Source organism: Pelotomaculum schinkii (assembly GCF_004369205.1).
Lineage (GTDB): Bacteria > Bacillota > Desulfotomaculia > Desulfotomaculales > Pelotomaculaceae > Pelotomaculum_C > Pelotomaculum_C schinkii.
Genome location: NZ_QFGA01000004.1, coordinates 288358 through 346028 on the forward strand (window position 1 = coordinate 288358; position 57671 = coordinate 346028).

General features: G+C 46.1%; 51 protein-coding genes and 2 pseudogenes (1 of these 53 running past the window's edge). 45 read left to right on the forward strand and 8 right to left on the reverse strand.

Annotation, left to right across the window (positions count from 1 at the left end; all coding sequences use genetic code 11):
* A protein-coding gene (locus tag Psch_RS20465; protein WP_190259532.1) for an adenosylcobalamin-dependent ribonucleoside-diphosphate reductase crosses the window boundary here: on the reverse strand, positions 1–1268 show its 5' portion. It extends 931 nt beyond the left edge of the window; the window shows 1268 of its 2199 coding nt (coding positions 1–1268); it begins with the start codon at positions 1266–1268; the stop codon falls past the left edge of the window.
* Between the two features lie 204 nt (positions 1269–1472).
* On the opposite strand from Psch_RS20465, the gene Psch_RS20470 reads away from it, so the two are divergent.
* Positions 1473–2288: a Dam family site-specific DNA-(adenine-N6)-methyltransferase gene (locus Psch_RS20470; RefSeq protein WP_190259533.1), complete on the forward strand. Its 816-nt coding sequence runs from the start codon at positions 1473–1475 to the stop codon at positions 2286–2288.
* Positions 2289–2421: 133 nt separating this feature from the next.
* On the opposite strand, the gene Psch_RS20475 is transcribed toward Psch_RS20470, so the two are convergent.
* The 3 genes from Psch_RS20475 to Psch_RS20485 form a co-directional block, all read right to left on the reverse strand.
* The gene (locus tag Psch_RS20475; protein ID WP_190259534.1) at positions 2422–3429 is read right to left on the reverse strand and encodes an electron transfer flavoprotein subunit alpha/FixB family protein; all 1008 of its coding nucleotides are present in this window, start codon (positions 3427–3429) and stop codon (positions 2422–2424) included.
* A gap of 229 nt (positions 3430–3658) precedes the next feature.
* Positions 3659–4453: an electron transfer flavoprotein subunit beta/FixA family protein gene (locus Psch_RS20480; protein WP_190259535.1), complete on the reverse strand. Its 795-nt coding sequence runs from the start codon at positions 4451–4453 to the stop codon at positions 3659–3661.
* 9 nt (positions 4454–4462) lie between these two features.
* Positions 4463–5602, reverse strand: a complete 1140-nt coding sequence (locus Psch_RS20485; protein ID WP_190259536.1) for an acyl-CoA dehydrogenase family protein — start codon at positions 5600–5602, stop codon at positions 4463–4465.
* Positions 5603–5867: 265 nt separating this feature from the next.
* On the opposite strand from Psch_RS20485, the gene Psch_RS20490 reads away from it, so the two are divergent.
* The 3 genes from Psch_RS20490 (at position 5868) to Psch_RS20500 (ending at position 8111) form a co-directional block, all read left to right on the forward strand.
* Complete coding sequence (locus Psch_RS20490; protein ID WP_190259537.1) at positions 5868–6860, forward strand: CoA transferase subunit A; 993 nt, start codon at positions 5868–5870, stop codon at positions 6858–6860.
* Positions 6857–7642 carry a CoA-transferase subunit beta gene (locus tag Psch_RS20495; protein ID WP_190259538.1) on the forward strand — a complete coding sequence of 262 codons (786 nt, stop codon included), beginning with the start codon at positions 6857–6859 and terminating at the stop codon, positions 7640–7642. The genes Psch_RS20490 and Psch_RS20495 overlap by 4 nt, the downstream gene beginning before the upstream one ends.
* Positions 7643–7760: 118 nt before the next feature.
* Positions 7761–8111 (forward strand): helix-turn-helix transcriptional regulator, encoded by a 351-nt coding sequence (locus Psch_RS20500; protein WP_134218658.1) that lies wholly within the window; start codon positions 7761–7763, stop codon positions 8109–8111.
* 141 nt (positions 8112–8252) lie between these two features.
* Here the strand turns inward: Psch_RS20500 and Psch_RS20505 are convergent, their stop codons facing one another.
* The gene (locus Psch_RS20505) at positions 8253–9452 is read right to left on the reverse strand and encodes a vWA domain-containing protein (RefSeq protein WP_190259539.1); all 1200 of its coding nucleotides are present in this window, start codon (positions 9450–9452) and stop codon (positions 8253–8255) included.
* A 23-nt stretch (positions 9453–9475) separates the two neighbouring features.
* Positions 9476–10342, reverse strand: coding sequence for an AAA family ATPase (locus tag Psch_RS20510; protein WP_190259540.1), 867 nt, complete (start codon positions 10340–10342; stop codon positions 9476–9478).
* A gap of 208 nt (positions 10343–10550) precedes the next feature.
* Between Psch_RS20510 and Psch_RS20515 the strand changes: the two genes are divergently transcribed.
* Together Psch_RS20515 and Psch_RS20520 are read left to right on the forward strand one after the other, a co-directional pair.
* Entirely contained in the window at positions 10551–11336 is a 786-nt protein-coding gene (locus tag Psch_RS20515) for a MerR family transcriptional regulator (RefSeq protein WP_190259541.1), read from the forward strand.
* Between the two features lie 36 nt (positions 11337–11372).
* Positions 11373–11636: a hypothetical protein gene (locus Psch_RS20520; RefSeq protein ID WP_190259542.1), complete on the forward strand. Its 264-nt coding sequence runs from the start codon at positions 11373–11375 to the stop codon at positions 11634–11636.
* 10 nt (positions 11637–11646) lie between these two features.
* Here Psch_RS20520 and Psch_RS20525 read toward each other — a convergent pair whose 3' ends face one another.
* Positions 11647–12369 carry a lipase family protein gene (locus tag Psch_RS20525; RefSeq protein WP_190259543.1) on the reverse strand — a complete coding sequence of 241 codons (723 nt, stop codon included), beginning with the start codon at positions 12367–12369 and terminating at the stop codon, positions 11647–11649.
* Between the two features lie 651 nt (positions 12370–13020).
* On the opposite strand from Psch_RS20525, the gene Psch_RS20530 reads away from it, so the two are divergent.
* From Psch_RS20530 to Psch_RS20575, 12 genes and pseudogenes are all read left to right on the forward strand, one after another.
* On the forward strand, positions 13021–13161 hold the full coding sequence (locus Psch_RS20530; protein WP_190259544.1) for a hypothetical protein: 141 nt from the start codon (positions 13021–13023) through the stop codon (positions 13159–13161).
* A gap of 389 nt (positions 13162–13550) precedes the next feature.
* Entirely contained in the window at positions 13551–13946 is a 396-nt protein-coding gene (locus Psch_RS20535) for a NifB/NifX family molybdenum-iron cluster-binding protein (protein WP_190259545.1), read from the forward strand.
* 278 nt (positions 13947–14224) lie between these two features.
* Positions 14225–14740: a DUF5714 domain-containing protein gene (locus Psch_RS20540; RefSeq protein ID WP_190259546.1), complete on the forward strand. Its 516-nt coding sequence runs from the start codon at positions 14225–14227 to the stop codon at positions 14738–14740.
* Positions 14691–14903: pseudogene (locus Psch_RS21780) on the forward strand (DUF5714 domain-containing protein); the annotation flags it as partial. The gene Psch_RS20540 and the pseudogene Psch_RS21780, both read left to right, overlap by 50 nt.
* 47 nt (positions 14904–14950) lie before the next feature.
* Positions 14951–16294, forward strand: a complete 1344-nt coding sequence (gene trsS, locus Psch_RS20545) for a radical SAM (seleno)protein TrsS (RefSeq protein ID WP_190259547.1) — start codon at positions 14951–14953, stop codon at positions 16292–16294.
* A gap of 1 nt (position 16295) precedes the next feature.
* Positions 16296–17471, forward strand: coding sequence for a xanthine dehydrogenase family protein molybdopterin-binding subunit (locus tag Psch_RS20550; protein ID WP_206663805.1), 1176 nt, complete (start codon positions 16296–16298; stop codon positions 17469–17471).
* Entirely contained in the window at positions 17423–17944 is a 522-nt protein-coding gene (locus tag Psch_RS21005) for a molybdopterin cofactor-binding domain-containing protein (protein ID WP_243124270.1), read from the forward strand. The genes Psch_RS20550 and Psch_RS21005 overlap by 49 nt, the downstream gene beginning before the upstream one ends.
* Before the next feature lie 91 nt (positions 17945–18035).
* A complete protein-coding gene (locus Psch_RS20555; RefSeq protein WP_190259548.1) occupies positions 18036–18332 on the forward strand; it encodes a hypothetical protein in 297 nt (98 codons plus the stop codon).
* Positions 18329–19732: an FAD-dependent oxidoreductase gene (locus tag Psch_RS20560; protein ID WP_190259549.1), complete on the forward strand. Its 1404-nt coding sequence runs from the start codon at positions 18329–18331 to the stop codon at positions 19730–19732. The genes Psch_RS20555 and Psch_RS20560 overlap by 4 nt, the downstream gene beginning before the upstream one ends.
* On the forward strand, positions 19705–20367 hold the full coding sequence (locus tag Psch_RS20565; RefSeq protein ID WP_345789112.1) for a hypothetical protein: 663 nt from the start codon (positions 19705–19707) through the stop codon (positions 20365–20367). Before Psch_RS20560 ends, Psch_RS20565 begins: the two co-directional genes overlap by 28 nt.
* Positions 20354–20554: a DVU_1557 family redox protein gene (locus Psch_RS20570; protein ID WP_190259551.1), complete on the forward strand. Its 201-nt coding sequence runs from the start codon at positions 20354–20356 to the stop codon at positions 20552–20554. Before Psch_RS20565 ends, Psch_RS20570 begins: the two co-directional genes overlap by 14 nt.
* A gap of 465 nt (positions 20555–21019) precedes the next feature.
* Positions 21020–22270 carry a Glu/Leu/Phe/Val family dehydrogenase gene (locus Psch_RS20575; RefSeq protein ID WP_190259552.1) on the forward strand — a complete coding sequence of 417 codons (1251 nt, stop codon included), beginning with the start codon at positions 21020–21022 and terminating at the stop codon, positions 22268–22270.
* Positions 22271–22886: 616 nt separating this feature from the next.
* Here Psch_RS20575 and Psch_RS20580 read toward each other — a convergent pair.
* Positions 22887–24071 carry a CaiB/BaiF CoA transferase family protein gene (locus Psch_RS20580; RefSeq protein ID WP_190259553.1) on the reverse strand — a complete coding sequence of 395 codons (1185 nt, stop codon included), beginning with the start codon at positions 24069–24071 and terminating at the stop codon, positions 22887–22889.
* Positions 24072–24519: 448 nt separating this feature from the next.
* On the opposite strand from Psch_RS20580, the pseudogene Psch_RS20585 reads away from it, so the two are divergent.
* The 27 genes and pseudogenes from Psch_RS20585 to Psch_RS20710 form a co-directional block, all read left to right on the forward strand.
* A pseudogene (locus Psch_RS20585) lies at positions 24520–24702 on the forward strand (hypothetical protein); the annotation flags it as partial.
* 149 nt (positions 24703–24851) lie between these two features.
* Positions 24852–24983, forward strand: a complete 132-nt coding sequence (locus Psch_RS21515; RefSeq protein ID WP_282432493.1) for a hypothetical protein — start codon at positions 24852–24854, stop codon at positions 24981–24983.
* 320 nt (positions 24984–25303) lie between these two features.
* Positions 25304–26554 carry a Glu/Leu/Phe/Val family dehydrogenase gene (locus Psch_RS20590; protein ID WP_190259554.1) on the forward strand — a complete coding sequence of 417 codons (1251 nt, stop codon included), beginning with the start codon at positions 25304–25306 and terminating at the stop codon, positions 26552–26554.
* A gap of 628 nt (positions 26555–27182) precedes the next feature.
* Positions 27183–27962, forward strand: coding sequence for a carbon-nitrogen family hydrolase (locus Psch_RS20595; RefSeq protein WP_190259555.1), 780 nt, complete (start codon positions 27183–27185; stop codon positions 27960–27962).
* Positions 27963–28001: 39 nt separating this feature from the next.
* Positions 28002–28703 (forward strand): DUF2848 family protein, encoded by a 702-nt coding sequence (locus tag Psch_RS20600; RefSeq protein WP_190259556.1) that lies wholly within the window; start codon positions 28002–28004, stop codon positions 28701–28703.
* Positions 28704–28729: 26 nt separating this feature from the next.
* Positions 28730–29074, forward strand: coding sequence for a cupin domain-containing protein (locus Psch_RS20605; protein WP_190259557.1), 345 nt, complete (start codon positions 28730–28732; stop codon positions 29072–29074).
* A gap of 12 nt (positions 29075–29086) precedes the next feature.
* A complete protein-coding gene (locus Psch_RS20610; RefSeq protein ID WP_190259558.1) occupies positions 29087–30934 on the forward strand; it encodes an aldehyde ferredoxin oxidoreductase family protein in 1848 nt (615 codons plus the stop codon).
* Between the two features lie 44 nt (positions 30935–30978).
* Positions 30979–31269: a MoaD/ThiS family protein gene (locus tag Psch_RS20615; RefSeq protein WP_190259559.1), complete on the forward strand. Its 291-nt coding sequence runs from the start codon at positions 30979–30981 to the stop codon at positions 31267–31269.
* Positions 31270–31454: 185 nt separating this feature from the next.
* Complete coding sequence (locus tag Psch_RS20620; protein WP_190259560.1) at positions 31455–32579, forward strand: zinc-binding dehydrogenase; 1125 nt, start codon at positions 31455–31457, stop codon at positions 32577–32579.
* 384 nt (positions 32580–32963) lie between these two features.
* Complete coding sequence (locus Psch_RS20625) at positions 32964–34454, forward strand: cytosine permease (protein WP_190259561.1); 1491 nt, start codon at positions 32964–32966, stop codon at positions 34452–34454.
* Between the two features lie 113 nt (positions 34455–34567).
* Positions 34568–37330: a molybdopterin-dependent oxidoreductase gene (locus Psch_RS20630; RefSeq protein ID WP_190259562.1), complete on the forward strand. Its 2763-nt coding sequence runs from the start codon at positions 34568–34570 to the stop codon at positions 37328–37330.
* Positions 37331–37704: 374 nt separating this feature from the next.
* Positions 37705–38664, forward strand: coding sequence for a CoA transferase subunit A (locus tag Psch_RS20635; RefSeq protein WP_345789109.1), 960 nt, complete (start codon positions 37705–37707; stop codon positions 38662–38664).
* 5 nt (positions 38665–38669) lie between these two features.
* Positions 38670–39428 (forward strand): CoA-transferase subunit beta, encoded by a 759-nt coding sequence (locus Psch_RS20640; RefSeq protein ID WP_190259563.1) that lies wholly within the window; start codon positions 38670–38672, stop codon positions 39426–39428.
* Between the two features lie 394 nt (positions 39429–39822).
* On the forward strand, positions 39823–42585 hold the full coding sequence (locus Psch_RS20645) for a molybdopterin-dependent oxidoreductase (RefSeq protein WP_190259562.1): 2763 nt from the start codon (positions 39823–39825) through the stop codon (positions 42583–42585).
* A 95-nt stretch (positions 42586–42680) separates the two neighbouring features.
* The gene (locus tag Psch_RS20650) at positions 42681–43535 is read left to right on the forward strand and encodes an FAD binding domain-containing protein (RefSeq protein WP_190259564.1); all 855 of its coding nucleotides are present in this window, start codon (positions 42681–42683) and stop codon (positions 43533–43535) included.
* Positions 43532–44011 (forward strand): (2Fe-2S)-binding protein, encoded by a 480-nt coding sequence (locus Psch_RS20655; protein ID WP_243124271.1) that lies wholly within the window; start codon positions 43532–43534, stop codon positions 44009–44011. Before Psch_RS20650 ends, Psch_RS20655 begins: the two co-directional genes overlap by 4 nt.
* A 27-nt stretch (positions 44012–44038) precedes the next feature.
* Positions 44039–46354 (forward strand): xanthine dehydrogenase family protein molybdopterin-binding subunit, encoded by a 2316-nt coding sequence (locus tag Psch_RS20660; RefSeq protein WP_190259566.1) that lies wholly within the window; start codon positions 44039–44041, stop codon positions 46352–46354.
* A 557-nt stretch (positions 46355–46911) separates the two neighbouring features.
* Complete coding sequence (locus Psch_RS20665) at positions 46912–48741, forward strand: sigma 54-interacting transcriptional regulator (RefSeq protein WP_190259567.1); 1830 nt, start codon at positions 46912–46914, stop codon at positions 48739–48741.
* A gap of 370 nt (positions 48742–49111) precedes the next feature.
* Positions 49112–50230 carry an ADP-forming succinate--CoA ligase subunit beta gene (sucC, locus tag Psch_RS20670; RefSeq protein WP_134218291.1) on the forward strand — a complete coding sequence of 373 codons (1119 nt, stop codon included), beginning with the start codon at positions 49112–49114 and terminating at the stop codon, positions 50228–50230.
* Positions 50231–50311: 81 nt separating this feature from the next.
* Positions 50312–51184, forward strand: a complete 873-nt coding sequence (sucD, locus tag Psch_RS20675; RefSeq protein ID WP_190259568.1) for a succinate--CoA ligase subunit alpha — start codon at positions 50312–50314, stop codon at positions 51182–51184.
* 310 nt (positions 51185–51494) lie between these two features.
* The gene (locus Psch_RS20680; protein ID WP_190259569.1) at positions 51495–52712 is read left to right on the forward strand and encodes a dihydroorotate dehydrogenase; all 1218 of its coding nucleotides are present in this window, start codon (positions 51495–51497) and stop codon (positions 52710–52712) included.
* A 54-nt stretch (positions 52713–52766) separates the two neighbouring features.
* Positions 52767–52952, forward strand: a complete 186-nt coding sequence (locus tag Psch_RS20685) for a 4Fe-4S dicluster domain-containing protein (protein WP_190259570.1) — start codon at positions 52767–52769, stop codon at positions 52950–52952.
* Between the two features lie 6 nt (positions 52953–52958).
* Positions 52959–54104, forward strand: coding sequence for a 2-oxoacid:acceptor oxidoreductase subunit alpha (locus tag Psch_RS20690; RefSeq protein WP_190259571.1), 1146 nt, complete (start codon positions 52959–52961; stop codon positions 54102–54104).
* Entirely contained in the window at positions 54104–54928 is an 825-nt protein-coding gene (locus Psch_RS20695) for a thiamine pyrophosphate-dependent enzyme (protein ID WP_243124272.1), read from the forward strand. The genes Psch_RS20690 and Psch_RS20695 overlap by 1 nt, the downstream gene beginning before the upstream one ends.
* A gap of 76 nt (positions 54929–55004) precedes the next feature.
* Complete coding sequence (locus Psch_RS20700; RefSeq protein ID WP_190259572.1) at positions 55005–55559, forward strand: 2-oxoacid:acceptor oxidoreductase family protein; 555 nt, start codon at positions 55005–55007, stop codon at positions 55557–55559.
* A gap of 104 nt (positions 55560–55663) precedes the next feature.
* Positions 55664–57076: a sodium:solute symporter family protein gene (locus Psch_RS20705; RefSeq protein ID WP_190259573.1), complete on the forward strand. Its 1413-nt coding sequence runs from the start codon at positions 55664–55666 to the stop codon at positions 57074–57076.
* Positions 57077–57407: 331 nt separating this feature from the next.
* Positions 57408–57611 (forward strand): hypothetical protein, encoded by a 204-nt coding sequence (locus tag Psch_RS20710; RefSeq protein ID WP_190259574.1) that lies wholly within the window; start codon positions 57408–57410, stop codon positions 57609–57611.
* Positions 57612–57671: the final 60 nt, after the last annotated feature.

The following is a 57671-nucleotide window of genomic DNA, read 5'->3' on the forward strand; positions in this document are numbered from 1 at the left end:
CCGTATCCCTCGCAGCCGGCCATCGTCGTCACCGAACCGGTGGGCGCAATGGTCACACAGGTACCGTTTCTAATTTTCTCTGCGGGGTGAAATTTACTGTTTTCCCATTCCGGAAAACATCCCTTTTCCTCTGCCAGTGCCCGGGAGGTATCGTTGGCTGATTGCTGCATCAGTTCGATGATTTCACCCGCGTACTTCCTGCCCTCCGCCGAATCATAGGGAAGTCCCGCTTTGATCAGTGCGTCGGCAAGACCGGTAAAGCCCAGGCCGATTTTCCGGGTAGCCCTGGTCGCTTCGGCAATCAAAGGGAACGGGTACTCGGCCACATCGATCAGGTTGTCCAAAAAACGCACGGCGATAGAGACAGTGTCTTTAAACAAAGCGCGGTTGATGCGGCCGTCTTCCGCGATCAGGCGGGCCAGGTTGACGCTCCCCAGCAAACAGGATTCGCCCGGAAACAAAGGTTGTTCACCGCAGGGATTGGTGCAGTTTAACTGTTTGTGCGGCAAGGGATTGGCTTTTTGGATGGTATCCAAAAAAATAATCCCCGGATCGCCGCAGGCGTGCGCGGACTGGACGATTGATTGCCACAGTACGGCGGCCGGCAGCACATCATGCACTTCACCGTTAAAGATGAGCGGCCAATCTTCTCCCTGCTCGAGAGCTTGCATAAAGGCGTCCGTTACGCCAACCGATAAGTTGAAGTTGGTCAGGCCGCCATCGAGTTTGGCGTGTATAAAGTTCATAATTTCCGGGTGGTCGATGTTTAAGATGCCCATCGACGCGCCCCGGCGCACGCCGCCCTGCATGACCATATTGGAAGAGGCGTTGTAGAGCTTGATCAGTTCAACCACGCCGGAAGCTTTTCCTTTGGTCGACTGCACCAGAGAGCCCCGTGGCCTGATCGTGCTGAAGTTGTATCCCACGCCGCCGCCGGATTTGAAAACAAGGGCGGTCGACAGCAAGGTTTCATACATGGAATACAGGGTATCTTCCACTGCCAGGACAAAGCAGGCGGATGGCTGCCAGGGCCGGTCGGGTTTACCCATGTTGGCCCAAATAGGAGTGGAAGGGACAAATAAAAGGTCCCCGATGATAGAGGCAAATTTTTCTTCCCAATGGGGTTGGGCTTCTTTTTCGGCGCTTGCCGCCACCCGGGCCAGGCGAGAAACTGCCTGCTCGAATGTTTCACAGATATGTCCTTGCTCATCTCTCAATGCGTAACGCGCGTTAAATACTTTTTGACCTGCATCCGTTAGTTGAGTCATAGCCAGCCACCTTTAATCTGAATTTCCGGTAAGAATGAAGTTGGGTTTTCGATAATCCTTGCAATAAGCAGTAAAAAATTACATAATGAGTGATAATGGTTATATTATATTAATCTAAATTATAGTATGAATTGGCGCGGGGATAAAACCTTTTTTGTTTTGATTTCGGTTAATGGTCGAAAACCTGTAAAAGAGGGATAGCGGATGTTGAAGATAAGGCCTTTTTTGAAATGGGCCGGCAATAAGTACCATATACTGGAACAAATCAAGGCTGTTTTGCCCAAGGGGAACCGTCTTATTGAGCCTTTTGTAGGTTCAGGGGCTGTTTTTTTAAACCTGGTTTATCAGGAATACCTGCTGTCTGATAATAACGGGGATCTGATCAATCTTTACCTGACTTTGCAGGCTGAAGGCGAGCCATTTATTAATTATTGCAAGTCTTTTTTTACTGAAGAAAATAACCGGAAAAACCGTTATTATGGACTGCGGGAGCTCTTTAACACAACTAATGAAAACACTTTAAAAGCGGCTTTGTTTATCTATCTAAACCGGCATGGCTACAACGGGCTATGCCGCTACAATTCCAAAGGGGGATTTAATACTCCTTTTGGGCAGTATATCAAACCGAAATTTCCTGAAAAAGCCATGCAGCATTTTCTTGCTAAAGCAAAAAATGCTGTATTTAAGGTGGCTGATTTCAGGGATATCATGAAAACAGCAAAAAAAGGCGATGTTGTTTACTGTGACCCTCCTTATGCGCCTTTGTCCGCTACTGCGAATTTTACAGCTTACAGCTCCGGTGGTTTCGGGAGCAAGGAGCAGGTTGAACTGGCGGAGTCTGCCCGGGATTTGGCCGGCAGGGGTATTCCGGTGCTGGTATCGAACCATGCTACGGAATTCATCTTAAACGCTTATAAAACTGCCAGAATAGAACGGCTTTATGTGCAGAGATTTATTAGCTGTGACGGGGCTAACCGGGGCAAAGCCGAAGAAGTGCTGGCTTTGTTTGAAGGAGCATGAACAACATATTGACAAATGCAATATAAACACCCACATTACGTTCCCTGGGGCTGAACCTTAATTTTCAATCGCACAAAAAATTCGAATGAATTCTCACCAGCATAGGGATGTCTTAAATTGTTGTGTGGCGTGCTTACTTCTCTTTATGTTCCCCGATTTTTTTCAGCAGCAGCGGAAGCAATTCTTTTGCGTCGACAACCGCTCCGTAGTCCGATACCTGGAAAATAGGCGCTTCAGGGTCTTTGTTGATGTTGATGATTACTTTGCTGTCTTTCATGCCGGCAATATGGTGGGTGGAGCCGGAGACGCCAAACCCGATGTAGACCTGCGGCCGTACCGTTTTCCCGCTGGTCCCGATCATGGCGTGCTCACCTTCGGCCCAACCTTCGTCAAGCGCCGGCCGGGTGCAGCCTACCGCGCCGGAGAGTGCCCCGGCGAGCTGGTTGAGATAGGGCCACGTGTCCTGTCCCACTCCCCAGCCGCCCGCCACTACCGTTGCGGCTTTTTCGAGAGGGAGCCCTGCCGGCTGCTTCTGGACAACCCGGACGGCCTTGAGCGGTGATTCATAACCGTCCAGTATCGACGCAGTCTCTTTTATGACCTCACCGGTACGGGTAGTGTCTCGATCCGGTTTTGAAAACATGCCGGGTTTGACGCTGGCCATCTGAGGCCGCTCTATGGGGCAAAAAATATCGCCGAGGACCATGCCGCCGAAAGCGGGTACCACCTGTACCAATTCACCCCGGTCATTGATGTTCAGGTCCACGCAGTGCGCCGCAAGGCCCGTTTCCAGCTTGGCCGCCACGGTTGCAGAAAGTTCGCTGCCGCAGTAAGAGGCGCTGAAAAGGACTATTTCTGGCCGGTGTTTTTTAACCAGCTCGGTCAGCACAAGCCCGTAGGTATCATTTTGGTAAAGCTCCAGCCTCGGATCGTCAATGAAAATGACCTTGTCCGCGCCGTGGACGATAAGTTCTCCGGCCAAAATACCGGTATTGTTCCCCAGGAGTACGGCCGAGACATGTGAACCCCCTCCAAGCGCTGCAAGCTCCCGTGCTTTCCCCAAAAGTTCAAGGGTAACTTCAGCAAGCATGCTCCCGTTTTGTTCAACGATTATCCAAACCGCGCCGGGTTGTTCAGGCAAGTTTTTCACTTCCTTCTAGTAGAGCGTTTCCTAAAACAATATTATTGGATACTGGTTAGGGTCAGGCTACCCTCAAAATGCAGGAGCGAATTCATTCGCACAAATGTTACATTAGCTACAACAAGTTCGGCGTTGGCGCGCCGTGTGCGATTGAAATGGCGCCTACGTCACTTCAATATCTCATGGCGCCGTTCCTGCGGCATTTGAGTCTAATCAGGAAATCGACATACTAGGCAAGCACACCTGCATTACGCAGGATTGCCACGATTTTTCCGGCCATGTCTTCAGGGGCGCCCTCGAGCAGCTCAGCTCTTCGCCCGTGCTGCGGCATATGCAAATCTCCGGGTTGCGTTGGGGATCCGGCCAAACCGGTATTGGCCGGGGCAAGTCCCAGGTCGCCCGGCCCCCAGGTTGTAAACGGCTTATTCTGGGCCATGACAACTCCCATCAGGGTAGTGTAGCGCGGGGTGTTGATCTCTCTGGCAACACCCAGCGCCAGCGGAAGGCGGCCCTGGTATTCAACATAACCGTTCTCGATTTTAGTTTTAATTTTAATAGTGGAGGCTTCCATGCTCAGTTCGGTAACATGGTTGAGGTGGGCAAACCCCATCAACTCACCCACCTGGGAGGGTATATGGTTTGTCCCGCCGTCGGCGCTTTCAGAACCGGTCAGGATTAAGTCAAGCTCCCCGATTTTTTTTAAGCCGGCGGCGAGGACTCTTGCTGTGGCCAGTGTATCGGCTCCGGCAAAAGCGCGGTCACTCAAAAGGTAGGCCTCATCGGCTCCCATGGCCAGACCCTCTTTTAGGGTTTCCCTGGCGTCCGGGGGGGCCATGGAAACCAGTACAACTTTGCCGCCAAGCTGCTCTTTTAATTGCAGGGCGGCCTCGACGGCGTTTTTGTCGACCGGGTTGATGATCGTCGGGATCCCTTTGCGTTCCAGCAGTTTTGTCGCGGGGTCGATGGTTATTCTGTGGTAGTGCCCGGGGTCGGGGACCGGTTTAATACAGACTGCTATGTTCATTTTCCGCCATCACTTTCTTAATTCTTCGCCGGCAATAATAACCTGCATGATATGTGACGTGCCGCAGCAGGGAATGGTCCCCATGGCGTCCAGCAGGTAGCGGCTGACCGGGTAATCGGCTACCAGCCCGTAACCGCCCATGAGGTCCATCGTCCTTTTAGCCGCGTTGACGGCAGCTTCCGCGGCAAAGAACTTGGCCATCGAAATTTCAGCAGTATTAGGCAGATCAGCGTCTTTCATGCCCATGGCGTTATAGGTCAGGAGCCGGGCCGCCTCGTAGTCGGTCCGGTTTTGGGCGATGAGGAACTGGATGTTGGCCAGCTTCGACAGGGGCTTGCCGTAAATTATACGCTCCTTGGCGAATTTCACCGACTCTTCCAGGCACGCCCGCAAAATTCCCACGGCAACTGCGGCTGTCCCGCCCCTGCCCATAACACCTAAAGTGCCGAGGCTGATTTTGGCGCCGTCGCCAAGTTGGCCGAGCAAATTGCTTTGCGGCAGCCGGACGTTGTTCAAAATGACTTCCCCGGTATAAGATCCGCGCAAGCCGGCCTTTTTTTCCTTGCGGCCAGGCGTGTGGCCCGGAGCGCTGCCTTCAATGATAAAAACGGAAATTTGCGGGCGGCCTTTGGCGTCTTTCCCGGTGTTAACGTTCATCACATTGACTCCCATGCAGTGAGAGTTGGTGATGAAACACTTGCGGCCGTTTAAAACCCAGTCTCCGTCAACCAGTTGCCCGGTTGCTTTTTGTCCCGCGAAGTCCGATCCTCCCCCCGGCTCAGTGATGGAAAAACCTCCGAAAGCTCCCGAGCAGAGCATGGGCAGGTACTTCAGTTTTTGCTCCTCGCTGCCCCAGTTCATGATGGCGTAAACACCCATGTAGTGGGCTACCAGGGTCGCGGCGAAACCGGCGGAGCGCCGTCCAACCTCTTCAAGGATAATGGCCTGTTCGATGTGCCCCAGACCTGTCCCGCCGTACCTCGTGGGTACGAAGACCCCGTTGAAGCCAAGCTGGGCCATTTTTTTGAACAGCTCAACAGGGCAGGTGTCCTCATCGTGGATTTTCTGCGCGATGGGGGCGATTTCATTCTCAACGAAATCCCTTACTGCTTTTCTCAGTAGCTCCTGCTGTTCAGAAAGCTTTAACATCCTTTCGCCTTCCTTTCCTATCGATTTCCTGGTTAATACGAATAACTGCGCAAAATGTTGATCATAAGTTGAAGTAAAATTTGGTCTAATCTATTATACCATCTACAGGTAAGACGGAAACTGATTAATGTGGTGTAAGTGGGGGTTTCCGCTTTTTATATGTTATACTATTTTAGTATACAGTATAAAAGTATATTTGTTCTTGACGGGCTTATATGACTGAAAGTTATTGTATAAATGATATTTTAAAAGTGGAGGGAAATGGATGCCTAATAAATTGATATCCATGCAGGAAGCGGTTGCCCAATACACCTGGGACGGGATGCAGTATGCCCACGGGGCTTCCCTTTCCGTCGGAGCGGATTCGCTTGCATTCGGCCGGGAAATGGTCCGGCAGGGCAGGAAAAACCTGCATGTGCTTTCCCACTGCTGCGCCCAGCAGCTGAACCTTCTGTGCGCGGCAGGGGCTGTCGACAGGATTGAAACCGCATTTTCCGGCCTTGAGGTTTACGGCTTTCCCTACGGCTTGAGAAGAGCGGTGGAAAGCGGCCGGACCGTTGTGGAGGACTATTCCAATTTAAACTTTTCATTAAGGTTATTGGCCGGCGCTATGAACTGGCCGTTTTGCCCGACCGTTTCCGGTTATGGCTCCGACCAGGAGTGGCGAAGCGCTTTTTCCCCGGAGGAATACCCCTGCGAGCGGAAAATACCGGAGGTGGTGGACCCCTTTACCGGAAAAACGTGTCACGTCCTTTCCCCGTTAAAACCGGATGTGGCTGTGATCCATGTAACGATGGCCGACCCGGACGGCAACGCCATCATGCTCGGTACAGAATGGAACCGCTATGAACTGTCCCGGGCGGCTAAAAAAGTCGTGCTGCAGGCCGACCTGATTGTCGACACCGGTTGTATGCGCCAATACCCCAACCTGGTGCGGATTCCCGATGTTGTGGTGGACGCGGTGGTTTATTGGCCGATGGGTGTTTGGCCGCAGTGCTCCACCGGTCTCTACGACAGCGATGAGGAGCACATGTATTATATGAACAGCGCCATGAAGACCCCGGAAGGCTTCGCAGAGTATAAACAAAAATATATCGACAGCTACAATACCTTTGAGGAGTACCTGGAAGTAATCGGGCAGGAAAGAATCAATAAACTTCAGGACACGACCACGTGGTATCTTATGGACCCGTACCGGAAATGGATCATGAGCGATGAGGAAATCGCTAAATTAACAGATGGGAGACAGCGCGGATGAATTACACCAGGCAAGAAATGATGGCGATAGCTGCCGGCAGGGAAATACGCGCGGGTGAGATGGCTATCTTCGGGGTAGGCTTAAGCATGCTGGCCGGCCACTTTGCCAAGCGTAACCATGCCTTTCATATCAAAGATTTAACCGAAAGCGGCATTTACGGGGCCACTCCGGTAGGGGGGCTTCCCTGGGGTGTGGAGGATAACCGCATCTCCTCCAATGCTACCTCTTTTACCAATTGCATGGACGCGCTTGGTGTGATGGTCGCGTCCGGCAGGTGCGATGTGGGTATCATCGGCGCCGCTCAGATTGATAAGTACGGCAACGTCAATACCACGGGCTTGTGGGCAGATCCCGCCAACCCGGTGTACCTGCCGCCGAAAACCAGGCTGAGCGGCAGCGGCGGCGCGCCCGAAATTGCTTCCGGCTGCAAGCGTTACATTATTATGGCGGCGCATGAAAGGAAGAGGTTTGTTGACAAGGTGGATTATATATCCTCACCCGGTTACCTGACCGGCGCCGCGGCCAGGGACCGGTATCATTTCCGCGGCGGCGGGCCGGCGCTGATCGTTACCACGCTGGGCATCATGCGGCCCGATCCGGTGACCAGAGAGTTCATTCTGACAGAGTATTACCGTTCTTCCAGCATTGAAGAGATTAAGGAAAACACCGGCTGGGATTTAAAAGTCGCGCCTGACGTGAAACTGGTACCCGAGCCGACTCCCCGGGAATTGGAGAATTTAAGGGCGGTTGATAAAACGGGAATGCTCAGAAGAAAAGATTAGCAAATAGCAAGAATATTCCGGATTTGACGGTGAACATTGACAAACGCTAAGATTGTTTTATAATAGGTATTAGTTAGGTGTTAATTAATACACTAATATTAATTAGAGGTACCCTAACGTGAAGCAAGACGACGTTCGAAAAATTGTCCTTTCAATACTAGAGGAATATGGCTTAATTGACCCGGATAGCCAGGCCAAGGAGAGCGATTACTATTTCCCTGATGAATTAAAGTTAACCGACCGTCAAAGAGAAGCGTTGAGTCATTTGATTAGAGGACTGGGTTTACAAGCTACCGCAAACGAAATGGGTATTTCTGTGAGTAAAGTTATCCACCATAGAAATGTTTTAATAGCTAACGGGTTTGGCTATTTGTTTAGAGGCGATAACGATATCCAGTGCCCTTTCTGCGGGCTGTTTTGCCGTTCAAAAGACGCTTTTTTTAAACATATTTACAAGCATAATAAATAGTTAATTTTTGAATATTCATTTTGTTACTCACACCTCCAAACCATTGTACCTTTTTAACCCCCTTAAAGGACTTGCTAAGCGCCATACTTAGCCAAGTCCCTTTTTTTTGCTGCATTGCCGATTTTTCATTAAAATTAAGATTTATTTGGTTTTTGTCTTCAGTTTTTTCAACGCTTGCTCCAGACCTTCCGGCGTAAGTTCATACATGGGAAAGACCCTCTGGATCAAGGCAATGCTATAATAACCCTCTGCCGTAGCCCAGCGATCGGAGGGGATGGGGTTAAGCCAGACCGAGAAAGGCAAATGCCTGGCCAGGCGCTCCAACCAAAAAAGTCCCGGTTGTTCGTTATACATATCCCAATCGATGGCGCCGCCGCGCATTGTGAGTTCACTCGGCGCCATGCTGGCGTCGCCTGCGATGATCAGGCGGTAGTCAGCATTCAGAGAGCTCAATACATCATCCGTCTTGACTGCGTTGCGCGGGATCAGGGCGGGACTGGTGTAAATGCGGTCATAAATGCAGTTGTGAAAGTAGTAAAACCGCATATCCTTGAAATGGGTGGCGCGGTGGGCTGCTGTAAAAAGGCGGCTGCAAATCTGCATGTATTTATTCATTGAGCCACCCGAGTCCATGAGCAGGATTACCTTCATCGTATTACGGCGGGGACGCTCCCAGATCAACTTTAACTTGCCGGCATTTTTGCAGGTAGCGTCTATGGTGCCGTCCAAATCGAGTTCGTCCTTGGGTCCTTCCGTCCTGCTGCTGAACTGCCGCAGCTTGCGCAGCGCTACCTCAAAATTACGTACGCCGGTGATCTGGTCGTCCCGGAACTCCTGGTAGTGCCGTTCCGCAGCCACCTTGACAGCTGAGCGGTTAACAGATGTGCCCCCGATACGCACGCCGGCCTTGTGGTAGCCGGAATGGCCAAAAGGCGACCTGCCGCCTGTACCTATCCATTGCGAGCCGCCGTGGTGCTCGCCGTCCTGGTTTTTTAACCTGTCCTCCAGTTGGCGTCGCAGTTCATCCAGATCCCAGGGGGTAAACGGAGAACGCTCCCCAGGAGGGACATGCAGGGGCGGCAGGGAGTCGGCAAGCCAGTCCAGCGCTTGTTTAATAATATCATCTGTGGTTTCCAAGCCCTGAAAATGTTTGGCAAAGGCCAGGTCATAGCGATCGTAGTGCGCCTCGCTCTTAATAAGCACCGCCCGCGCCAGGTAGTAAAAGCCGGTCAGACTGGAGAAAGAAAGCCCCTTGGCCAGCGCTTCCATCAAGGTCATCCATTCATTTAAGGAGACCGGAACGCCCTCGCTTTTTAGCTGATGGAAAAAATTGATAAACAAAAGCCAGCACCTTCCTTACCCCTCTAACCTCGTTGACTGTAGGGAAAGGGCCTTTGCCTGCCTTCCCGTTCATGCTGGTGGCGTGGTATTCTATCTAAATCCTGGTTTTTTTTGAGCAACACCCCGAGGAAGGGCAACTCCCGGCTGATTCGCTCCGGTTCGATGCCGCCGAGGGCAAGAGCCTGGACCCAGTCCAGAAGTTCGCTGGTGCTTGGTTTTTTGAGGAGTCCGCTGACATTGCGCAAACTGTAAAACGCCTCCATCGCCTGCTGCAGCAGATTTTCCTCCAGTCCGGGATGGTGCACTTTAATAATGCTCTTCATCATTTCCTTATCCGGAAAGTCGATATAGTGGAAGATGCAGCGGCGCAGGAAAGCGTCCGGCAACTCTTTTTCAGCGTTGCTGGTGATGATCACGATGGGCCTGTTTTTAGCGGTGATGGTTTCCCCGGTCTCTGGAATATAGAAACTCATAATGTCGAGCTCCCACAGGAGGTCGTTGGGAAATTCCAGGTCGGCCTTGTCTATTTCGTCAATTAAAAGCACTACCGGAACATCGGAGGTAAAGGCCTCCCCAAGCTTGCCGAGCCTGATATATTGCTTGATATCGGACACGTCCCGGTCCCCGAACTGGCTGTCGTAAAGCCGTTGCACCGTGTCATAGACATACAGCCCCTCCTGGGCTTTGGTCGTCGACTTGATATTCCATATGATGAACTTCAAGCCAAGGCTTTCGGCAGCGCTTTTTGCCAGCATGGTCTTGCCCGTGCCGGGCTCGCCTTTGACCAATAGCGGCCGTCCCAGGGCGATAGCGACGTTCACGCTGTTTTGCAACTCGTCCGACGCTATATAGTCCTTTGTGCCATAAAATCGAGAAAGTTTTTCCGACATAGATAACATTCTCCTCTATGAATTTTTTTGTATTTTATACAATATGATATAGCAGTACATTTCATACTAAGTTAATCATAATCCTAAGAACAAGCGGTGGCAAGTAATCTTTTAAATACTCATATTGACACGCGACGTCGTATGTCTTATAATAAGTTAGACATACGACATGCTATGTCGTATTGGTACAGAGAGGTGCTCACAGCTTATGAAGATGAGAGACTTGCTGCATATGCTCGAGGAAAAAAATGTAACCGTAACTGAGAGAATGGTCAGGCATTACCTTGACCTGGGGTTGTTGCCGGAACCGGAAAGGCCCAGTAAAAACCAGGCTATATATAACGAAGAACATTTTAAACGGCTGCTGGCAATTGACATGTTTAAAAGCAATGGACTGTCCTTGGATGAGATTAAAACTAAAATGGATGAATTATCATACTACTTTCATCATTTTAGGGGAGAAGAAGTTATAGATGACCCCAATATGCTGGCCCGTGAAGAATTAGATGAAATATCCTTGGATAGATCTTTAATCGAGGCTGAATACCCTCATTTAACACAATCGCATCAATTGTACGCAAGGAAACAGGTCTTAAAAGAGCTGGATTGTTCCGAAGAAAACCTCAAAGCTGCAACTCAATTCCTGGGCATGCACAGTGAAGAGTATTTCGACAGCATTGACATGTTTGCTATTAAAACCTATATTTTTTATCAAAAAGCAAGAGAGCTGTACTTCCGTTTTGATAACACGATACCTGAAGTTTTTGACCAGGATGTTCCTTATGAACTGGATATCGAAAAAGAATTTCGTGATACTCTCGAGGCGGCTAAAATTATTGTCAGAACAGCAAACATGAATCCCTTCCTGAATATTTTATTGAAAGCAATGATAGCTTATACTGCAAAAGAATCTCTATTAAATAGAGAAATATCCGATATTACCTGGGAAGGCCTGAATCTGGGCTGGTTATATAAAACAAGATGTACCGACTAGGGAGATAAGAAGGATATTAAAGAAAGGGGGATTATCTTGAAAAAACGCTACTTTAAAATCCTGCTTGACTATGGACACCTGGGTAATAGGAATTCACTTGAAGTAGCCCGTTATGTAACCGCAAAGAATTGTGTGGACGCGTTATTTTTTGGAAACAGAATGCCGAGGGTTAAAAGGAAGCGGGAAAAAACAGGCGTCATAAAAGTAATAGAGATTTCCTACAGCGAGTATCTCAGAGGTCAAAAAAACGAAGCAGATCACTCGTACTTGCTTACATATAAGTCACGGAAGTGTAGTTAGTTTGACTGGTTCACAGGACGGCCAGCGCTTCCAGATAATTGTTGATGTCATGGTTTCCCTTAATGCTGTTCATCTGAAATGATATTTTATAGTCGCGTTTAACATGCTGGTAATACAAGATCTTGTAGGGGCGCGGCGTTAAAATTATTACAGGCGGTAATTTAGGGACAAGATCATGCTCGTTGACGATACGGACACTGTTTGTTACCAGGCGGTTGTATTGAAAAGCAAAGATAGGGTTGCCAACTCTAGGTCCGGCAAAATTGTACATTACAGGCTTGAAAAAGGTGTTTGCGGCCACGTCCAGGGCGTTGATTACGGCCAACGCGGCTCCGAGACTATGGCCGGTTATATAAATGTTTGAGTTTGCAGGGAAGCTTAGTAATGTATTGATAATCTGTTTCCTGCACGATTCATAGATGTCCATGAAGCCATGATGAACTTTCCCTCTGCCGGGGGCAAAGGCGTAACCGGTCTGGTAGGCATTTGCGTTAGCCAGCCAATCCGTTTCAGACTGAGTCCCCCTGAACGCTACAACGATATTATCCCCGGATTTAATAATGAAACCAAACCATTCAGTTCTGTTTATAGCAGTCGCTTTAAACCCTTCCACAAGACTGTATCCATCCGGAATATCGAAATCTCCGTCGTTTGCATATTGGTTATAAGTTTGCATGCATACTTTAGCGAGAAAAACGGCCAGTGTCTTGTCGATTTCATTAGTTGTTTCCATGTGAAGCTCCATCTAAAAAAATAGGGATAATAAAACTTATTCAATTTTGGAGCCGGCGGTTACAGCAACTCGCCGGCTGAGTTATTTATAATGTTCCTCATGTCAAAAACACAGATATGAAAATTTTAAGTTTTCTCCTTTCCATATTGATATGTATCAAGCTGCTTCATTGAGCTTGCTTTTGAGGTAGTAGGTTACTGGGCTGGAACCGCAAAATGGCTACCATGGTCACTATTGATAATTCAGGCTTTTGACGGGTTAGGGCACGATTCGGACATCTCAGGACAAGGATTTGTACAATGTGCCTGAATGCTCATTATCTACAATATAGCGGCTTGTACCAATCGATGATGACAAATTGCCGGGTTGATCTGGAGTGAGAAAAGTCTCCATTCGTAATTTTAATAGGGTTTTAGTTTGGCTGGCATATATTTTGCTTAAAGGAATCCTTGGTTGTATAAATTCTCTTATAAAATTGGTCAGTTTTCAGAATATTTCAGAAAGGCCTTCATCGAATACGCTGCTTTTTAGCTAAACGCACCCGCAAAGTAGGATCTGGTTTCGGCTGGAAACGATGGAATAGCTAATACTAAGAGCAACATAAATGCAGTGGCAACTGTAAACTAGAATAATTACAAGGTGGGAAAAGTTGTGGATGCTGATGTTCGGCTGAATGAATTAAGTCTAAAAGGTTATTGCTGCAGCCAAGTGATACTACAGCTGGGTTTGGAGGTCCAAAACAAAGAGAACCCCGATTTGATCCAAGCTGTCTCCTCTTATGTAGGGGCCTGAATGGGGTGCTTTTGTGTGGAACGTTGACAGCAGGCTCCTGCCTGCTTTCTCTATGCGATCCTCAAAATGCCGCACAGTTTCTTATTAACGATTTGGTTGCGTAATTCAAAGAAGAATACGGTGAATTATATGGCGGAATCGACTGTAAGGATATTCTTGCCGGAGACCCGAGTAATCGTTATATGAGATGCCCGGAAATTGTCGCATCGACCTATGCAAAAGTGATGGAGTTACTAATTGAATGTGGCTATGAATTTCCAGAGGAAGTGATGTTTTAAGTTGGGATGCATAGAAGTACTTGAGAAGTGTAAGGTTCAATCAGATCTTTGTCGCGATCTTGGAGCTGTAAAAAAAAATAAGTAACAGATATTTGTTTATAGGAGTAAAAAATGAAAATTGCTGTAATGGCAGATGGTTGTGATGGCAATAGCAAGGTTGCAGAGAAATTTGCTGATGCCAGGTGGCTATTAATCGCGGATATGGATGGACAATGCATCAGTGAAGTTATTGAAAAGAGCAAGGAAGATATAGAGAACACTGAGCTTGCAAAAATAATTGTGGACAGGGATTGCGAGTTGGTTATTTGCGGTGAAATTGAGAAAATACCATTTGAGATTCTGGCAGACAGGCAGGTAACCCGAGCGCTGGGGAAAGGGTTAACCGTTACAGATGCCCTAAACTATGAGAGCATGCTGGAGCCCATAACAGATTGCATCGGTGGTACAGGCTGCCCTGGTGAGGCGAATTCCAAAGATATAGAAAGCTGTTGTGGTGAACATGTATAGTGTTAAGATAGAAGAGTTATCCATAGTTCAGCCTGCAATCCTTCTATTGAACGGTTTTTAATGACTTAATGGCATAACAATATTCATCTCTCTTAGTCTGTTGTTAATGTCCGCAGCCTATACTTGGGTGTTTGCCTTGCCTTTTAGATTATGGATTCCGGGAAAGAAACTCGCGGAAGAGCCTGGAGAATCTATTTGATTGCAAGGAATGGCGCCATGCCAGGCTTGCCAAACCGGGCTATTTTTTATCTGTTTCTACAAAGGGTGTTTAGAAAGTGGTGAAAGATGTAACAATGCAAAAGGAGATTATTTGTAGCTGTAATACTGATCATGCATCCGGTTGTTTGGTATGCGGGGGAGAATTATTTTATAATGCTGATTCTGCGATAGATGTTAAATGCGTGATTTGCGGTAAAGAAGAACAGTCCAATACTATATGTGTAAATGGTCATTATATTTGTGATGCGTGTCATAGGGAAAAAGTTCTTGATGTTGTGGAGCGGGTATGTGTTGCTACAGATTTAACAGATCCTGTAGAAATTACCTTACAGATTTTTAAACTGCCTGGTTTGCACATGCATGGCCCGGAATATCACAGTATCGTTGCTGCAGTGTTGGTGACTGCATACGGCAATTCAGTAAAAGACAAACAAGCGCAGGCAATAAAAGAAGCCATAAAGCGGGGTAAAGACATTAAAGGTCGGGGTATGCGGGACTCATGGCGCCTGTGGGGCCGGGGTCGGCGTGGGAGTCGCTTATTCTATCATCCATCAGGTAACTCCTCGTATAATTAATTTAGAGCCACGAAACAGCGATAATACCAACCGCCTGACAGCTTTGGCGCTATTAGAAATCAGTCGATTTGGTGGACCAAGGTGTTGTAAACGGGATGCGATGATTTCAATTGAAACGGCCAAACGAAACATCAAAGAGTTTGATAATAATGGCCGCAGCCGGTACATCTGCAGCCAGTTTATGAATAATCAAAAGTGCATCCAGTCTCAATGCCCGTACTTTCCCGAAAAGATCGTGTTGGGGGCAACAGAAACCTTTGCCCGGTTTGCCTTTCGCGTATTCCGGCGCAAAAGGTCAAATATGGCGCTAAAGTTTATTTGGAAAAAACCTGCCCGCAACATGGTGATTATAACACTATCATCTGGAACGGTCCTCCTGACTATGAATCATGGGAGCTTATCAGACAGCCTTCTCCCTCTGTCAGCTGCATCACAAAAGTGGACAAGGGCTGCCCTTATGATTGCGGCATTTGTCCCGGCCATCGTCAGAATACCTGTTGCGTATTGCTTGAGGTTACCAACAGATGCAATCTTTTGTGCCCGGTCTGTTTTGCTTCCTCGCAGGAAAACGCCGCCCCGGACCCGTCATTGGAGGAGATTGGCGCGTGGTATGATACCTTGATGCGCTGCGGCGGACCTTTTAACATACAATTATCCGGCGGCGAGCCTTCATTGCGTGATGACATCGCGGACATCATCCGTTTGGGCAAGAAAAAAGGGTTTTCTTTCTTTCAGCTCAATACCAATGGACTGCGCCTTGCCGAAGAGCCTGCCTATGTAGAAACGCTGCAAAAGGCGGGACTTAATTGTGTGTTTTTGCAATTTGACGCCATGCGTGATGAGCCTTATTTCGCTTTACGAGGCCGCAAGTTGCTCGAAACCAAGCTTCAGGCCATCGAAAACTGCATTGACGCGGGCCTGGGGTTGGTTTTGGTCCCCACCCTCGTGCCCGGCTTGAACGAAAATGAAATCGGTCCGATCATCCGCTTTGCTATAGAAAACCTGCCACATATACGGGGAGTTCATTTCCAGCCGGTCAGTTATTTTGGCAGGTATGGAGAAAAGAAAAACGAGCGCATAACGATACCAGATGTGTTGCGCGCGATCGAAGAACAGACCGGTGGACAGATGAAGGTGGAAGACTTTAGACCGGGTACGGCTGAAAACTCCTATTGTTCCTTCAATGCCAGCTTCCTTTTGCAACCCGACGGCGCGCTCAAGGTATTGCCAAAGACACAAAACTGCTGCTGCAGTAGTTCCACGGAGCAAAGGCCGGCCGGGGATTCGAAAAAAGCCAGAGAGTATGTGGCCCGTCAATGGAGCAGCGCGCCGGAACCAAAGTGGGTGATTTCCAGGTATGCGGCGCCCGGATCTTTTGATGAGTTTTTGGAACGCAGAGCCCTGTATACCCTGGCTGTATCCGGTATGGCATTTCAGGATGCCTGGAATCTTGATTTGACCAGGTTGCAGGAGTGCTATATACATGTGGTGAGTCCGGATAGGCGCATCATCCCGTTTTGCGCTTATAACTTGACAAGTATGGAGCATCCCTGAAATGTCTGCGCAAGCCCTGGGCGTTGAACCTTCGAAGATTAGAGCAATAGAAAATCCGGTAGGAGCTAGTTTTGGTGCCAAAATGAGTACTCATACCGAAGCATTGCTGCTGGCCGCTCTAATGGCAACTGACAGGCCGGTTTGCTTGCGTTTTGATTTTGCGGAACAAATGTACTTCAGTGGTAAGCGTGCTGCCTGCTATTTCAATGTAAAAATGGCAGCTGATAAGAATGGAAAATTGCTGGCAATGGAAGAGGATTTTCTGTACGGCCATGGCGCTTACCACAAAGCAACTTCTGACCCGCTTATGGAAAAAAGCTTGCGTTTTGCCGGTGCAGGCTATCACATCCCCAGTATTCGCGGCATCGGAAGAATGACTGCTACGAACCAGGCATATGGCACTGCTTTCCGGGCATTCGGCGCCCCGCAGGTTATGTTTGCCACAGAATCCTGTATGGATATGCTGGCTGAAAAAGTTGGCATGGATCCATTGGAATTCCGTTATATTAACGCTTACCGTCCAGGTTCCACAATGCCTTCCGGTTGTGAGCTGGATGTCCATCCCTTGCCAAAATTGATTGAAATGATGCGCCCGAAATACAAAGCAGCTATGGAGCGCGCCAAGAAAGAGTCTACGCCTGAAAAAAGAAGGGGCGTAGAAGTATCACTGGGGGTATATGACAGTTCGTTTGGCTACAATGATGTTGCTCATATCGATTTTGAGCTTAATCCTGATGGAACAGTAACGCATTACAGCGGATGGCCCGATCAGGGGCAAGGCGCTGACGCTGGGGCGCTGGTTTTGGCGCATGAAGCTTTAAAACCGCTTGGATTAAAACCGGAACAAATCCGTCTATTCATGAATGACACTGCTGTCACGCCGTATACCGGTCCGGCGGCGGGAAGTCATTCCCATTTTATGGCAGGAAAGGCAACTATTGACGGGGCTAACAAACTGATGAATGCCATGTGTAAACCTGACGGGACTTTCCGTACGTATGAAGAGATGGTAAAAGAGAACATTCCAACAAAATACAGAGGCTTTGCTTCCACTGCAGATTGTTCAACGCCGATAGATTTGAATACAATGCAGGGGGGCCAAACCCGACTTATACTTATGGCGTCTTCATGGCTGAAGTGGAAGTCGATACAAAGACAGGAAAAACAAAAGTACTGAAAATGACTTTACATGGTGACTTTGGCACTATCGGAAGCCGGTTGGCCGTAGACGGGCAAATGTATGGCGGGCTTGCACAGGGTGTCGGCTTGGCCCTTAGTGAGGGCTTTTATGATCCCGCGAAACATCAAGACTTGATTTCACAAGGATTCCCGTATATTCAGGATATTACTGATGAGCTGGAAGTGGAATACACCGAGACTTACAGGCCTTCCGGACCGTTCGGCTCTTGCGGATGCGCCGAATTGCCTTTGACTTCGCCGCACGTGTCAATAATAAATGCTATTTACAATGCAACAGGAGTACGTATTTTTGATCTGCCGGCTTTACCGGAAAAGGTACTTGCTGGTTTGAAGAAATTAGAAAGAAAAGAGAAGATAGAATCGCCGAAATATTTCTTTGGCAGTGATATGAAGGCAGAGATTGAGGAGTTCCAGAAGAACCCCATTGTTATGCCTGACACAATCGCGTAAATAAACAAATAATCAGACCGTTCTGGCTACTGCTTTTAAAGGGTAGCCAGAATGCTTCCTGTGAAAAATATAAAATAATGGAGATAAAACAATGAATGTAAAGGATATTCTAAATCTAGAAAACTTATGCATTCAGGAGGAGCCGGTATATTGTTCCGCTGTTTGTCCGGTACATGTTGACGTGCGCTCCATGTTAAAGCAAATTCAAAAGGGTAGCTTTTCGGACGCAGAGAGACTATATAGAAAAAAAGTGATTTTCCCTAGTATTGTCAGCCGTATATGCGATGAGCCTTGTAAAAACGCTTGTTTGCGCAATAATTTGGATGATCCTTTGTCTATTCGCTTACTGGAAAAGGCATGTGTGGATTATAGCGGGAAAAACAAATGATAGGCGGGTATTCGCTTGCCAGGAAGAAGCAGCAAATTGCGGTTATAGGCGGGGGATTGAGCGGATTAAGCTGCGCAATGGAACTTGCCGGAAAAGGATTTAACGTGACAGTGTTTGAAAAGTCCGGTAAATTAGGCGGCAGGTTGTGGGATATGGACCGTGATTTATTGCCTGAACAGGTAATTAAAGAAGATATAAGACAAATCGAGGAGAACGGCGTCAATATAAGATTAAATAGCTGCATTGCGGACCTTCCCGACTTAAATTTTGATGCTTTGTATGTTGCGACCGGTATATGCGGTAATACCTTTGGACTCGACATGGAGAACGGAATAATTCAATATGATCCTGTTTCTCTGGCAAGCTCGCATAGCGGTGTTTTTGTTGGCGGAAGTCTTTTAAGCAAAAAGTTGTGCTCGCCTATACACTCCATTGCACAGGGTGCTCGCGCTGCAAGGTCTATAGAGCGCTTTGTGCAAAATGTTTCGTTAACAAACGGCAGGGAAAATGAGGAAACACAGCATACTCGTCTTTATACCAATATAAAGCATGAGGATCGTAAACCTAAAGTTTTACCGAAAGAAATAAGCAGCCAATATACAGAAAAAGAAGCAATTGACGAAGCAGGCAGGTGTATGCAATGCGAGTGCAAGGAATGTGTTAAAGCTTGCGATTCCCTTGCCCATTTTGGCCACTATCCCAAGCGGCATCTGCGCGATATCTGTAAGACTTTGACTTCCTTGCAGGGAATAAGAAGTAAAATGATTGCCACCCGCGTTATCAACTCATGCAGTTTGTGTGGCTTATGTAAGGAACTTTGTCCCAATGACCTGGATATGGGAGCAATATGCCTGGAATCCAGACGCATCCTGGTCAATAACGATACTATGCCGCCTGCGTTTTATGAATTCTGGCTTCGGGATATGTTAAATGCAAATGACGAGAAAATTTGCATTTTTAAAAATCAGCCTGGGACCCCGACAAGCAAGTACCTCTTTTTCCCGGGATGCCAGATGGGTTCGTCATTTCCCGGGTACGTAGAAAAAACATATAAATACCTGATAGAATGTCTTGACGGAGGAATTGGGCTGGCCGTAGCATGCTGCGGGGCCCCGGCGGAATGGTCCGGACGTAAGGAATTGCATCAAGAGCACCTGAAGTCGTTTGTGAATAAATGGGAAGAGATGGGAAGGCCTCAGGTGATTCTTGCCTGCACCACCTGCCAGAAAATGTTTAGCAAATATCTACCTGAGGTTCCGGTAAAATCACTCTGGGTTATTATGGAAGAAAACAAACTTCCACTTAATGTAAAAAAAGGGGGGAGCGCTCCGTTGCACTTTATGACCCTTGCTCAAGCAGGTATTTCCCGGACATTCAAGAAAGTGAACGCAGATTATTGAAAAAATTGGATTATCGAATAGAAGAACTGGCATTTAACGGAAAATATGCACAATGCTGCAGCTTTGGTGGTTTGATATCAACGGTCAACCCGAAACTGGCGCAAAAAATTATTGAACATAGAATCAATGCCAGCCCTTATGATTATGTAACTTATTGCACCAATTGCCGTGATGATTTTGCACGTAATGGAAAGCCTGCCTGGCACATGCTTGATTTAATCTTTGAACAACCGTTTAACAAACGGGCTTTACGTCGCCCGCCTTCATATTCTGAAAGAAGAGCAAACCGCATTCACTTGAAAGAAGAGCTTTTGAATGATTTGTGGGGTGAAAAAGTGGAAGTCCCTAGAAATGAGTATGAAAAAATTAATTTGTTATTATCTGAAGAGCTGGCTGCCAAATTAGTCAAAGACTACATTCTTATGGATGAAGTCAGGCAGGTAATACATTACGCCGGAAGTACCGGGTATAAGCTGATTGATAATGATAGCAAGCACTTTATAGCACATCTGCAGCTTGGTATAATCACCTATTGGGTAGAGTACCTGCCTGTTAGCAGCGGTTATAAGATATATAATGCCTACAGTCACAGGATGCAGATTATGGAGGAAAAGAATTGCAATGAAAGAGCTTGAAAAAAGCAACATGATGTGCGGTAAATGCAATATGTTCTTGGAAGATGGCAAAATAGACTTAACTTATCAAAAGCAGTTTATACCCGTTAAATTACTAAGGTGTCCAAAATGCGGCCAGGTTTATATTTCGGAAGAACTGGTTAAAGGAAAAATGTTTGAAGTTGAAAAGGCTTTGGAGGATAAATGACGGTATAATCTGTACTCCCAATTAAGCTTTATTGACTCGAAGCCAAAAATTTACGAGGGCAGATTAAGAACCGGCGGCTTATTATTTTATAGCAAAACAAAGAAGAAATATTCACTTGATGGCATTAATGGTTTTAAACCTTACAAAATAAAAAGACCTCCTGAAACTTAATACCACCGTTGGGCATTTATGCTTTGCTTTTAATTGTCCGATTCCCTGGATTTATTTTATTGTAAAGGTAAATTTATGCTGGGCTTACTAGTAAGTAGGCCTTTTTTATTTTGGCCTGATATTTGCAATGTTGTAATTGAGTTGATAATAATTAGTAATGTAAGAAAAGTCGTGTTTTTCTATCAAAGAGGAGGATGATAAACGTGTATTTAGAGAAGGCGAGGGGGTCCCGCTAATAGTAGGTTCATAAACACTGGTGAATAGGACTAAATATTCAAAAAAGGAGATGCTCCAATGTCACAAAATGCTTCAGCGTGGGCGATGACGCTTGAACGGTTGGAGAAAGCTGCAAAAATAGCTGAGTTGGATCCAGAAGTTACGGCTTTACTTAGAGAACCCCAGCGTATTTTTGTAGTAAGCTTCCCAGTTCGTATGGATGATGGCACGACAAGATTATTCAAAGGTTATCGAGTGCACCATAACCATGCTTTAGGGCCAATCATGGGAGGCACCAGGTTTCATGGTGAAGAAACGCTTGATGATGTAAAGGCCCTGGGTTTGCTAATGACCTTAAAAAATTCTCTTAATGGTTTGTCGGCGGGTGGCGGAAAAGGCGGCGTTGTGGTTGATCCTGATTCATTATCAAAAACAGAGTTGGAAAGGCTTTGCCGTGCTTATATCAGGGCTATTGCACCCATGGTTGGCACTTGGCTGGATTTTCCTGGAGCAGACCTGGGTACTGACTCCCAGACCCAGAGCTGGTTTCTTGACGAGTTGGAGCAAATGAATGCGATGACCCATAACCCCGCAGCCATAAGCGGTAAGGATATAATATTAGGCGGATCTCAGGGACGTGCTGCCGCTACAGGTTTGGGCGTTATGTTTTCCGTACGGGAAGCCTGTAGGATTTTGGGAATCCAATTAAAAGGCCTGCGTATTGCCATACAGGGAGTAGGTAAGGTTGGTGGTTGGGCGGCAAGTCTTCTTTATGAAAAGGGAGCTAAGATCGTTGCAGTAAGTGATGTTTTTGGCGGTGTTTGTGCCCCTGGCGGTATTAATGTTCCAGAACTGCTTAAATTTGTAGAGAAAACCGGAAAAGTTGAGGGTTTCTTTGGAGCAAAAGCAATAAACAAAAATGAGCTTCTTACCGTTGATTGTGACGTAATTATCCCTGCTGCAGTTCAGAACGTAATTAATACAAAAGTTGCTTCAAACATAAAAGCAAAAGTGGTAGCAGAAGGAGCCAATGGACCAACTACCCCCGATGGTGAAGAAGTTCTACTGTCCAGAGGTATTTTTGTGGTCCCCGATATACTTGCTAATGGTGGGGGAACAACTGTTGCGTACCTTGAAAAGGTGCAGAACTTATATGAATGCTACTGGAGCGAAAAAGAAGTTCATGCGAAGTATGAAGAGATGTTTGTCCAGTGTTTTAATGAAATCTATAAAATCTGCAAGGAAAAAGGTATAAGCATGAGGATGGCTTCTTACGTAAAAGCACTTAAACGTATAGAACTTGCAATTAAAGTCCGGGGATGGGTTTAAAGCTTATTAGCTAGCAATTATCCTTATTTCCAGATACTAATTTAGCTTATAGACAGATTAGGAGAAGCCCTTTGTGTGGTTGTCTGCTTATCGGTTTAGCAACTTAAATTACCTGGAAGAAAGTTTGACCCAAAAAACAACTCGCCAGTATATGGGGGAAACGATCTGGTTATCAACCTGAGAAATGATTTAAAACATTGATTTAATGATCAATAGCTGAAAAATTAAGCAATATAGGGTAAACCCCTTAGAAGGTGGTTGGTAATATAACAGCAACCCTCTATTTATAACTTGATTTTTAAAGTATGCATTCATCGGTTGTAAGATATAGGAATTGTCCAAGGCGCATTAACAGAAAAGAGCTTATAGCAGTCAAGCGGGAGAACTGTCACAGGTTAGCTTTGTTTCCGGTAAAAAGCCTTATTAATTTTATGATGCTTTTAAATAAAAGATTATTGTCCTTAAGAATAAAAAATAACAAGTTAGTATGAAATTAAGAATATGCCTCCTACCGTTAACGAAAAGGTAGGAGGCATATTTTAGCTTTCAGTAAATGAATCCACACTTCCAACCTATACTTGGTTGGCGCCCGGTATATGTTGGAAGTGTTAGAGCATTAAATAACGCCTTTAGCCCTTAAATTTTCAATATCATTTTTGCTGTAGCCAAGCGTCCCCAAAACCTCTTCTGTGTGTTGGCCAAGTAAAGGCGGGGCAGAATTATAACTCACAGGGGTAAGTGAGAAGTTAATTGGGCAGCCCGGAACTCTGACTTTACCAATCTTGGGGTGAGGCAGTTCCACAATCATCTGACGGTCGACTACCTGTGGGTGGTTGACAACTTCGCCAATTGAATTAATCATACCACAGGGGACTCTTTCTCCCTGCAGTTTCTCAAGCCATTCGGAAGCATTTTTTTCCTTAAACATATCTTTTAAGAATTGGTTCAATTCTTCTCTATGTTTGACCCGCATTTCATTTGTGGCATACCTGGGATCGTCAACAATGTTCAGATCGAGTGCTTTGCAGAAACGTTTCCAGATGTTATCGTTTCCGACGGCAAGAATGAAGTATTTATCCTTTGCTTTGAAAGCCTGATAAGGAACAATGGACGGGTGCGCGGAGCCCATACGAATGGGGTCCTTCCCTGAGGCCAGGTAATTGGCAGCCATGTAAGTTAACCAGGCTACTTCGGTTCCTAATAATGAAACATCGATATACTGTCCTTTTCCCGTTTCCTTTTTTGTCATTAAAGCTGATATGATTCCCATGGCCGCGTACATGCCTGCGCCTATGTCAATTAAGGCCACACCTATGCGAACCGGGTCGCCGTCCTTTTCACCTGTAATAGACATCAAACCGCCCAAGCCCTGCAGCAGCAGGTCGTAGGCGGGAAAAGTACGGTAGGGACCGGCTTGACCAAAACCTGAAATTGAGCAATAAATAATTTCCGGATTAACTGACCGGATAGTGTCGTAATCCAATCCCAGTCGTTTGGTTGTACCTGGCAAAAAGTTTTCAATAACAACATCACTTTTGGCAGCGAGATCCATCAGGATTTTGTGCCCTTCTTCTGATTTCATGTTTACAGTAACGCTTTTTTTGTTCCGGTTTATACTGAGATAATAAGCACTTTCTCCCTCAAGGTAAGGGGGACCCCAGGATCTTGTTTCATCGCCTTCTCCCGGTATTTCAATTTTAATTACCTCGGCGCCCAAATCACTCAACTGCATGGTACAAAAAGGGCCTGTAAGAACCCGCGAAATATCAAGTACTTTTACTCCTTTTAAAGGCAGTTCCATAGATTTCACTCCCAATATCCCCCGGCATTCCCGGTTGTTTTTTGATTAGTGCCTTTGTATTGAGCTGCAATTTGTACATCCTATCCCACCAATATTGAAGGGCAATCATAGACGGTAGTCTTGCTATTCAATTACGTGTCTCCGGGCTCTGAGTGATTTCCCATAATATCCCCACGCCTCCTTTTAATAGAAGTTAAGATAAGGTAAATAATGTTAGATTAGCGAGATTATTCTGCAACTCAATATGGCACCTTTTCTAATGATCTTTTAAACACTGCAAGATTCATGCGTATTTATTAGGAAACAAATTTTATGTATCTAATTTGCAAAAACCAGGTGTTAAGATTGTTTTTTCTTCACAAATGTCCAATTAAAAATTCTCGTGTTGAAAAATAATTTATTAGAAATTAACAAATTGAGAAAATATTTTTCGTTTAATGAATTTTGGGTATCCCACGCTAATATTCTATCGGTTGACACTTCTGAGGCAGAAAAAATGCCTGGAGTCTATAAGATTATTACAAGCAAGGATATAAAAGGCACTAACTGCATTAACGGAATTGTTTTTATACCCAGCAACAAGAGCGACGGATATGATCGGTGTGTTATCAATGATAAAAAAGTGAACCAAACTGATTGATACTGATAGCAAGCACTTTATAGCACATCTGCAAATTAATATAATCGCCTATGGGGTAGAGTACCTGCCTGTAAGCAGCGGTTACAATATATATAATGCCTACAGTCACAGGCTGCAGATTATGGAGGAAAAGAATTGCAATGAAAGAACTTGAAAAAAGCATGATGTGCGGTAAATGCAATTTACTTTTAGAGGTTGGCAAAATAGACTTAAGCAAAACAAAGAAAAAATATTCACTTGATGGTATTAATGGTTTTAACCTTACAAAATAAAGACCTCCTGAAACTTAATACCACCGTTGGGCTTTTATGCTTTGCTTTTAATTGTCCGATTCTCTGGACCAATTTTATTGTAAAAGGTAAATTTATGTTGGGCTTACTATTAAGTAGGCCTTTTTTATTTTGGCCTGATATTTGCAATGTTGTAATTGAGTTGATAATAATGAGTAACTTAAGAACAGTCGTGTTTCTTTATCAAAAAGGAGGATGGTAAACGTGTATTTTAGAGAAGGTTAGGGCGAGAGGGTCCCGCTAATAGTAGGTTCATAAACATTGGTAAATAGGACTAAATATTCAAAAAAGGAGATGCTACAATGTCACAAAATGCTTCAGCATGGGCGATGACGCTTGAACGGTTGGAGAAAGCTGCAAAAATAGCTGAGTTAGATCCAGAAGTTACGGCTTTACTTAGAGAACCCCAGCGTATTTTTGTAGTAAGCTTCCCGGTTCGTATGGATGATGGCACGACAAGATTATTCAAAGGTTATCGAGTGCACCATAACCATGCTTTAGGGCCAATCATGGGGGGCACCAGGTTTCATGGTGAAGAAACGCTTGATGATGTAAAGGCCCTGGGTTTGCTAATGACCTTAAAAAATTCTCTTAACGGTTTGTCGGCGGGTGGCGGAAAAGGTGGCGTTGTGGTTGATCCTGATTCATTATCAAAAGCAGAGTTGGAAAGACTTTGCCGTGCTTATATCAGGGCTATTGCACCCATGGTTGGCACTTGGCTGGATTTCCCTGGAGCAGACCTAGGTACTGACTCCCAGACTCAGAGCTGGTTTCTTGACGAGTTGGAACAAATGAATGCGATGACCCATAATCCCGCAGCCATAAGCGGTAAGGATATAATATTAGGCGGATCTCAGGGACGTGCTGCCGCTACAGGTTTGGGCGTTATGTTTTCCGTACGGGAGGCCTGTAAGATTTTGGGAATCCAATTAAAAGGCCTGCGTATTGCCATACAGGGAGTAGGTAAGGTTGGCGGTTGGGCGGCAAGTCTTCTTTATGAAAAGGGAGCTAAGATCGTTGCAGTAAGTGATGTTTTTGGCGGTGTTTGTGCCCCTGGCGGTATTAATATTCCAGAACTGCTTAAATTTGTAGAAAAAACCGGAAAAGTTGAGGGTTTCTTTGGAGCAAAAGCAATAAACAAAAATGAGCTTCTTACCGTTGATTGTGACGTAATTATCCCTGCTGCAGTTCAGAACGTGATTAATACAGAAGTTGCTTCAAAAATAAAAGCAAAAGTGGTAGCAGAAGGAGCCAATGGACCAACTACCCTCGATGGTGAAGAAGTCCTACTGTCCAGAGGTATTTTTGTGGTCCCCGATATACTTGCTAATGGTGGGGGAACAACTGTTGCGTACCTTGAAAAGGCGCAGAATTTATATGAGTGCTACTGGAGCGAAAAAGAAGTCCATGCGAAGTATGAAGAGATGTTTGTCCAGTGCTTTAATGAAATCTATAAAATCTGCAAGGAAAAAGGTATAAGCATGAGGATGGCTTCTTATGTAAAAGCCCTTAAACGTATAGAACTTGCAATTAAAATTCGGGGATGGGTTTAAAGCTTATTAGCTAGCAATTCTACTTATTTCCAGACACTTAGCCATAGTATTTGCATATCCGCATTCATTTTTGGCATGTTACATTGTTTTTAACCATTGCAAGATTGGTGCATATTCAATAGAATGCAAACTCTTATGTATCATTTTGCAAAACGGGTGCTGCGCCTAAAATTCTCGTGTTGAAAAATGTCTAATTTGGAATTAACAAATTGAGAAAGTATTTTTTTGTTCAACTGCTATGGGATATAATAGAATTGAGAGAAGTCCCTAAATACTGATAAAATTCTACAAATTTTTCAGTGGGTAGGTGTCTGATAAATGCTTATTAATGATGAAATAATTAAGCATATATGTGAATTAAAGATCATATCCCTTGGTCTGGATAATTGTGGAATATCCTGGTTTATTGTCTTGCAAAAAGAGCAAATGCCTTAAAAAGTGGCCGGAAAGCTAATAATTTCGGCCACTTTTGTCTTTTGGGGCCAATCTTTAGTTTTTAACAAATCTCAAATCTGCTCTAAAGGCATGGGATTTGCAAATAACATTTTGTAGATGTGCAGGGTAAGAGAACTATCCAATTTGTAGACTCGCGAGATGTATTTAAAAGATAGGAGGTGTACTGGGGTACATGAAAATCGCTACCATTCAACTAGCTAATGATGATAAGGAAACAAAATCCAACAGGATTTCCCGGGTAGAAGGGCTTCTGGAAAAAGCCTCCGGGGCAGACCTTTTTCTCCTGCCGGAAATGTGGAATGTGGGTTATTTTTCCTTCGATAACTACATGTCGGAAAGCGAAACACTGGAAGGAGAAACAATATCCTGGCTGGCCTCCAAGGCCAAAGAGCTTCAAGCATATATCTTCAGCGGCAGTATCGTGGAAAGAAATCAAGACAACAAGCTGTATAATGCTTCGGTGCTGCTGGATCCAGAGGGGAATATTATAGGTCACTACCGGAAGATCCACCTGTTTGGTTTCGGTTCGGCTGAACGGGCCGTCCTTTCTCCCGGTCAAAATATAACAGTAGTTAATACCAGGTTCGGTAAAATAGGGCTCAGTATTTGTTATGACCTGCGCTTTCCGGAACTTTACCGGAAGATGGCGGATCAGGGGGCTGAAATTATTCTAAATTGTGCGGCCTGGCCCTATCCCAGGGTTGAGCACTGGGTCCTGTTAAATAAGGCCCGGGCTATAGAAAATCAATGTTACTTTTTATCTTGCTGTTGTGCCGGGGCAAGTCGGGGCAAGCCGTTTATCGGCCGCAGTCAAATCATTGACCCCTGGGGTACAGTTGTAGCTAGCGCTTCAGAACGGGAGACCATCTTGAATGCGGAGATTCAACCCGAAGCTGTGGCTGCAGCTAGGAAGGAATTTACAGCTTTGAAAGACAGAGTGCTGAAAGTTTGATGTTTTGGTAAACAAATTCACAAGGAAAGGAGGAGAACGATGGAGGGTAAAAGACTGGAACTTTTTATTGACGGCCAGTTTGACCAAAGAGTCTTATTCACAGCCAATAAAATTATCAATGCCGGTTACACCGGGCGTAATCAAGAGGAAGTGCGTAAACATATTGAGGAATTAAAACTCCTGGGAGTGCCGGCGCCTGATCAGGTGCCTACTTATTACCCTAAACCGGCAGCGCTGCTTACGAGTGACGAATCGATTGAGATAGCTGATACCGATAATACCGGGGAAGCTGAATACGTGCTGCTTATAGGGGAAAATGAAACTGTTTATGTGGCTGCGGGAAGTGACCATACTGACCGCAAACTGGAAGGACTCAACAATATCTTAAAGGCAAAACAAATGTGCCCCAACTTCATATCAAAGGCTGTGTGGCGACTGGAAGATGTAGAGACTCACTGGGACGATATTATTATCCGGTCCTGGGTAAACGGTCACAGTGAGGCGGCTTACCAGGAATCAAAACTTTCAGCTATGATGGGTCCCAGGGAGCTTATAGAGCGGGTCAAACCGCTGGTAGCGGGACCAATGGCAGGAACAGTTATTTATTCCGGCACTGTGGGTACGTTGGGTGAAATCAAATTTAATAACCGTTTTGAGATGGAACTGGTTGATAAGGTTAGAGGGCAAAGGTTGTATTGCGGCTATTATTTAAAACTTATCAACTGGTTTGCAGGATGTTAAGAATATAAAGCAGGGGGGGATTCGTAATGGCAAAACCAGAGCTGGAGTTTTTTGATCATGACTTAAACATTGGTTGGAGGCAAGTAGAAGGGGCTCAGAAAGGGATTATTGAGAAGATTTTAAGTTTGGATCCTGAAACCGGATCGTATACCAGGCTTTTAAAGTTCCCTCCGGGAATGCTGACTAATGAATTATTAGTCCACGATTTCTGGGAAGAGGTTTATATCCTGAAAGGAAGCCTTACCGACCTCAATAAAGAAGAAACGTATATTGAAGGTATGTATGCCTGCCGGCCCCCGGGGATGAAACACGGTCCTTACAACATCCCTAACGGGTGTATGACTTTGGAAATTAGGACTTACGAAAAATAGGGGGAGAAAAGGATGTATAGGGGTGGATTTACAGGTAGAGTTTTACGTATCGATTTAACCAACTTAACTTACCAGGAAGAAAAGCTGGACCCCAAAATAGCCCGCCAGTACATGGGTGGGGCCGGCCTGGGTATCAAATACCTGTATGATGAATTGGAGCCGGGTATTGACCCGCTCGGACCCTCAAATAAATTAATCTTTACGCTTGGACCTTTAACTGGTACCAGCTCGCCGTGCGCCAGCCGGATGTCTGTAACCACTAAGTCGCCGCTGTCTAATACAGTTGGAGTGGCCTTGACCGGAGGTAAATTCCCTGCAGAATTAAAGCGTGCCGGTTATGACGCCGTAATAGTTGAAGGACGTGCAGAAAGTCCCACTTATGTTTATATACATGACGGCAAGGTCGATTTCAAGAGCGCCGCGAAGCTGTGGGGAACCAACACCTTTGACTGTCAGGATTATATCCGGGCTGAACTGCATAACCCGAGCATCAAAGTGGCATGTATCGGCCCAGCCGGGGAGAAACTGGTCAGGTACGCCTGCATTATTAATGAACGACGGGCGGCCGGCAGAAAAGGCGTAGGCGCCGTGATGGGTTCTAAAAACTTGAAGGCCATTGCCGTTAAGGGTGACAAAGTCAGAACCACTTTAGCCGATCCTGAGAAATTCAAAGAAGTCCAAGCGGTTTACGTCAAGCATTTGAAGGACAGCCCGTATATAGCGAGCTTTGGCAAGACGGGTACTTCCACAGTGCTTGATGCCACGAGTGCGATAGGCATTTGTTCCGCCAAGAATTACAGCGAGACCGGTGCGTTCCAGGCCGCTGAATTTCTTGGTGCCGAAGCCAATGCTAAGTTTGATTTAAGGAAAGAACACTGTGAGGGTTGTCCGGTCGGCTGCAGCCAGGTCCGGATGGTGCGCGAAGGCCAGTATGCTGGCAGCCTGGCCGAAGGACCCGAATTTGAAACCTTGTATTCACTGGGTACCACGTTGGGCAACACCAACCTGCCCAGTGTCATCGCCGGTGACCGTGTTTGTGATGAACTCGGCTTGGACAGCCTTTCCGTCGGCGTAACCATCGGTTTTGCGATGGAGATGTTTGAAAAAGGAGTTATCAACCTGGAAGATACCGGAGGCATGGAACTGAAATTTGGCAAACATGAAGTCATCTTGCCGATGCTTCGCATGATTGCCTATCGCGAAGGCTTTGGCGATATTCTGGCCGAGGGTGTAAAGCGCGTATCAGAGAAGTATGGCAAGGGTTCCGAAAAATATGCCATGCATATCAAAGGTCTGGAGTTTCCTGCTTATGATATCCGCGGCGCTAAGGCACACGGTCTTGGCTACGCCACCTCCTATACCGGCGCCGACCACTCGCGGGGGTATGCTTTCCAGGAGATCTTTGCGATCCCGGTTCCTTACGCCGTCGACCGTTTTGCCGTTAAGGGCAAGGGCAAACTCACCATGTGGAACCAGGATGTAAGGACGGTAACCTGTGACTGCGCTCCCATGTGTGCATTTATCCTTGACATGGCGGTTCCTGATATAGCGCTTGAAAATACTGCCGGCCTGGTTGGGGGCGCTACCGGTTGGGACATAACTCCAGAAGAGGTATATCAAATTGGGGAACGCGTCATTAATACAGCCCGCCTTTTCAACATCAGAGAAGGCTTCACCCGGGCCGATGATACTTTCCCGGAACGCATAATGACTGAGCCTATTCCAGACGGTCCTTCCAAAGGTGAGTTAATATCCCAGTCGGACCTGGATCTGATGCTCGATGAGTATTACGAAGCCAGAGGGTGGACCAAGGAAGGCGTTCCGACTAAGGAAAAACTGAAAGAGCTGGATATAGTATAGCGTTACCTGGCCGATATTAAAATGCGGTGGGGGTTATAAGTGCCTTGATTAAAGTAAATGTGCATGTCCTAATGTCAGTTAAAGAAGTTATAGGCGCTTCTAAAATAGCCCTTCAGATACACGATAGCGCTACTTTAAAGGAACTTGTGGATTTGCTGGTGGATAATTACGGGGAAAAATTCTCAGACCTAGTAATTAACCCGGATACAGGTGAACCATATAAGTATTTTCGCCTGGTGCTGAATGGCAGGGATATCATCTTTTTAAACGGCATGAAAACTACGCTTTCCGACGGCGATGAGTTTCTCATTATACCGCCTATAGGTGGCGGCTAAGCCTGACTAATGCTGTTGGATGGGGGGGGGGAAGGTAAACCTTCTGCATTAAAAAACTTTACAAGAAAGGGAGTGATTAACACTTAGGCCAGTGCTGCGGGGTTACCTTAATTAACTTATTAATAAATAAAGGGGGGAAATCCTTAAGGTTTCGATATACTGGTGAAACCTAAGGAAAAGCATCTATGGTCAAAGCAGCAGTTCTAAAGGGCGTTGAACAAGTCGAAATTATGGAATTTCCCAAACCAAAAGTAGCTAAAGATTGTGCTTTAGCCCGGGTTGAAGTCTGCGGTATTTGTGGCAGTGACCCCCATATTTACCAGGGGCATTTACCGGTTCCGTATCCCATTATTTTAGGTCATGAGGTTTCCTTAATTCTTGAGGAAATGGGTCCCGAATATCCCAGGCATGATGTGCTGGGAAACCCTGTTAAAGAGGGTGACCGGGTTGCCCTGGTGCCGGCTTACAATTGCGGTAAATGTGTAGTTTGTAAGCTGCAGCCGCAACGCCATAACCTTTGTGAAAAAGGTGAGTGTTACGGGGTAACTCTGCAGTGCAGCAAGGAGCCGCATCTGTTTGGTGGGTATGCCGAATATATGTACCTGTATCCAGAAGCCTGGATATATAAATGCCCGGAAGGAATGTCTGCCGAAGTCCTGGCTCTGGCAGATCCTCTGGCGGTAGGTTTGAGAGGCCTTGATGCTGCCTGTTCCCCGGGACTGCCCTGGGCTCGTGAAGGTTTCGGCGTTGGGAAAACGGTCCTTATCCAAGGGTTAGGTACAATTGGTATTTTAACTGCGGCCGCTGCGAAAGCTGCCGGCGCCAGTGCAGTATACGCTATTGACGGTGTTAAATCAAGAATAGACATGTCTTATAAGTTCGGTGTAGACGAAGTAATTGATTTCAATGAATATAAGACCCCCGAAGAAAGGCTCGCCAGGGTAAATAAGCTGACTAACGGCATGGGCTGCGATGTGGTGATTGAGCTGGCTGGTGTACCGGCTGTCTTCCAGGAAGCAATTAACCTTACCCGCCGCGGTGGAAAATTGATCGAATTGGGCCACTATACCGATGTAGGCACTATTCCAATCAACCCACAAGTCATTTCCTTCAGAGAAATAGAAATAGTCGGTCTTTGGGCTTATGCCGCCCCGGAATTGGGCACAGCGATTTCTTTGATCCAGCAAACTATGGATCGTTTCCCGTATGCTGACTTGATTACCCACAGGTATCACATTGATGAAGCTGATCAAGCGCTGAAAGAAGCCCGTGATAGGAATTGCATCAAGTCTGTAATCCTGGGGAAATAAAGAAATTTAGAAATGAAGTTGTTTTGGGTCAATATCTTATCGGTGCGTATGATGCGAACAATGAATCTTTGATATTTAAAAAATTACAACATAGTCCTGATGGCGTTATTCTACTTTGGTTAATAGGAGTGTGAAAAAAGGCGCCGAATTAGTCCTCTCCCACCCTAAACAGTTAGGCACTAATTCGACGCCAGCCATCGGATTTGCCGTTGCGAGCAGCAAGTCCAAGTCTATTTTGACACAACTAGCGATGTGTTTTCAAGGCACCTAAAAAAAACTCAGACACAACATATATTTTTTGGGCTGTGGTTTTGGCACAATTCCTAAAATTGTATAACTTATGAAATGTGAGTCAATATCTAATATATTTAGGGAGGATTGCTCATGGAACAGTATATGCGTCAAATTGATGATCGGGTTGAATTGACCGACGCAGGGATGGCCACTATAAAAGAGAGCCCTCTTTACAACCCGGATCTTGCGCCAATACAGGTGAAAGATAGAACGTGGGGTCATTTTAATTACTTTTCCCTCTGGGTCGGTATCGTCACCTGTATTCCAACTCTTTTATTAACTGGCGGGATGATTCCGAACCTGGCCTGGTGGCAGGCACTGTTGGCAATCTGTGTCGGTAGCCTGGGTATGAGTTATTTGATGAAATTTTCCGGCCATGCCGGCGCCAAGTACGGTATCACCATGGGTGTTCTGGGACGTGCTTCGTGGGGTATCAAAGGAACCTACTTGGCCATGTTCATCAGGTCCAGCGTGGCCATGGGCTATGCCGGTATCGAAACTTTCATCGGGGGTTCCGCTGTGGACGGCTTAATCCTCAGCATCGCTCCGGGTTGGGCTAATGTCAGCGGGCACCTGTGGATCTGTTTATTCCTTTTCGCGGTGTTGACGATGGCGTTGGTCTGGTTCTCACCTCCCACCAACGAAATGAAAGCTTATAAGATTCTCACCATTATTGCCGTACCAGGTAAATTCATCGCTCTGGCTCTGATTGTTATAGTACTCTATATGCAGGTTGGAAGTTGGGGCCCGCTATTTAATACACCGGCGCAGTATAACGGTACAGCCTGGACCACATTCTTTATCGCCTGCCTGGTTGGCGCCTTTGGTTACTGGGGTGAGAGTATGACTCACTTTTCGGACTTGTCCCGCTATTCGAAAGACACCAAGGTTTATGCAAAAGGTGCTGTCTCGGGTGTAACCATTGGCATGGTGGCCTTCGGTATGGTTGGGATCATGTTGGCATCCTTCAGTAAGGCTCTCTACGGCCAGACGATCTGGAACCCCATTGATTTAATTGTGATGCTGCAGATTCCCTGGTTGTCTGTTGTTGCCCTGTTCTTTATCAGCCTGGTGGCTATTACCACCAATATCGGCGCAAACCTGACCCCGTCCGGCTATTTCTTTTCAACCCTGGTTCCCAAGTATATTAACTGGCGGACAGGTGCTTTGATTACTATGCTTATCGGCATGGCCTTGAGGCCGTGGTCATTACTGGCAACCTTCGGTAACTTCCTGTTTGACTGGTTGCTGCTATGGATGTGCTGGATAGCTCCACTAGCAGGCATTATGGCGTGTGATTACTGGCTTCTTAGAAAGACAAAGCTAAATATTGTTGAGTTGTTTAACCCTGTAGGACCGTTTAAATACGCAAATGGGTTTAACCCCTGCGCTCTAATTGCGTGGGCACTTGCGACAGTTCTGGCTTTGATTTTCAAAAACGAATCGTTTGTTGTTGGCTACATCGCAGGAATAGTCTTCTATTACGTGATTATGAAGTACTGGGGGTTAGCCAAGTACAATCAAAATGATTTGATCGATGGCAAGCCAGAGGAAAAAAGACCTGTGACTGCTGAGGTATAACCTTATTGTAAAAGCAGGCCAAATAGACAAGTCTAATTGGCCTGCTTTCTTTAAATGATAAATGAGAATGAGTTTCATTATTTTACATTATTACGGTAAGGGAGTGAAGGTCTTTGGGAATTAAGGAGATAAAGTTCACCTTAAACGGCCGGCCGGTAAAGCTTTTGGTTGAGCCGGAGAAGACGCTGTTAAAGGTGCTGCGGGATGATTTAAGGCTAACAGGTACTAAAGAAGGATGCAATGAAGGCCTGTGCGGCAGTTGCACCGTTCTGATAGACGGGACCCCCACCACTTCATGCAAGCTTCCGGTTGTTAAGGTAGAAGGGCGGGAAGTGCTGACCATTGAAGGAGTAGGCACCAAAGAGAATCCGGATGTGATCCAGAGGGCGTTTGTGGAAGTTGGCGCCTCCCAGTGCGGTTTCTGTACCCCGGGTATGATTTTAACTGCCAAAGCCATTCTTGATAAAAACCCCAATCCCACGCGGGAAGAAGTACGAAAAGGTATTCGGCGTAACCTGTGCCGCTGCACCGGTTACAAAAAAATAATAGACGGAATTATGCTGGCTGCGGAATACAGGCTTAATCCGTCTGCGATTAAAGAGCATGATATAGGTGAATATCGTATTGGCGGCCGCATACCACAGTTGAATTCCTGGGAAAAAGTAACCGGGAGCTTGCGTTTTGCGGATGATATTTACCTGGAGGATATGTGTTTTGCCAAAATTCTGCGCAGCCCACATTTTCACGCTAGGGTCAAGGGTATTGACTCAAGCGCCGCTGAAGCTATGCACGGGGTCGTTGCTGTTGCCACGGCCAAGGATCTTATGGGTCCTAACCGGGTTAAGTACATCTTTCATGACTACAGGGTCATTGCAGATGAAAAGGTCCGCTATTTTGGCGAACCGGTAGCCATTGTTGTGGCCAGGACCGAAGCCATAGCCGAAAATGCCCTCGCTAAAATTAAGGTTGATTACGAAGTATTGCCGGCCGTTACAGATCCCTTTGCCGCCTTGGAACCGGGCGCACCTGAAGTACAGGAGGAAGATTACCCCGGCAATAAGCTGTTCTATCAGAACCTTATTAAAGGTGACATCGAAGAAGGTTTCAAGGAAGCCGACTTTATTGAAGAACATACTTATACTACCCCGGCCAACATTCACGGGTACCTGGAACCGGATACGGGAGTAGCGTATTATGACGATGAAGGAAGGATAGTCATTTATGCCTGCGGTCAGGCGCCCCACTACCACCGTGATGAAGTTGCCCGGGTGCTGGGCTTGGGGACCGACGAGGTGCGTGTGGTGGAAGACGGGACCGGCGGCGGCTTTGGCGCCCGGATTGACCCGATGATGCAGGTGCTTCTCGGGTTGGCTGTCTATAAAGCAAAAGTTCCGGTCAAACTCAAGTTCACCACTGAGGAAAACTTTATCGGCGAGTGCAAGCGCCACCCCTTTACCATTAAATTAAAAACCGGTGTGCGTAATGACGGTAAAATCATTGCCCACTACGGTGAGATCGTTGGGGATGCCGGTGCTTACGCCTTGGCCAGCCCTGGTGTTTTGATGAGGGCCATTGTGCATTCTTATGGCCCTTATGAAATACCTCATGTTAAAATCCTGGGCCAGATGGTTTTAACCAATAACACGCCTTCATCTGCTATGCGAGGGTTTGGAGTATCCCAGATGTGCTTTGCCATAGAAACCCAAATAAACCGGATCTGTAGCCGTCTGGGTATGAACGTGCTTGACTTCGCCAGACTTAACGGTTTTAAGCAGGGTACCGTCACCGCGACCGGCCAGTTGATTAAAGATCCGCCGGGTTATGCTGAGGTTATCGACGCCATTGAAAATCACTGGGCCAAAATGCCGAAGGAAACTGCGCCGGAGAAAGTGGCTCAGCTTCCGCCGCACATCAAGAGGGGCAAAGGCTTTGCCACCACCTGGTACGGTATCGGTAAGACCGGCCTGTTGAACCTCTCCAGGTGCAACGTTGAAATCACGGATGAAGGCACATTACTGGTACGGGAAGGGGCGGCTGAAATCGGCCAGGGATCTACTACGGTTATGGCGCTCATTGCAGCAGAAGAGATGGGGCTTACCCTGGACAAAGTCAAGGTTATGGCGGCAGATTCGCTGCTTACGCCGGATTCCGATCTTACCTGTGCCAGTAAACATACCTTCTACACCGGGAATGCGACTTTAATAGCCTGTAAGGATCTCAAGAAGAAAATCCTTGAAGCGGCTGCCGCTGAGTTTAAAGAAGAAGCGGAGAAGCTTGACACAAAGGATGGCGAGGTCTATATTTCCTCAGAACCGCAGAAGAATATTTCGTTTAAACAGCTAAAAGATCTTGGGTACGACCTTACCGGCTTCGGTGAATTTGTAGTTCCGCTTGACCTGCTCGATCAGGATACCGGGCAGGGTACCCTGTACGTTGTATTTACTTACGGCGCTGCAGTAGTGGAAATAGAAGTCAATACCCAAACCGGTGAGATAAAAGTCCTTAACTCTGCAGTTGCCTTCCAGTGCGGCAAGGCTATTAACCGGCTGGCGATGGAAGGACAGATGGATGGCGGCGTGGGTATGGGTGTCGGTTACGCCTTGATGGAAGAATACATCACAGGTAAGACTAAGAGCTTTAAAGATTATAAATTGCCGCGTTCTACCGACGTGCCTCTCGACATCAGCACCTATGTTGTGGAAATTCCGCAGGGACCGGGGCCTTTTGGCGCTATCGGCATGGGCGAGGCCGCTCACTTCCCCCAGGCGCCGGCAATTATTGCGGCCCTGCATGATGCCTGCGGTATTTGGATTAATGATCTTCCGGCCAGGCCGGAAAGAGTTTTAGAAGCTTTAAAACAAAAAAAGGATAACTAGCTAAGGATGGCAAGGTTTGGGTGGCTATGACGCCACCCAAACCAAATGGCATTACATTTTACAATAAGCAAATTATCATTTAAAGATTCTGTTAATTTTATCATTTAGCTATTTCAATGCTGCGTTAAGCACCAGCAAAGAATAAAAACTCAGTGAAGTAAGTGCAATTTAAATCACACACAGCGCACACGGCGCAGTTGATAGTACCAGTATTCTGAACGCCTGTTAGCCAAACACTTATCTCTCAAACAAATCTATCTGGACTCATGGTATATGCTTTATAAGCCAAAAGATTAAAACTTCCGTATAACAGAAGCTTTTTTTGTATTAAACAAAATCTTAAACATATCCACATTAAGGGGTGTTCACTATTTGTGTTTAGCAAGTTAATGAGTATGGAGGAAGCAATCAGTAAGTTTGTTCATAACGGTGATTGTATAGCGCTTGGCGGATTTGTAACAAATCGGAAACCTTATGCGGCAGTATACGAAATTATGAGACAGGGCATTAAAAATCTTTATATCGAAGGCGGACCGGCTGGTGGGGACGTTGATATGTTGATTGGTGCGGGCTGCGTTAAAGTGCTTTTCAACTCATACCTGGCAAACTCGGGGTACTCACAGGTTTGCAGGCGGTTTCGCAAAGCTATAGAAGAAGGAGAGATACTGTGGGAAGATTACTCGCTGGATGTTCAACCTATTATCTATCATGCAGCTGCCTTAGGGCTGCCTTATGTAGCTGTTAAAAATATGCTTGGTTCTTCCCTGGTGGAAAAATGGGGTATTCCAGAGGATGTATGGGAGAATGACCCCAAATTAGCTCCACGTAAACTTATTATTGAACGTAATCCTTTTAACCCTGAGGAGCAGGTTTGCCTGTTGCCGACTCCCAAAATAGATACAGCTATCATTCATGTACAAAAGGCATCAACCGATGGGACTTGTCGTATTGAAGGAGCGGTTTTTGTTGATATCGATATCGCGATGGGAGCAACCAACTGTATCGTAACATGCGAAGAACTTGTCCACCCTAGTGAACTGCGCAGGGAACCGTGGCTAAACCAGTTACCGAATATTGTACCAGATGCTGTAGTTCATGTCCCCTATGGGGCACATCCGTCACAGTGCGCTAACTACTATGATTACGACGCTAATTATTATAAGTTGTATGACAGGGTCAGCGGTGATGATCAAAAGTTTAAGGAGTTCTTGGATGAGTGGGTATACGGTGTCAAAAATCAGTCTGAATATATGAATAAACTAGGGTTTAACCGGTTTGCAAATCTGTGGGTGCGTCCCGGTTATGGCTATGCGGCTGGATTAAAGAGGGGTTGAGAATTATGGCGGAATGGACAACTAAACAAATGATGGCGGTTGCCCTGGCGAGGCAGATAAAGGACGGTATGACCTATATTATTGGGACTGGTTTGCCGCTAACAGGTGCGGTCCTAGCCAAAAATACGACTGCGCCTAATTCAGTTTTCCTATTTGAGTCGGGTATAATCGACGGTCAGCCACAAGAGCTTCCTACAAGTGTGTCTGATCTGAGGAGTTGTTTTCATGCGTCCTGCCTGTGGCCCCAGTACAGGTATTTCGGTTTTATGAGTAACGCCTGGAAGAAGAATAAAATTGACCTTGGTTTCTTAGGCGGCGCCCAAATAGACCCTTACGGAAATCTGAATTCAACCTGCATTGGGGACTATCACCATCCAAAGACAAGGTTTACCGGAAGCGGTGGAGCAAACGGGATTGCCACCAATGTCAATACAATAATCACGATGCAACATGAAAAACGTCGTTTCTGCGATAAAGTTGACTATATGACCAGTCCCGGCTGGATTGATGGTCCTGATGGTCGTAAGAAAAGGGGTCTGCCTGAAGTCGGACCCCAGGCAGTGATAACCGATCTGGGAATTCTCCGCTTTGATGAAAAGACGAAACGGATGTACCTCGCAGAGTATTTCCCGGGTATCACACCACAGCAGGTTAAGGAAAATACAGGATTTGATTTGGATGTAACACGTGCAGTTGAAGCGGATCCGCCTGAAGAGGAATTTCTTCACATACTAACTAATACAAGTTCCATTGTTGGCAGGTAGTTCTAGAGTTTGTGATTGCAAAAATTCTCGTATTGATAAGAAACATCAATCTGAGAAAATTTATTAATTACTGGCGGTGGATATTTTAACTCCGGATAAAGGCGAAATATTTGTTTTAGATATTTAATAGCCGGAAAAATAAGCAATAGCAGATAAATTATTGGAAGGTGGCCGGGGTAAACATAACGGCCACCTTCTACTTGTAACCTCATCTTTTCAGATTAGCTGCACATTAGTTGTAAGGCATAGAAATTGCAAAAAACTATTAATAAAAGTTAGGAGGGTGATAACGGTGGAAGTAGCCATAGGCTTCAGGCGGAAGGTAAAGCAAACATAGCTTTTGTCGGGTCTCTGAATGATTAATTAAGTTATTACGGTAAGGGAGTGAAGGTCTTTGGGAATTAAGGAGATAAAGTTCACCTTAAACGGCCGGCCGGTAAAGCTTTTGGTTGAGCCGGAGAAGACGCTGTTAAAGGTGCTGCGGGATGATTTAAGGCTAACAGGTACTAAAGAAGGATGCAATGAAGGCCTGTGCGGCAGTTGCACCGTTCTGATAGACGGGACCCCCACCACTTCATGCAAGCTTCCGGTTGTTAAGGTAGAAGGGCGGGAAGTGCTGACCATTGAAGGAGTAGGCACCAAAGAGAATCCGGATGTGATCCAGAGGGCGTTTGTGGAAGTTGGCGCCTCCCAGTGCGGTTTCTGTACCCCGGGTATGATTTTAACTGCCAAAGCCATTCTTGATAAAAACCCCAATCCCACGCGGGAAGAAGTACGAAAAGGTATTCGGCGTAACCTGTGCCGCTGCACCGGTTACAAAAAAATAATAGACGGAATTATGCTGGCTGCGGAATACAGGCTTAATCCGTCTGCGATTAAAGAGCATGATATAGGTGAATATCGTATTGGCGGCCGCATACCACAGTTGAATTCCTGGGAAAAAGTAACCGGGAGCTTGCGTTTTGCGGATGATATTTACCTGGAGGATATGTGTTTTGCCAAAATTCTGCGCAGCCCACATTTTCACGCTAGGGTCAAGGGTATTGACTCAAGCGCCGCTGAAGCTATGCACGGGGTCGTTGCTGTTGCCACGGCCAAGGATCTTATGGGTCCTAACCGGGTTAAGTACATCTTTCATGACTACAGGGTCATTGCAGATGAAAAGGTCCGCTATTTTGGCGAACCGGTAGCCATTGTTGTGGCCAGGACCGAAGCCATAGCCGAAAATGCCCTCGCTAAAATTAAGGTTGATTACGAAGTATTGCCGGCCGTTACAGATCCCTTTGCCGCCTTGGAACCGGGCGCACCTGAAGTACAGGAGGAAGATTACCCCGGCAATAAGCTGTTCTATCAGAACCTTATTAAAGGTGACATCGAAGAAGGTTTCAAGGAAGCCGACTTTATTGAAGAACATACTTATACTACCCCGGCCAACATTCACGGGTACCTGGAACCGGATACGGGAGTAGCGTATTATGACGATGAAGGAAGGATAGTCATTTATGCCTGCGGTCAGGCGCCCCACTACCACCGTGATGAAGTTGCCCGGGTGCTGGGCTTGGGGACCGACGAGGTGCGTGTGGTGGAAGACGGGACCGGCGGCGGCTTTGGCGCCCGGATTGACCCGATGATGCAGGTGCTTCTCGGGTTGGCTGTCTATAAAGCAAAAGTTCCGGTCAAACTCAAGTTCACCACTGAGGAAAACTTTATCGGCGAGTGCAAGCGCCACCCCTTTACCATTAAATTAAAAACCGGTGTGCGTAATGACGGTAAAATCATTGCCCACTACGGTGAGATCGTTGGGGATGCCGGTGCTTACGCCTTGGCCAGCCCTGGTGTTTTGATGAGGGCCATTGTGCATTCTTATGGCCCTTATGAAATACCTCATGTTAAAATCCTGGGCCAGATGGTTTTAACCAATAACACGCCTTCATCTGCTATGCGAGGGTTTGGAGTATCCCAGATGTGCTTTGCCATAGAAACCCAAATAAACCGGATCTGTAGCCGTCTGGGTATGAACGTGCTTGACTTCGCCAGACTTAACGGTTTTAAGCAGGGTACCGTCACCGCGACCGGCCAGTTGATTAAAGATCCGCCGGGTTATGCTGAGGTTATCGACGCCATTGAAAATCACTGGGCCAAAATGCCGAAGGAAACTGCGCCGGAGAAAGTGGCTCAGCTTCCGCCGCACATCAAGAGGGGCAAAGGCTTTGCCACCACCTGGTACGGTATCGGTAAGACCGGCCTGTTGAACCTCTCCAGGTGCAACGTTGAAATCACGGATGAAGGCACATTACTGGTACGGGAAGGGGCGGCTGAAATCGGCCAGGGATCTACTACGGTTATGGCGCTCATTGCAGCAGAAGAGATGGGGCTTACCCTGGACAAAGTCAAGGTTATGGCGGCAGATTCGCTGCTTACGCCGGATTCCGATCTTACCTGTGCCAGTAAACATACCTTCTACACCGGGAATGCGACTTTAATAGCCTGTAAGGATCTCAAGAAGAAAATCCTTGAAGCGGCTGCCGCTGAGTTTAAAGAAGAAGCGGAGAAGCTTGACACAAAGGATGGCGAGGTCTATATTTCCTCAGAACCGCAGAAGAATATTTCGTTTAAACAGCTAAAAGATCTTGGGTACGACCTTACCGGCTTCGGTGAATTTGTAGTTCCGCTTGACCTGCTCGATCAGGATACCGGGCAGGGTACCCTGTACGTTGTATTTACTTACGGCGCTGCAGTAGTGGAAATAGAAGTCAATACCCAAACCGGTGAGATAAAAGTCCTTAACTCTGCAGTTGCCTTCCAGTGCGGCAAGGCTATTAACCGGCTGGCGATGGAAGGACAGATGGATGGCGGCGTGGGTATGGGTGTCGGTTACGCCTTGATGGAAGAATACATCACAGGTAAGACTAAGAGCTTTAAAGATTATAAATTGCCGCGTTCTACCGACGTGCCTCTCGACATCAGCACCTATGTTGTGGAAATTCCGCAGGGACCGGGGCCTTTTGGCGCTATCGGCATGGGCGAGGCCGCTCACTTCCCCCAGGCGCCGGCAATTATTGCGGCCCTGCATGATGCCTGCGGTATTTGGATTAATGATCTTCCGGCCAGGCCGGAAAGAGTTTTAGAAGCTTTAAAACAAAAAAAGGATAACTAAGTAATAATATACAATTCCGGGTGATCTCCAGGCCAAGTTGGGTCACCCGGGACAAAACTGTTGAATGAATTTTTATGAAGGGTGGGCGGTGATAATTGATCTCGGATTATATAAGAACATCCAGCGTGTCTGAGGTTGTTGATGCCTTAGTGGAATATCAGCCTTGGGGCAGGATTTTGGCAGGCGGCACAGACATCCTTCCTAAAACAAGGGGAGTACGTCAAAAGAAATCAATACCGCTGGTATTTATTGATGTCAATCGTATTAGTGATTTTAGAACAATAAAGATGGAAAACGGGTGGCTGGTAATCGGGCCGGCTGTAACTATTCGTGATTTAATATACAGTAATTTAATTAAAGAAGAAGCTCCGGTTTTAGCACAGGCGGCGGCACTAATCGGTTCGACTGAAATAAGGAACCGTGGTACGGTTGGTGGAAATATTGGCAGTAAAAACGCTTCTGCTGATTTATTGATACCTCTCATTGGTTTAAAGGCCATAGTTGAGATTTGCGATACTGCAGGACGAAGAGAAATGAATCTGGAGGAAATATTAAGAAAATCAGTAAAAGATTTGGGTCGCCGCCTTGTCATCACTGCTATAAAAATACCCACGGGACAGGCGGCATATTTCGGATATAAACGTTGGTCCAGGGAAAGTATGGGGCGTTCTTACCTAAGTGTAATGGTTATCATAAGTCCTGAGATAAAAGCTGGTAGCTATCGTCTCAAAGCGATTGTCGGTGGAGGCGGGTTGTGGCCGCGTTCAGTTGAGGCCGTTATGCCGGTCCAACAGTTATCTGCGACTAAATCCTTAACGTTACTTGTAAAGCTTTTAGTTGAAAAAGGAGAAAAGACCAACAGGCGGAACATGGGCGATTATCGCCGTCAAATAATGGAAGTCCTTTTAAGAGAAGCACTATATACTGCATGCGAGGGGGGAAGGTTTTGAAAAAACAAGTCCGTTTGGTAGTCAACGGGCATCTCTGGGAAGGTGAGGTTGATGTGGGTACAACATTGCTTGACCTGCTGCGTGACGATATGGGGCTGACTGGAGCGAAAAAAGGATGTGATGGCGGTGAATGCGGAGCCTGTACGGTTTTATTAAACGGGCAGCCGGTTAACTCCTGTCTGGTATTGGCCGTTTCGCTTGACGGGGATATAGTTGAAACAATTGAAGGGCTTGATGATGAGGAATCTCGGATAATAAAGGAGTCCTATGTTGCAACAGGCGCGGTGCAGTGTGGTTTTTGCAGTCCCGGTATGATTATTGCCACCAAAGGGTTGCTTAATCAAAATCCTAATCCAACTGTTGAAGAAATAGAAACTGCGTTTGTAGGACATTTGTGCCGGTGTACCGGTTATGCCAGGACAGTAGAAGCGGTGCAAAGAGCGGTCAGGCTTTTGAACGAACCCAAGCAGAATTGAATAATTTGGACAGGGAGGTGAACAAAATTGATTAGGAGCCTAATTGGAGAAGGTTTGCCCATGGTGGATGGGCTGGATAAAGTTAGTGGAGGTTTTACATTTACAGCAGACATGCACCTACCGGGGATGTTGTTTGGTAAGGTGCTGCGCAGTCCTCATGCTCATGCCAGGGTTTTGCATATTGACACCAGCCGGGCAAAAAAATTAATCGGCGTAAGGGCGGTACTTACCGGCCTTGACGGCTCCTACCCTCGCTATTCAGTCGCGGGTCAAGGAGTTCTGGATGAACGGCTCCTTGCGGTTGAGAAGGTGCACTATGCTGGTGACGAGGTTGCCGTTGTTGCTGCAATTGATAACGATACAGCGGCAGAGGCCCTGGAACTGATACGTGTGGAGTATGACCCATTACCTGCCGTGTTTGATCCACGTGAGGCCATGCTTGATTCTGCGCCGCTTATCCACGAGGACCAACCTTCCAACGTGCCTTATAAAATTGATTATACTCGCGGGGATATAGACAGAGGCTTTGCGGACTCGGCAATTACAGTGGAAGGAGATTTTGATGCCCCTCTACAGTACCAGGGATATCTGGAGCCACATGCAGCTGTTGCTGCTTGTGATCAAGGGGGAAGGATTTCTCTCTGGATTCCAATGCAGTCGCCTGTTCTGGGAAGAACTACTTATGCCAGCGCCCTGGGTATCAAGGAGGACCAAATAAGGATTATTCAGATGCCTATCGGCGGTGCTTTTGGCGGGAAGCTGGAATATAAGCTGCACGCTCTCTGCGCACTACTTGCAAAGGCTACAGGCAGGCCGGTAAAGATGGTGAATACACGTGAGGAAGATTTTAAGGCCGGCCTGCCGCGGGTGCCGATGTACATCCGGATGAAGCTAGGTGTTCGCAAAGATGGTATACTTTCAGCGAAAAAGGCTGAAATTATTGCAGACAGCGGGGCTTATATCAATTACGCCCACGGGATCCTGTTAAGCGCTTGTCACCGGCATGATAATTTATACCGGATTAAAAACCTGGCTACAAAAGGTTATCTAGTTTACACCAATAAGGTCGCCTCAGGTTGTTACAGGGGATTTGGCAATCCCCAGGTTCATTTTGCCTATGAAACTCTCCTGGACATGGCAGCCGAAAAGCTGGGTATGGATCCCGCAGAATTAAGGCTGAAGAATGCAACACAAACCGGTGATATAACTCCACACGGCTGGAAGGTTTTAAGCTGCGGGCTTAGTGACTGTATTACCAGGAGCACGGCAGCAGCCAACTGGGAGGAAAAGCGACAGCAAAACCAGAAGGCTGAAAGATTCGCCCGCGGTATCGGCCTGGCCTGCTGCCTGCATGTTTCAGGTAACCGGACTTTTCTGCCATATTTCGATGGGGCCTCCTGCTTTATTAGAATAAATGAGCAAGGCAAGGCCCTGGTTTTTAACGGTGAGACGGACCTGGGGCAGGGGGCGCGTACTACCTTTGCTCAAATTGCGGCTAACGAATTGGGGATCAGCCCGTCTGATGTAACGGTGTATTTTATGGATACAGATGTCAGCCCGCATGGTTTGGGCACTTTTGGCGATCGGGCCACTACTTTGGGCGGCAACGCAGTACGTTTGGCCGCTATTGATACCAGGATAAAGCTCCTTGCCGTTGCAGCTAAGGAACTTCAGGTAAATGAAGACGATTTAGCTATTTCGGACGGCATATGTTACTGCGTAAACAAACCAGATAAGAAAATACCCGTATCACGCATTGCACACCTGGCTTCTTACCAGTTGGCCGGCGATTTAATTACCGGCCACGGCGTATATACACCGCCGGATGTAAGTATGGTTGAGCAACAGAGCAAATACGGCAATATTTCCTGCGCATATCCTTTTGCCGCCCAGGTTGCTGAGGTGGAAGTCGACCGGATGACTGGCAGGGTTCGGGTACTGAATATGACAGCGGCGCACGATCTTGGAAAAGCGCTGAATCCCCTCCTGGCTGAGGGACAAATCCAGGGCGCCATCGCACAGGGAATCGGCTACGCCCTGATGGAGGACATGGGTTTTAAAAACGGTAAAATTAATAACTGCAGCTTTGAGAAATACAACATGCCCCGAATAACAGACATGCCGCCAATAAAAAGTATCCTGGTTGAGTCGGATGATCCCAATGGCCCCTATGGTGCTAAAGGATTGGCAGAACCTGCTCTGACACCTACGGCTCCCGCTATTGCCAATGCCATATATAATGCTGTGGGGGTAAGAATTACGGACCTGCCGATAACACCGGAAAAGGTGCTGAGAGCTTTAAAGGAAAAAGAAAAAGACAAACTTGGAGCACCCGATAAATAATTTCATTTCTATCAATATTGTCATTTTGAGAATTATCAAAATGATGAAATAATTTTTATTTTATGAGTTTCATGATCATGCAAGAAACCCGTTTTTTAGCGGGTTCTTGCATTTTGAGAATACTTTTATCTTATTGGCAAAGATTTTGCAAGTAACTGTTTACAGCAAATCTCCAAGAAGACTTGGTAAGAAGATTTTAACAGGATAATTCAGGAGGCTCTGTCGGTGTGTAAAAATGATACGAGGTGAATATACGATAGTAGAAAGTTGTGAAGAGTTCACGCTTACGTAGTGGAAATTTAAGTTATTGTTAACAGGTGTACTATCTAAAGATGAAGTTTAAAAAGCTATTTATAGCCAATATGTATCCTTAGAGGGTTTCAAGGTATCTTGCAGCAACACCGAATAAAGCATTAGAATTAAGGAAGCACGGAAATAATCTTAAATCCAATAGTAGTTTCTATAAGCAAGCGGTACCTGAACTTCGATTAGCCCGGTGTGGATTGTGAAAATAGTGTAAGCTATCCTAATACGGCGCAAATGAAGGAGGAATTACCTTGGAACAGGGTTTGCCTGCTGTTAAAGGTTTTATTCAGCAAGTAGTTGAAGCAATTGCCGCAGCTATAGGCATAGAGGTCATGGTCTTCGACTTGAACCGGAATATTGTTGCTGGAACAGGAGAAACCAGGGTACAGGTAGGCCACAGGTTCAATAAAGGCAGTCTTACCGGCAGAGTTCTGGAGCATGGACAACCGCTAGTCGCTCGCACCCCTGGGCAATCTCTGGAGTGTATGTCATGCTCTCGTTATGGTACCTGCTCGCGTTATATAGTAGCAGCTTTTCCGATCACGGTTAAGGAAAAAGTTTTAGGTAGTTTCTGTCTTGTTGCTATAAATAATCAGCAAAAAGACATAATCCTAGCTAATGAGGACGGCCTGCTACGATTTTTGGAACGTATGTGTTTACTAATCGCCAGCGCAATTAGTGAGAGACAGATCCAACAAGAATTAAATATCATGCTTAATAAATATGACAATGTTGTTAATAGCGTCCATGAAGGAATTATTTCTACCGATTATGTCGGAAATGTTATTCATCTTAACCGTTCAGCGATTAATCTCTTAGGAATTGATAATGAAGAAATTATTGGCAAGCAACTAACCAAACTTTTTCCGGAATTTCCGGATATAAAAACTTTTACTAAGCATAAATCTACTGAAATTGAAATTAGTTACAGCCTGAAAAAGAAAAAGAAAAGATATTTTCTTGCGGTAGTTGTTCCGGTATTAACTGGGGAAAACGGAAATATTCAAGGAATTACAATATCTTTTAGGAATTTAAGTGAGGTACAATCCTACGCCACAAAGCTCGTTGGTTATGGAAAGTACAGCTTTGATGATATTCTTGGTGATAGTCAATGTGTCCTTGAAGTAAAGTCGAAACTTCGCAGGGCCGCTTTGACCGATGCAACTATTCTTATCCGTGGTGAAAGTGGCACGGGAAAGGAATTATTTGCGCATGCCGTTCATAACTATAGTCGCAGGTCACAGGGCCCTTTTGTGGCTATAAATTGCAGTGCCATACCGGAATCTCTATTGGAAAGCGAGCTTTTCGGTTATGAGGAAGGAGCTTTTACAGGGGCAAGGAAGGGCGGCAAACCTGGCAAATTTGAACTTGCAAGGGGCGGCACTCTATTCCTTGATGAAATCGGGGATATGCCCCTGCATTTGCAGAGTAAACTATTGCGTGTTTTGGAAAACCATAGCATAGAACGTGTAGGCGGAACGGATACAATTCCAATTGATGTCCGCATCATTGCTGCGACCAACCGCAACCTTGAGGAAATGATAGATAAATATGAATTCCGAAGCGATTTGTATTATCGGTTGAGCGTCATACCAGTAGTAATCCCTCCGTTGCGAGAACGGAAGGAAGATATTTTTATCTTAATAAAATACTTTTTGGAAAAATACTGCAATAAGCTTGACCGGGAATGCCAGATATTGGATGAATGTGCCAGGGAAAGGCTTTACCGCTACCCATGGTATGGAAACGTTAGAGAACTCCAAAATGCTATAGAGTATGCCATCAGTATGAGTGAGCCGGGGCAGACTATTTTATTGGAGCATCTGCCGCAGAGTCTGTTAGCCTACCATGATGAGTTAGTTAATGATGTTGAGTTAAGTGGAGATGAGGCCAAAGGGAAGGGCTTGAAGGATAACAGGGAACCGACAACAAGGCTTAGGGCCATGGAAATAGAGGCAATACGTGAAGCTCTCAAAAAGTTTGGAACCACTACGGAAGGCAAAGAAAAAGCGGCACAGTTTTTGGGGATCAGTCTGGCTACATTATACAGGAGATTAAAGGATAATGAAATAATATCCTAATAGTTGTTTTAAATATGAAAAAATCCTTATCATTATGCGAATGATTAAACACTTGTGGTTTTCACAAGTGTTTAATCATTCCGGCTTTTAACCTGGCAATACAATCAAACCAGATAGTTTACCTGGAAAATAAGTTAATTATAACAATATCATAAATCTTACTTTTATCTTCATTGGTATAATCCTTGCAAATATTAAATCAGGAGGTGAATTCTTGAATATATATCCCGAAAGATTGCTCAAAGGGAAAAAGACTTCTGGTAGGTTAATGAGCGTTTTCGGGTAGAAGGAGGCATAGACAATTAAAATAAACTACAAGTTTGGCTTTTAAGTTAAACCTTTATTAATGACGAAGGGAGAGATTCAGCCAGTGAAAATGTTTGAGTATATGGGTAAGGAGCTTTTTGCCAAATTCGGCCTTCCAGTCCCGAGCGGCAGAATGATCACCAACCCGGAAGAAGCAGCCGCTGTTGCAGCGGAAATCGGAAAACCAGTAGTTATTAAATCACAGGTTCTGTCAGGTAAAAGGGGTAAAGCCGGGGGAATCAAGTTTGCCGACACTCCTGAGCAGGCTGTGACAGCCGCAAAGGAAATTTTCGGGATGACCATCCAGGGCCTGCCGGTAGAAAGGCTTTTGATTGAAGAGAAATTAAAAATAGATAAAGAACTCTATATGTCCATCACTGTAGACGGCGCAGCTAAAATGCCTGTTCTTATCGCCTCTGCGCACGGCGGCATGGATATCGAGGAAGTTGACGAGGAGTTTATCATTAAGCAGCACATTGACCCTGAACTCGGTATGCATCCCTTTATCGCACGTGATGTGGTAAGAAGGATGGGCATACCTTTAAGCGGTCCTCACGGCAAAGAAATCGTCAAGATTATACAGACCCTTTACAGGATATTTAAACAGAAAGACGCCGAACTGGTTGAAATAAACCCGCTGGTATTCAGCGACGATAAAGTAATCGCAGCCGACTCCAAAGTAACCATCGACGACGACGCCCTTTTCCGTCAGAAAGATCTGCCTTACGTTGAAGAGCGCTCCGCTACTGAAAAAGCCGCCAAAGACCTGGGCCTTTCCTTTGTCGACCTGGACGGCAATATCGCTGTTATGGCCAACGGCGCGGGCATTACCATGGGCACGCTGGATACCCTCCAGTATTACGGTGGGGCTGCCGCCAACTTCCTTGACTGTGGCGGCGGAACCGGACGGGAAGCAACAGCGGAGGCGTTGAAACTACTTATCGCCAAGAATCCCAAGTCCATGATCATCAACATTTTCGGTGGCATTACCCGTTGCGATCAAGTTGCTCTCGCATTTAAAGATATTAAGGAATCAGTAGGATTTCCTTGCCCAGTGGTGATCCGGCTGGTCGGCACCAACCAGGATTTGGGCCGGGAAATTCTTGCTGAAGTCGGTGTTGAGGCATTCGATTTCATGCAGGACGCCGCTAAAAAAGCAGTTGAACTTGCCGCCCAGGGCTAGCACAAATATCTGGAGCTAAATTTGCCCTTAAAAGGCAAATCGCAGGCTTATGAAAAGCTTTGACAAGGAGGAATTGTTAAATTGGCCATTATCATTGATGAAAATACGAATGTACTAGTCATGGGAATGACCGGCAGGCAAGGTACCTTTCACACCAAGCAAATGCTTGACTATGGCACCAAAATTGTAGCCGGCACCAGCCCTGGGAAAGGCGGAGCTATTGTTGAAGGGATACCGGCATACAACAGCGTCCGTGAAGCCTGTGCAAACCACAAAATTGACGCTTCAGTGATATTTGTTCCCGCTGCTGGAACAAAAGACGCCGCTCTTGAATCCATTGAGGCCGGCATTGGCGTAGTTGTGGTTGTCACCGAAGGAGTTCCGGTACATGATGAGATTGAGATGGTTGCCTATGCCAAGCGCAGAGGGACCATCGTTCTAGGCCCGAATACTTTCGGGATCGTGTCTTCCGGCAAATGTAAAATGGGTATTCCCCCCAACAAATACTTTGTGGAAGGTCCTGTCGGCGTAGTAGCCCGCTCCGGGACCTTGACCTATGAGATCGTAGGCAACCTTACCGCTAACGGGCTTGGCCAGACCACCGTTGTAGGCATGGGCGGTGACCGTGTGGTAGGAACAACCTTCATCGATGTTTTGAAAATGTTTGAAAAAGACCCGCTCACCAAAGCAGTCGTACTGATTGGTGAAATCGGCGGCAACGCGGAGGAAACAGCTGCTGAATATATCAAAACGATGACCAAACCGGTGGTTGGCTACATCGCAGGCAAGAGCGCACCTCCCGGCAAACGGATGGGACATGCCGGCGCCATTATTGAGCGGGGCAAAGGAACGTACCAGGGCAAGATAGAGGCTCTTACAGCTGCCGGAGCCAAAGTGGCAACCCTTCCTTTTGAAGTGCCTGGATTAATCAAAGAGTCTCTTGGAATAAAATAGCTGATTAAATGTCGGTAGATAGTTCAGGCTTGTCAATATCTCTAAAACTTTTAGTTGATAGTTGTCTTTTTTAATGTTATAAATTAGAGATTGGTTATTTTCATTATGAGAAAGTTTTCGCACCTGCGAATTTTTTGCAGGTGTTTTTCTTATATAGATAAACGGAAAGAGTGCGTAATATTGTCCTTTGGCAACCATCAATTAGGTATACTACAAAAAAATCCAGCTTAAAGCTGGATTTTTCATTAGTGGTACGGTCTTTGCAAATAAGCATAATTAGATTAATAATCCAGGAGGGATCACAACTATTATGAAGCCGGATTTAAGTGTGGAAGTGTGTGGTGTAAAGTTCAAGAACCCTATTGTAGTTGCGTCTGCCACCCCGTCGAAAGACGCAGCTTACATGAAAAAATGCGCTGATGCGGGGGCTGGCGGGATCATAGCCAAAACCGTTACCTATGAACCAAAGTTGCATAAGTATGTTTCCCCCAGGTTTACAGTGCTCCAAAAACGCGGGTGGCCGCACTCATTCTCAAATTATTCATGTGAATTTTTAGCTAACTATACCCCGGAGGAATGGTATGAAGAAATGAAAGCAGCAGCCAAATACTGCCACGAACACAACGTTGTCCTGGTAGGCAGTATTTCGGGGGGGTCGTTGGAAGAATGGGCAAAGCTTGCTGCTGATATGGAAAGCACAGGGGTTGATATGCTTGAACTCAATTTTGGGTGCCCTCACCCGCGGGATCTGGGCTACAAGAGCGGTCAGGAACTGGGAAGCGATCCGGAAGCAGCAGCTGAAGTAGTTGAAACAGTCGTCAATGCAGTTAAGATACCCGTTTTTGTAAAATTGACAGCTGAGGCAGTTGACCCCTTAATAGTTGCAAGAAAAGTTCAAGCGAAAGGCGCCAGCGGTCTCACAGTAATCAACCGTTTCCCGGCCTTGGAAATCGATATGGAAACTGGGCGACCAATCCTGCACTCGACTTTTGCCGGGGTCAACGGGCCATGGATGCGCCCGATAATGCTCAAGTGGGTAGCCAAAATAGCCCGTGAAATTGATATTCCTATTTCAGCAACGAATGGTATCTGGGAGTGGCAGGATGTGGTCAAGTCGATCATGGTTGGCGCCAGCACCGTTCAGACCTGCACGGCTCTCATGTATAGTCCCAGAGGTTATAAAAAGATAGGCGATTTTGTACAGGGACTGGAAAAATTCATGGATGCCAAAGGTTACCGTACGATTGCAGAAATGAGGGGCATCACTCTGGGCAAGATTCTCACCTGGGATAAGGTGGACAGGGAAACCAAAGCTGTTTCCATAGTTGATAAAGAGCGCTGCACTGGTTGTAAAATGTGCCAAAATTGGTGTTTTTACGGGGCAATTTCCTACGAGGGAGAAAACGGCAAGGTAAAAGCTAATATCAGTGATCGCTGTGACGGCTGTGGTCTGTGTGCATCGCTGTGCCCCAGGGATGCCATACACATGGAAGGACCGGTACCGGTATTTTTAGGGGATTTCAGCTAATCAAGGAAAATATTATGGCCTATATGGCTAAGGCTGATTATGGAGGGAAGCTTTATGGCTCAAATTAAGGTAGACCTGAAGCGCTGTAAGAGTTGTGGTATATGTATCGCCTTTTGCCCAAAAAATGTTTATGCCGTAAACAAAGAGGGTGGCCCTGTCATTGCGCAGCCGGAACTTTGTTCCAAGTGTAATTTATGTGTGATGAGATGCCCTGATTTCGCCCTCGAATTGGAGGTGTAGCAAAAAATGAATGGACAAGAAAGTTCAAAAGTATTTATGCAGGGAAACGCAGCCATCGCTGAAGGGGCTGTGGCAGCAGGTGCACGTTTTTATGCGGGTTATCCGATTACTCCATCCTCTGAAGTAGCTGAATTGGCATCTCAAAAAATGCTGGAAACCGGTGGGGTATATGTCCAAATGGAAGACGAACTGGGCAGTATAGCTGCAGTTATTGGCGCGGCTCTTACCGGTAAAAAAGCTTTTACTGCTACAAGCGGACCGGGCTTCTCATTAATGCAGGAAAACCTCGGGGTGGCTATACTGGGTGAGGTACCATGCGTTGTTGTCAATGTTCAGCGGTCCGGTCCCAGCACCGGGCTTGCTACCAAACCTGCGCAAGCTGATGTAATGCAGGCATGTTGGGGCCGTCATGGTGACCAGTTAGTCATCGTTTTGACACCTGCTTCAGTCCAGGAGTGCTTCGATCTGACGGTTACCGCATTTAACCTGTCGGAGCAATTTAGGGTGCCGGTTATCCTGCTGGCAGATGAAATAGTGGGTCACATGCGGGAAGCGATAACGTTGCCCAGACCGGAAGAGCTTAAAGTGGTTAATCGCAAAAAACCGGACTGTGCAGCGGAGAAATACCTGCCGTTTTCTCCGAGCAGTGACGGCGTCCCGCCGTTGGCCAGTTTCGGCAGTGACTATATTTTTCACATAACCAGTTCTATGCACGGGGAAAGTGGCTACAGCCAAAATGATCCTGCAAACGCAGGTGAAAAGATTAAACGTCTTTTTTCAAAAATTGAAGACCGTTTGGATGAGTTTGTTCTTTACAAACATTATTATGACCTGCAGGAAGACCTGGACCTTTTGATTATCACCTTCGGCTGTACCACCAGACCGGCTCGTGCGGCAGCTATGCGAGTTGGCGACAAAAAAATTGGGGTGCTGCAGCTTATTACCATGTGGCCTTTCCCCGATAAAATTGTTGCTCAAGCCGCTGCAAAGACACGTGCAATCCTGGTTCCGGAATTAAATCTTGGGCAGGTAATACGGGAGGTCGAGCGTGTGGCAGGTAAACAAACACCTGTCTACGGCCTTCATAAATCAAACGGGGAGGGCTTTAAACCCTCAGAAATTATCGCCCGTATTGAGGAGGTAACAAAATAGTGTCCGAGCAGAATGCTAGCTGGAAGGAATACATCAAAGAGAGTATGCTGCCACAAATGTGGTGTTCGGGTTGTGGCAATGGAATCGTTTTGGGGGCTTTAGCCCGGGCTATGGCTAAATTAAATTTAGAAAAAAACAAAGTTGTAGTGGTTACCGGTATCGGGTGCTGGGGAAAAGCTGATGATTATTTCACCTGCAGTGCCCTGCATGGAACCCATGGTAGGGCTCTGGCCTTTGCAACAGGTGTCAAAGCGGCTAACCCGGAGCTTGATGTTATTGTCCTCATGGGTGATGGTGATGGTGTGACTATTGGTGGCAACCACCTGATCCATGCTGCCCGGCGCAATATAGATCTGACCGTAGTGCTCTTGAATAACAATAATTACGGGATGACCGGAGGACAAGCTTCAGCGCTGACACCGTTAGGCATGGTTACCAGCACAACAAAATATGGCAACCCTGAGCGGGATTTGGATATTTGCAGCCTGGTGGATGCAGCCGGGGCCAACTATGTCGCCAGGGGTACAGTTTACCATGTTCCCCAGTTAGATAAACTCATCAGTGATGGAATAAACAAAAAAGGGTTCTCCTTCATTGAGGCATTAAGCCCCTGCCCGACTCATTTCGGGCGTCGCAATAAACTAGGTGACGCTGTTAAAATGGTGAAAACGTTGAAGGAAAATGCGGTTAATGTCAACTCGTCGCAAGCACAAGAAGGAGATTTAAAAGAAGGTTCTTTTTTAATCGGCAAACTGGCTGAGAGATATGACGACGATTTTAATACAGCATACGAGAAAATAAGGCAAAAGATTAAAACCAAATAAAATACCGCTTTATTAAGTCTTAAACTAAATGGCCTGGATATATTGCAGCACGGCTTAAAAAAAGGGGAGATATCAGTTGAAGGAAACCTGGCAGATAGTACTCGCAGGCGAAGGAGGTCAAGGTTTAATAGTCGCCGGTATTATATTGGCAGAAGCGGCTTCAATTTTCGAGGGGAAATTTGCAATACAGACTCAATCCTATGGGATAGCCACCAGGGGTGGATCCAGCTCAGCGGAAGTAGTAATCAGCGAGAAGGAAATTATTTATGAGAGTGTGGAGGAGCCCGATCTGGTTTTGGCCCTAACCACTGATGCATATGAGCAGTATGCCGGAGCATTGGATAAGAATGCGGTATTAATTTATGATGCCGGCCTGGTTGACACTACAAAAATAGAAAAAGTTACGGCGAAAACCTATGGTATACCCTTTACAGATTTAGCGAGGGAGTTAGGCAAGGTCACGGTGGCTAACATCGTATCTCTGGGTACGATAGCAAGATTAAGTGATGCTGTCAAAATTGATTCAATGGAAAAAGCGGTGCTGAAGCGTTTTGGCGGCAGTGCTGCGGAGCTTAATAAAAAAGCCTTCCGGCTGGGAATTGAATTTGCTGAAAATGATTCAATGCAATAAATGATTGAAGCATTCACAGGCCTGATCAGTCCTGCTGGTCAGGCCTCTTTTCTGGTAGAAGTAATATAAATCTCATCAGTTTTATATAGGAGGGTATCCTAATAATGAATTTGGCGCTGACAACCGGTCACATTGTCGGGATTGTTATAACGCTTTTAATAATTACGGCAATGGGCATTTACGCCGGTAGTATGGTCAAGTCTCCTGAGGATTTTGCCACTGGGGGACGCCGGGCCGGTGCGGCAGTGGTAGCGGGAACGATCATGGGTACACTTGTCGGTGGCTCCTCTACTATTGGCACTGCACAGCTGGCTTTTAAATTTGGTTTTTGCGCCTGGTGGTTTACCCTGGGCGCGGGTATTGCATGCGCTGTACTGGCAATTGGATTGGCCCGGCAGCTGTATGAAAGTAATCTTGAAACGATGCCACAATACCTTGTTGGTGTATATGGCGACGGAATTGGTCCATTGTCAAGCATTTTTTCTTCTGTCGGCATTTTTTTAAACATCGTTGCGCAGGGACTTTCAGCAGTGGCGCTGCTTACAGCCATGTTTCATATGAACCCGATCCTGGCAGCATTAATAGGTGTATTTTTAGTACTTACTTATGTGTTTTTTGGTGGGGTTTGGGGTGCGGGACTTGTTGGAGTGGTAAAATTGGTATTTCTTTACATGGCTACGATCGTCTGTGGTATATTGGCTTATAAAATGGTGGGCGGTTCGGCTGGGCTTACTGCTCATTTTCCGGCATACCCCTGGTTTTCCCTGTTCGGGCGTGGTTTCAGTATGGATTTTGCCGCAGGGTTTTCACTCCTGGTTGGAGTACTCTCTACCCAGACTTATATCCAGGCCATTTTTTCCGCCAAGAGCTTGGCTAAAGCCCGCACAGGGGCTTTAATTTCAGCATTTCTGATTCCCCCTGTCGGGGTAGGCGGCATATTGGTTGGTTTATTTATGCAGGCTAATTTCCCCAATACCCCGTCGGACCAGGTTTTGCCCGTTTTTATCATGAATTATCTCCCTCCTTTTTTAGCTGGAGTAGTTCTGGCAACATTACTGGTTGCCGTCATCGGTACTTGGGCAGGTCTGACACTTGGTGTTTCCACAATGCTGACCAAGGATATTTACAAACGATTTGTTCGTGTTCAGGCTGATGACAGGGAAGTCCTAAAGATACAACGCATACTAATCCTTGCCGTAAGCCTTTTAGCGATCTTTTTTGTTAGCGGCAGTCTAAGTTCATTGATTATGAGCTGGAGTTTTTTGTCTATGGGGTTGAGAGGTTGCACGATACTTTTTCCTTTACTTGGAGCAGCATTTTTTCCACGATATGTAACGCCGCTAGCTGGAACGGTAGCTGCTCTGGCTGGGCCGCTGGTGGATCTGATCTGGCACTTTGCCTTTCCAAAAGGGCTCGATCCTCTTTATCCAGGCCTATTGGCTAGTTTCCTGGCAATTCTTCTGATAAGTATTGTTTCAAAACGGAAAAAAGTAGAACCGGTAAGTCATACAACTTAATGAAAGAAAATTACAAGATAAGCTCTTAACTTAAACTGAAGGTAAAATGCTTTTGGAGTGATCAGCCATCGTAGTTGAATAATTTCGAAAATAAATGTTATGGTCTTTTTATCGATAACTGTAGTGAACTTGAACCTGCCTAATCCAGAATGACTCCTGATTTACGAAGGGTTATACTGGCTAGGCGGGCTAATTTTTATTGCAGTCACTTTGCAGTCCTTGATTAAACGCCAGGGCTTTGTCTTGAGATGTAGTAATGATATATAAATATTTATAGTCGTGAATTTAGTTGTATTTAGTTTTATTAGATAAACGCAAGGAGTGAAGAATAATGAGTGATGATTTGGCTAATTTGTTGAGAAAAAAGAAACATTTGCAGTTAGGACGTGAAGAAATAAAAGAGACTAAGGAATTATGTCCTGGAGGAATAAAAGCATTCTTTGAATGCCTTGAAGATTGGCTATCAGATTTAATTGAAGAACAAATGATATCAACTTCCTATGAAATTGTAACTGTAAACAAACAAAAATCGTAAGTATTCAGTGAACCAGCCCACCCTTTTTTTTTGTTGATAATCTAACACAAGATTAAAAAG

What these genes read in the sequence shown, in the direction of transcription:
- Psch_RS20515 (WP_190259541.1), top strand. Translation starts at nt 10,551, where the DNA reads ATGAAGATGAGAGACTTGCTGCATATGCTCGAGGAAAAAAATGTAACC.
- Psch_RS20575 (WP_190259552.1), top strand. Translation starts at nt 21,020, where the DNA reads ATGTCACAAAATGCTTCAGCGTGGGCGATGACGCTTGAACGGTTGGAG.
- Psch_RS20595 (WP_190259555.1), top strand. Translation starts at nt 27,183, where the DNA reads ATGAAAATCGCTACCATTCAACTAGCTAATGATGATAAGGAAACAAAA.
- Psch_RS20690 (WP_190259571.1), top strand. Translation starts at nt 52,959, where the DNA reads ATGAATGGACAAGAAAGTTCAAAAGTATTTATGCAGGGAAACGCAGCC.
- Psch_RS20685 (WP_190259570.1), top strand. Translation starts at nt 52,767, where the DNA reads ATGGCTCAAATTAAGGTAGACCTGAAGCGCTGTAAGAGTTGTGGTATA.
- Psch_RS20555 (WP_190259548.1), top strand. Translation starts at nt 18,036, where the DNA reads ATGAATGTAAAGGATATTCTAAATCTAGAAAACTTATGCATTCAGGAG.
- Psch_RS20605 (WP_190259557.1), top strand. Translation starts at nt 28,730, where the DNA reads ATGGCAAAACCAGAGCTGGAGTTTTTTGATCATGACTTAAACATTGGT.
- Psch_RS20535 (WP_190259545.1), top strand. Translation starts at nt 13,551, where the DNA reads ATGAAAATTGCTGTAATGGCAGATGGTTGTGATGGCAATAGCAAGGTT.
- Psch_RS21005 (WP_243124270.1), top strand. Translation starts at nt 17,423, where the DNA reads ATGGCTGAAGTGGAAGTCGATACAAAGACAGGAAAAACAAAAGTACTG.
- trsS (WP_190259547.1), top strand. Translation starts at nt 14,951, where the DNA reads ATGCCCGTACTTTCCCGAAAAGATCGTGTTGGGGGCAACAGAAACCTT.
- Psch_RS20490 (WP_190259537.1), top strand. Translation starts at nt 5,868, where the DNA reads ATGCCTAATAAATTGATATCCATGCAGGAAGCGGTTGCCCAATACACC.
- Psch_RS20550 (WP_206663805.1), top strand. Translation starts at nt 16,296, where the DNA reads ATGTCTGCGCAAGCCCTGGGCGTTGAACCTTCGAAGATTAGAGCAATA.
- Psch_RS20640 (WP_190259563.1), top strand. Translation starts at nt 38,670, where the DNA reads ATGGCGGAATGGACAACTAAACAAATGATGGCGGTTGCCCTGGCGAGG.
- Psch_RS20590 (WP_190259554.1), top strand. Translation starts at nt 25,304, where the DNA reads ATGTCACAAAATGCTTCAGCATGGGCGATGACGCTTGAACGGTTGGAG.
- Psch_RS20525 (WP_190259543.1), bottom strand. Translation starts at nt 12,369, where the DNA reads ATGGAAACAACTAATGAAATCGACAAGACACTGGCCGTTTTTCTCGCT.
- Psch_RS20580 (WP_190259553.1), bottom strand. Translation starts at nt 24,071, where the DNA reads ATGGAACTGCCTTTAAAAGGAGTAAAAGTACTTGATATTTCGCGGGTT.
- Psch_RS20570 (WP_190259551.1), top strand. Translation starts at nt 20,354, where the DNA reads ATGAAAGAGCTTGAAAAAAGCAACATGATGTGCGGTAAATGCAATATG.
- Psch_RS20495 (WP_190259538.1), top strand. Translation starts at nt 6,857, where the DNA reads ATGAATTACACCAGGCAAGAAATGATGGCGATAGCTGCCGGCAGGGAA.
- Psch_RS20470 (WP_190259533.1), top strand. Translation starts at nt 1,473, where the DNA reads ATGTTGAAGATAAGGCCTTTTTTGAAATGGGCCGGCAATAAGTACCAT.
- Psch_RS20610 (WP_190259558.1), top strand. Translation starts at nt 29,087, where the DNA reads ATGTATAGGGGTGGATTTACAGGTAGAGTTTTACGTATCGATTTAACC.
- Psch_RS20680 (WP_190259569.1), top strand. Translation starts at nt 51,495, where the DNA reads ATGAAGCCGGATTTAAGTGTGGAAGTGTGTGGTGTAAAGTTCAAGAAC.
- Psch_RS20705 (WP_190259573.1), top strand. Translation starts at nt 55,664, where the DNA reads ATGAATTTGGCGCTGACAACCGGTCACATTGTCGGGATTGTTATAACG.
- Psch_RS20625 (WP_190259561.1), top strand. Translation starts at nt 32,964, where the DNA reads ATGGAACAGTATATGCGTCAAATTGATGATCGGGTTGAATTGACCGAC.
- Psch_RS20485 (WP_190259536.1), bottom strand. Translation starts at nt 5,602, where the DNA reads ATGTTAAAGCTTTCTGAACAGCAGGAGCTACTGAGAAAAGCAGTAAGG.
- Psch_RS20600 (WP_190259556.1), top strand. Translation starts at nt 28,002, where the DNA reads ATGGAGGGTAAAAGACTGGAACTTTTTATTGACGGCCAGTTTGACCAA.
- Psch_RS20560 (WP_190259549.1), top strand. Translation starts at nt 18,329, where the DNA reads ATGATAGGCGGGTATTCGCTTGCCAGGAAGAAGCAGCAAATTGCGGTT.
- Psch_RS20620 (WP_190259560.1), top strand. Translation starts at nt 31,455, where the DNA reads ATGGTCAAAGCAGCAGTTCTAAAGGGCGTTGAACAAGTCGAAATTATG.
- Psch_RS20510 (WP_190259540.1), bottom strand. Translation starts at nt 10,342, where the DNA reads ATGTCGGAAAAACTTTCTCGATTTTATGGCACAAAGGACTATATAGCG.
- Psch_RS21515 (WP_282432493.1), top strand. Translation starts at nt 24,852, where the DNA reads ATGAAAGAACTTGAAAAAAGCATGATGTGCGGTAAATGCAATTTACTT.
- Psch_RS20480 (WP_190259535.1), bottom strand. Translation starts at nt 4,453, where the DNA reads ATGAACATAGCAGTCTGTATTAAACCGGTCCCCGACCCCGGGCACTAC.
- Psch_RS20710 (WP_190259574.1), top strand. Translation starts at nt 57,408, where the DNA reads ATGAGTGATGATTTGGCTAATTTGTTGAGAAAAAAGAAACATTTGCAG.